We start from the raw sequence: 43,251 nt of genomic DNA on the forward strand, positions 1-43,251 counted from the left end.
ATATGCCAGCCGTGTAGGCGCCTACTCCGCAGGCCAGAAACATGTAGCCGAGCTGGCTGACGGTGGAATAGGCCAGGACTTTCTTGATGTCGCGCTGGGCTACCGCGATCAGTGCCGAGAGCAGGGCCGTGGCCAGGGCCACCACCGCCACGATCAGCAGGGTGTCGGGGGCCCGGCTGTAGAGGGCCGAGGAGCGGGCGATCATGTAGACGCCGGCCGTAACCATGGTGGCGGCGTGGATGAGGGCGCTGACCGGGGTCGGGCCGGCCATGGCGTCGGGCAGCCAGGTGAAGAGCGGAATCTGGGCGCTTTTGCCGGTGGCGCCGACGAAAAAGAGCAGGGTGATCAGGGAAAGAACGCCGAAGCCGCTTTCGGGCGAAAGGGCCGACACGCTCTCGAAGACGTCCAGGTAAGCCAGGGTTCCGAATTCGCTGAAGAGCAGGAACATGCCCAGCAGGAAGCCGAAATCGCCGATGCGGTTGACGATGAAGGCTTTCTTGGCGGCATCCCCGGCGAAGCGCTCCTTGAAGTAATAGCCGATGAGCAGGTAAGAACACAGTCCCACGCCTTCCCAGCCCACGAACATGAGCAGGTAGTTGTCGGCCAGCACCAGCACGCTCATCATGAAGATGAAGAGGTTGAGATAGGCGAAGTAGCGGTAGTATCCGTCCTCTCCCTGCATGTATCCCATGGAATACAGGTGAATGAGGAAGCCCACTCCCGTGACCACCAGGATCATGAGGGAGGAAAGGGGATCGAAGAGGAAGGAAGCGCTGGAGGCGAAGTCTCCGGCTTGAATCCAGGTAAAGGCCTCGACCACGCGGACGCGCTGCTCCGGCGACAGTCCCAGCAGCTCGAAGAAGCTGGCCGCCGCCACCAGGAAGGAGGCAAAGACGGCCGAGCAGGCGATGGCGCCCACCGCCCGCTCCGGCAGCCGCTTGCCCGCCAGTCCGCAGATGGCGGCTCCCAGCAGGGGGAAGAGCAGCAATATGGGAAAGCTATCCAGCATGGGTCACCATTTCATATTGTCGATGGAGTCGACATCCAGCGTGCCTTGGCGTTTGCGCAGCACCACGATAATGGCCAGCCCCACCGAGGCTTCGGCGGCGGCCACCACCATGACGAAGATGACGAAGATCTGGCCGTCCACCTGCTGCAGGCTGCGGGAGTAGGCGATCAGGGTCAGGTTCACGGCGTTGAGCATGATCTCGACGCACATGAACATGGTGATGGCGTTGCGTCTGAAGAGGACGCCGAACGATCCGATGGAAAAGAGCACCGCTCCCAGAATCAAATAATGTGCTGTCGGAACCATAGCCAAGTCAGTCCTTTTGCCGTTTGGCCAGCACGATGGCGCCGATGACGGCCACCAGGATGAGTATCGATGTCAGCTCAAAGGGGAGCAGGTAGTCGCGGAACAGTAAGCGGGCCACTTCATGCAGCGACCCTCTCTCTCCCAGGCCTCCCGCCGGCCCCCCCGTTCTCAGCGTGCGGATGAGGGCATAGGCCACGAAAACAACCATGGGACTGGCCGCGATCAGGATGGCGCCCTGACGTTTGGCGCGGAAGATCTCGGTCTTGGGATCGAGCAGCATGATGACGAAGAGAAAGAGCACCATGATGGCGCCCGCGTAGACGATGATCTGGACGGCGCCGATGAAGTAGGCTCCCAACTGAATGAAGAGGGCCGCGATGGCTCCGAAACAGATGATCAAAGCCAGGGCGCTGTAGACGGCGCGGCGCTGAAAAACGACGGCCAGGGCCGATCCCACAGCCAACGCCGCCAATAAGTAAAAAACGATCAGTTCCACGAGCAAAACCCTTGTAACAAGCGGCTTTTAGCCATCCTCCCCAAGAAGCTCGAATCTTAGTGGATGGCCCTGTTCGTGTCAAGCACCGCTACCCTCCCGGCCGCTGCTTCTGAGACGCCTCCTGCCAGTGCAGTTCGAGGGTGGAGACGCGGCGTCCGCGGGCGGCCCGTATGGCGTGGTTTTGGCCGAGTGCACCCCGATGACTACCGGCTCGCCGGGACATTTCTTTTCCAATTCTCAGAACATCTCCACCTTGACCTGGACGCCAGGCGCGCTCGCCAGCCTGATGTCTCCGGTCAGCAAAGTCGCGCCCAGGACTTCGGCTAGGCTGACATAGGCGGCGTCATATGCAGTCAGATTATGACGCAACTCCCAGATGCGAGGCAGGTAAAGCTCATGAGGATGCCGCTCTAAGTCGAGCTGGCGCAGGTGTTCCAGGGCCAGTCTTCCGCGCTGGGCGGTTATCGTGTCGTTGAAGGCACAGCGCCTGATCGTCTGGGCCACCTCAAGATCAACAAGGTGGGGGGCATGGAGGGATATATCGGTCGAAGTTATGCGATCCGCTACTTGACGGCCTCTGCGGGTAGCGAGCAGCAGCTCAATCAAGACCGAAGCATCAAGTACGATCACCGCCGGTCCCGCTCTTCGCGAACCATATCAGCCGCCGAAGGCGAGAGTTCTAGCTCGGGGAGACTTTTAAGACGCTCCAGGATTTCGGCGCGGGTAGGCCGCTCAAGCGACTTGCGCAGCTCACGCATTATGAACTCAGACATCGACATGCCTGCCAAAGCTGCTCTGGCCTTGACTCGCTTATGCAGTTCGTCGGGTACATTTCGGATCTGAATCATGCTGCTCATGTGGACAGCATACTTTCATCACTTTTTCATGTCAAGCGGTCTGGTCCTCGTCTTGGCTGAGGAGGTCGAGGAAGGCTTTGGAGGCGCGGCTGAGGGTGCGCTTTTTGGGGTAGACCAGGCGGATCTTGCGCTCCACCTGGATTTCCTTGACGCCGACTTCGCGCAGCGTGCCCTGCTCGATTTCATGTTCTACGCACATGCGGGGCAGGAAAGACACGCCTTCGTCGCGCTGGATCAGCTTGTGGATGGCTTCCACCGTGGGCATCTCGATGTCCATATTGAGCGGAACGCGCTTTTCCTGGAACTTTTGCAGCACCACCCGCCGGTAGGGAGAGACGACGTTGTGGGCAATGAAAGTCTCCATTCCCAGTTCCTGAATCGAGACTTCCTTTTGCGAGGCCAGGCGGTGGCGGGGCGAACAGATGAAGCTGAGGTGATCGGTGAAGATGATCTGGCTGACGATCTGCTTCTGCACAGGACGGTAAGAAATCACCCCCAGTTCGAGTTCGCCCCCCAGGAGCATGTCGGGAATGCGCGAGGACTGACAGCGCAGCACCTGCACCCTGACCTTGGGGTAGAGCTTGCGGAAGCGGCTCAGGTGCTGCAGCAGGTAGAGGGTGGAGGACTCGTTGGCACCGATGGTCAGGCGTCCCGCCGAGAGATCGCGCAATTCGGTGAGGGCGTTGTTGAGGTCGCGCTCCACCGTGCGGGCCCGCTTGGCGTAGTCGAGCACGGTGCGTCCGGCGTCGGTCAGCAGCAGTTCGCGGCTGGAGCGGTCGATCAGAGTCTCGCCCACTTCCTCCTCCAGCCGCCGCACGGCCAAGGAGACGGCCGGCTGGGTGCGGAGCAGGCGCTCGGAAGCGCGGGAAAAGCTGCCTTCTTCCACCACCGTCAAGAAAACTCGTAAAGCTTGATAATCCATGCCGGGGACTATTTATAAACCGACAGGCCTCTATTTGCAAGGCTTATGGAATAAATATCATAAATAAACATAAGAAAAATTATAAATTGGACATATGAAGCGCCCTGGGGCATAGTGCCCTTTGCCGCCGGGCCAGCCCGCCCCAATCGACACTGTTTAGCGGGTAACGCATTAGGGCCGCCACAAGCCCAAGGCGGTCTGATGTGCGGGCTCGGTTGCTAGGTTCCGCGCGCTTCTCGGCTTTCCTTGTCGGCCGAGACGGCGCGCGGCTCCAGGCAACGGAGGGGTAACGACCATGAGCCAAAAGACGGGAGCCCAGATCATCTGGGAATGCTTGCTGAAGGAGCAGGTGGAGACCGTCTTCGGCTATCCCGGCGGCGCTATTCTTCCGGCCTACGACGCCCTGACCCAATACCGCATCCGCCACGTGCTGGTGCGTCACGAGCAGGGCGCAGCCCACATGGCGGACGGGTATGCCCGGGCCTCGGGCAAGGTGGGCGTTGCCTTGGCCACCTCCGGACCCGGGGCCACCAACCTGGTGACGGGAATCGCCACGGCCATGATGGACTCTTCGCCCGTGGTGTGCATCACCGGACAGGTGCCCGGCCCGGTCATCGGACGCGACGCCTTCCAGGAATGCGACGTCACCGGCATTACCCTTCCCATCACCAAGCATAATTACCTGGTGACCCGCGCCCAGCACATCGCTCCCACGATTAAGGAGGCCTTCCACCTGGCGCGCAGCGGACGTCCCGGCCCCGTGCTGGTCGACATCACCAAAGATGCCCAGCAAGAGAGCGCCGACTTCGATTGGGACGACATCGAAGTCCGCCTGCCGGGAGCCCGCCCCGCCTCGGGAGTCCTCCCGGACGAACTGCAGCAGGCCGTCGAGTTGATCAACGCCGCTCAGAAACCCCTGATTCTGGCTGGACAAGGCGTTATTCAATCGGGATCGACCGAGGGCTTGCTGCAGTTTGTCGACAAAACCTCCATTCCCGTCTCCTGCACCCTGCTGGGGTTGGGCGGCTTTCCCGCCTCTCATCCCCTCAACCTGGGAATGATGGGGATGCATGGGGAGTCCTGGGTCAACCACGCCATCCAGCAAGCCGACCTGCTGCTGGCCTTCGGCATGCGCTTCGACGACAGGGTGACGGGCAATCCGGCCACATACGCCACCGCAGCCAAGAAGATCCACGTCGATATCGACCGCGCCGAAATCAACAAGAACGTGCAGGTGGATCTAGGCATCGTCGGCGACCTGCGCGACACGCTGCTGCAACTGAACGAAGCGGTCGACGAATGCTCTCACCGCCAGTGGAATGCCGACATCGAGGAGATGAAAGGCGACTCGGCGGTTCGCGACATCCAGACCCTGCCCGACAACGGACGCCTTTACGCCGCCCATGTCATCAACGACATTTGGAACTTGACCGATGGCAAAGCCATGGTGGTGACCGACGTGGGACAGCACCAGATGTGGGAGGCTCAGTACTACAAGCACGAGTTTCCCCGCCAGCTCATCACCTCGGGCGGACTGGGCACCATGGGATTCGCCCTGCCCGCCGCCATCGGGGCCCGCATGGCCTGTCCCGAAGGAGAAATCTGGGTGGTGTGCGGCGACGGCGGATTCCAGATGACGGCCTGCGAACTCTCGACTTGCGCCCAGGAGGAGCTCGACATCAACGTGGCCATCATCAACAACGGTTATCTGGGCATGGTGCGCCAGTGGCAGGAGTTCTTCTACGAGAAACGCTACAGTGCCACGCCCCTGCGCAATCCCGATTTCTGCCTCCTGGCCCAGGCCCACGGACTTCAGACCTTGCAGGCCAGAACCCGCAGCCAGGCCAGAGAGTCCATCGCCAAGGCCCGCCGCACCCAAGGTACGGTGGTGGTCGACTTCCGGGTCGAGCAAGAGGACAGCGTTTATCCCATGGTTCCGGCGGGCAATTGCCTGCACGACATGATCAGGCGTCCGCTGGAGGAGAATCCGCTGGTGGAGACGGCCCAATCCCGATGGTGATGCTATGCGAGTGATTTCAGAGTACCGCGACCCCCGGCAGAGCCCCTTGCAGACCCTGGTCCTTCACGTCGAAGACAAGCCGGGAGTGCTGGACCGGGTGGCTTCCGTCTTCCGGCGCCGCGCCTTCAACATCGCTTCGCTGAGCGTAGGACACACCCACCGTCCCGGCATCTCCCGCATGACGGTGGTGATGGAGGGCGGGGCGGCCGAGGCCGAGCGGGCTGAGGCCAACCTGCACAAGCTGATCAACGTCCTCTCGGTCGACAACGTCACCGAACGCCCCAGCCTGGAGCGCCATCTGGCGCTGGTCAAGGTGCGCTGCAACCCGGCCAACCGCCGCGAGATCCTGCAACTGTGCGAGGTCTTCAGGGCCCGCGTGGTGGACATCGGACCGCAAGCGCTGGTGGCCGAGATCACCGGCTCCGACTCCAAGATCGAGGGATTGGTGGAAGTCCTGCGTCCTTTCGGGATCCTGGAGATGGCCCGCACGGGAGCCGTGGCCATGTCGAGGGGCAAGCAGGCATCAGAGCAGGGTTCCCGTCCAGGGAGCGGAACAGCGTCAGAAAACGAAGGGTCAACCGAAACGAGCAATCGGGCGGCCGTTAGAGACCGCATAAGTCCTCCGGTAATTGAGAGGGTGTCTTTGCTAAGCGAGGATGGGCGGTCTCTAACGGCGGCTCGATAGTTTGAAAAACCGCAAGGAGAAACACAACGTGGCACAGACTTTTTACCAGCAGGATGCCGACTTGGATCTCATCAAGGCCAAGAAGGTGGCGATTATCGGATATGGCTCGCAGGGGCACGCCCATGCCCTCAACCTCAGCGAGAGCGGAGTCAAGGTGCGGGTGGGACTGCGCAAAGGATCGGCAAGCTGGCCCAAGGCCCAGGCCGCCGGACTCATGGTGCAGACCGTAGCCGAGGTCTGCCGATGGGCCGACGTCATCATGATCCTGGCTCCCGACACCGTTCAGCCTCAGCTCTACAGCCAGCAGATCGCGCCTTGCCTGGAGCCGGGCGACACGCTCATGTTCGGGCACGGATTCAACATCCGCTTCGGCACCATTCAGCCTCCCCGCGACGTCGACGTCAGCATGGTGGCTCCCAAGGCCCCGGGTCACCGCGTCCGCGAGACCTATCAGGCCGGCGAAGGCACGCCTGCGCTGGTGGCGGTGGAACAGGATGCCTCGGGGCAGGCTTTCGACCTGGCCCTCTCCTACGCCGCGGCGCTGGGATGCGCGCGGGCGGGAGTCATCTACACGACCTTTGCCGAGGAGACCGAGACCGACCTTTTCGGCGAGCAGGCCGTCCTCTGCGGAGGGGTCAGCCAACTGGTCAAGGCGGGCTTCGAGACCCTGGTGGAAGCGGGATACCAGCCTGAGGTGGCCTACTTCGAATGCCTCCACGAACTGAAGCTGATCGTCGATTTGATGTACCGCGGCGGACTCAACTACATGCGCTACTCGGTCAGCGATACCGCCGAGTACGGCGACTACAGCGCCGGTCCGCGGGTCATCAACGAAGAGGTTCGCCAGGAGATGGGCAAGCTGCTGGCCGAGATCCGCGACGGATCCTTCGCCCGCCGCTGGATCGAAGAATGCGAAAGCGGCCAGCCCCGGTTCCGCTCCAGCCGCACCCGCGAGCGCTACCACGCCATCGAGGAAGTGGGCGCCAAGCTGCGCCGCCAGATGCCCTTCCTGAACGCCGTAGAAGCCGAAGAAACCGAATCTCAGGCCATTCCCGAAGGCCAGTCAGACCCCCGTAACGTAGTCTTCTTCTAACCGGAGATCATCACAGCCTTGGCCGGAGGAAAGGCGCTCTCCTGCTTTCCTCACCACCCCGCCCCACCGGTGGGGCGGGGGTTTTGGTTTTGGCCCATCCCTTCATGGCTTGATGAGGACGGCCGGGGCTTGTTCTGCGCTGCGGATTCTTTCGAAGAAATCGCGCAGGAGGGGGTAGTCGTGGGGAGGCACCAGGGTGCGTTTGAGGGTCAGGTTGCGGCGGCAGCGCACTTCCCCCGCCTGGGTTTGGCAGGAGCTTTGGTAGTCTCCGAAGGACTCGCTGAGTTGCAGCGGCTCGGGCAGCTCGTCGGCCTCAAAGCCCGCAGGCAGAGTGAAGACCGTTTCCTCTTCGAATTGCTGAGCCTCCAGTTGAACCGGAAGCTGGCGCAAAGCTGAAGCGAAACGGTTGCGGTCGCGGCGGCCGACCAGGATGGGCTGAAAAAGCATGATGCGCGACTGCATCACCTGGGCGTAAGCAGGGGCATTGAATTCCACCTCCAGGGTGAATTGTCCCTCTTTGCCGCCGCCCAGCGGATCAGTCCGCAGCTCTTGCAGTTGAGCGCCCGTGGCGTCTTCCACGATCCATTCTTGGATGGCCGCCCGATAGTCGGGCCGGGAAAGGCGGCTGAAGAGCTTTTGTTCCGCCACGCCCACGTTGCCGGTGGACTCTTCGATGAGGTTGGCGGAAATCGATCCGTCGGCGTGCAGGCGGGCCTGCACGCTGCGTCTCAGAATGTTGTCCTCGGCGGGAGAAGCCGGCAGCGGCATGAGGACGCCGTCCTCGCCCGCCAAGACCAGTCCCAGCGCGCCTTGCAGGACTTCCGGCAACAGCCCCACGGGAGTCACCGTGTCGGTCGGATCGAAAAAGAGCAGACGCCCCAACTGTGAGTGCTCAGCCACCGCCGGAGCCTGCACCTGCTGGCTGACCCGGATGGCGCTGATGGCGTGGTTGAACTGCTGGGGCGAGGGCCATTCCTCACGCACGAAATCAGGATCTCCCACGTAAATGGCCACGGCGTAGGACTCGATGTCCTGGGCCTTGAGAAGCGAGCGCAGCAGGTTGGCCTTGTCTTTGCAGTCGCCGTAGTTCTTGCTCAGCACCTCGTGGGCCGCCCGCGGGCGATATCCGCCTCCCCGTCCGATGCCGGTCTGGATGGAGACGTAGTTGACGCTTTGCGCATGACCGGCCAGGGCCTGCAGGCGGCTCCATTCATCCTCGGCGCCTGCTGTCAGTTGTTGAGCCGTGCGTGCGATTTCGCCCCCGCTGTCGACTTGCTGGTCGTTGAGCTGAGTCAACCAGGCCGAGACCTCCTTCCAGGAAACGAAGGAGGGGCCCGAGAAGGGCGCTGCACCGTCGGGAAAGTAACTGAGCGCCAGTCGCGGCATCAGCGCCGAGGCGGAGGGGCTGGAGGGTTCGGAGGGGATCCCCTGCAACGGACCCGCCCGCCAGGAATGGCTGTTGCCCGCCACCTCGGCCTGGGGCGGATCGTCCATATTGAAGAATGTGGGCTCGACGCGCCAGCCTTGGGGAAGCGTCAGGCGCATCTGGAAATCCAGCGTGGGCAGTCCCCGTTCCTGAAGGCCCTCGGCGATCTGGGTGAAGATGGTCTTCCGCTCCAGGACCCATTCGCAGCCGAAAACCGAACCCGGCTTCGCCTCCTCAACGGCACGGACCACCTTGGCGCGCGCCTCGTTGTAGATGTCGTTGTCGGCCAGCGACACGTCGTAGGCCTCTTTCTCCTTGAAGCGGCGGACGTCTCCATCGGGGCGGATCAGCCAGGCGTTGATGCTTCGGACTTTGTCTCCGTCGGTCAGGTAGACGACCTTCTCGGTAGCGTATCTCTCTCCTGAGCGTGACCGCACGGCCAGGGCCAGACGGCGTCGCACGGTGGTTTCGCCCTTTTCATTGACGGCAACGTGCTTTTCGTCCAGCAGCACTACGGCCGGCTCGTCCTTCCAGTCTTCGGGAATCGACTTGTCGGCGGCGGCACTCAGCCAGGAGGGGGCCTGATCGGCAGCCAGCAGCTCCGTCCGCGGTCCCTGGGCGAAGAGAAGCGCCAAGGCGGCCAGCCCCGTCCACGCGATTCTGCGCCCTCGCGCCGTCTTCATCATCTACCGCCCCCTTCCTTGCGGCTGAGCAAGAGCGTGTGCCCGTCTCGCTCGTGCAGGGTGTCGAACATGTCCTTGAGGGGCTTATAGGTATCGGGCGGGAAGAGGAGCCCCTGAAAGCGGAAAGTGCGCTGGTAGAGCAGCGTCTGTTGGTCTTCCATCTCCATGTTGACGTTGTACTCCACGATTTCACCGGAGCGGAAGGGTTGAGGAGCCTCCCGGACTTCCACGCTGTAACCCTCGGGCAGCCGGATGCGTACCGAGTCCTCCTCCAGCCAGTGGTAGCGGAAATGGATGGAGTGGAGGCGTTCGGTGGCCGTGAAGTAGGGTTCCCGGTCGCGCCTGAAAAAGGCGGGCTTCAGGAAGAGCCGCTTGCCGGTCACCTGGGCATAGCCGGGGACGCGCACCTTGCAGGTGTAGACGAGGGCTCCGGTCTCGCGCACTCCTTCCATCTCGGGTTCGCTGACTTCGGCTTGAGCCACGAACTCGTGGACGCGGGCCACGATGCCGGCCTGGCGCTGCTCTTCGGTGTCGTCGTCGTAGGTTTCGCGCCGGGAGGCCGCCCTGTGGCCCGTGAATTCCAGGCGGACGTCGCCTTCCAGCGTCCCGTCCTCATGCAGCACCAAGTCGGCCCGGCTGCGTTCCAGCGAAGCCTGGGGAGGGCTGACGGGCGTCCGCACGAAACGCGGATCCTTGGGATCGAGAATGAGCGCCATCTGCCCCTCTTCCTGCCAGCGCAGCATTCCGGCGGGCAGGTAGGCCTCCGACGGATCGAAGAATCGCCACTCTCCGTTGAGATTGACGGCCGCCGCCCAAGCCGGCAGGAATTCGGCGTTGGCCAGCGAAGGATCGAAGAAGTAGAAGGAGCTGTCGCCGATTTCCGCCCAGTAGGCATCGAATCCGGCCGCATTGGCCAGAGCCGCGAAAAGAGCCGTGATGTCGAAGCGGGTTCCCATGCCCCGCTTCAAGGTGTCCTTGGGCTTGCGGTTGCGCTTGCGGTCTTCGATTTCCTCAGCGGTCAAGCCCGAGACGTCGTCGAAGACGTTGGTGATCTCGTTCTGGCAGAAGCGGTAGAGGATGCGCAGCTTCTCTTCATCGGAGCCGGACTCGGCCAGAAGCTCCTCGGCTTTCTGCTTGATTTCCTTGTCGACTTTGAGGCGGTCCTTCAGGTTCTGCCAGCGGTCCCGGCTGTAGTTGGCCCAGTACTTCTGAGGGGTGATGTTGGTGTCGTCGTCGCTGTAGAAGAGGAAGAGCCAGGGGCGCACCTGAGTCTCGGGAGGCATATAGGGCTCCTCGCGGAAGGCGGGGACATTCTCCATGCTGGTCTGGACATAGCCGCCGGGAGCCTTCTCGAACGGGCGCGAGGAGGCGTTGAGAGTGAGGCTGCGCATCCCGTACACGCCGGCGTTGTTCAAGGGCTTGATGAAATAGGTGACCTTCTGGATGGGGATGTCGCGCTGAAACTCGTAACGGTCGTTGTGGGTCAACTGGTCCCGCCTGATTTCCCTCCAACGGTACTCGATGATGGAGCCCGGCTGGACGGCCGGCATGGCGAAAGACTTGGCCCTGATCTTGATCTCCCTGGACTTGACGATGTCGCGTTCGTAGACCGAGTTCTTGTCGAGTTCAACGACGCTGCCGTCGGGTGCGATGGTGCGTCCCTCGATGCGGTCGATTTTCTGCCTGCTCAGGTAGGGAATGTCGACGGTGCTGTGTTCTTCGCGTCCCCGCTCGTTGAAGATCTTGATGCGGATGTAGTGGTTGAGCACCACCTGCGGGTCGCCACCCACAACCTCGTCTTCAACCTTGACTTCCCAGAACACGGCTTCGGCGTCGGCACCCTTCTCCACCTTGGGTTCCGTCATCTGAAGGCTGCTCTTGTCGATGGGCTTCCAGTCTTCGGCTGCTAGGGATATCGAGAGACCGGAAGGGATCAGACAAACCATGACTGCCAGGACTGCCGGTCGCTTGGAAAGCATAGAACATCTCCTTTCTCAAGCCTTATGCGAACTTCTGACGTCTGCCGGTTACGTGTTTCAACGCCACGCTGATTGTGATTCTCTCAGAATGTGAAAGAAATTTCATCTGCTGTAGAAAGCTTTTCCCCAAGCCGCTTGGGCTCGGTTCTGCTAAACTCCTGACGATGAAAAAGTTAGCGCTGTTGGTGTTAGTCACATTTTTTCTCGCCTGTTCGTCGGCTGAGGACGCCTCCCAGGCGGAGCAATCGGAAGACCAGGCCTCTCAGGTGGCAAAGACCGAAGGCGATCTCTGCCCACGCATCCACCAAAATTCGCAACGTCAGGCCGCCGTGCGGGAGGCTGCCGAGGCTGGACGTCTGGTGGTCCTGATCCGCCACGCCACCAAGGGAGGAACGGTGGACCGTCCCTGTCCGGACCCCGACCAGGCTCTGACCGAGGGCGGTTTCGCCCAAGCCGAGGCTTTGCGGGGGCATTTGCAGCGCCTTGGGTGGAGCTTTTCGCCCGTCCTCACCAGTCCTTACTGCCGGACTCTGCAGACGGCCGAAACCCTGGTTCCCGACTTCGATCCGATCGAGGCCGACGGGCTCTACACTTGCGAGTTCGAGGACCTGATCAGCGAGCACAAGCAAAGCGGCTCCAACCTGCTGCTGGTTACCCACAGCGGCTGCGTGGGCAAAGTGTTGGGAGCAGAGGTCCCTCACACCGACCCCGACTACGACTCCGTGGCGGCCTTCATCGACTACGACGACCCCGAGAACTCCTTGGGCTGCGCCCTGGCCGCCGACTGGCCCTCCATTACCGCTCGATGAGCTAGCGACGACGCTAATGGCTGACGAACCTATGAGGAAAAGTTCCGCCGTACGGAGTCGAAGTGGCACCCTGCGCCGGAGACGGAATAGAGTCCGATTTCAGACTCTTTTTCCCCCAGCGGCATCCCGCGCGTGGGGATTGACGCGGGTGTCGGAGTCTACTTTGCCGTCCACCAGGCGGATGATGCGGTGGGCGCGTTTCATGACGCGGGGGTCGTGGGTGCTGAAGAGGAAGGTGGTGCCGTGCTCTTCGTTGAGGCGCTCCATCAGTTCCAGCAGGGCCACGGCCGTTTCCGAGTCGAGGTTGGCGGTGGGTTCGTCGGCCAGCACCAAAGCCGGGTTGGAGGCGATGGCGCGGGCCACGGCCACGCGCTGCTGCTGGCCGCCCGAGAGCTCAGCAGGGCGGCGGTGTTCCATTCCCTTCAGTCCGACTTCCTGCAAAAGCCCGCGGACGCGTCGGCGCCGCTCCTCTTTGGGCATCCCGCGCAGCAAAAGGATGAACTCGGCATTTTCCTCGGCGCTGAGCACGGGAACCAGGTTGTAGGCCTGAAAGATGAATCCGATCTCGTTGAGCCGCAGACGGGCCTTCTCGCGGTTGGACATCCCGGTAATGTCCTCCTGCTGCAGGATGATGCGTCCCTTATCGGGGACGTCGAGTCCGGCGGCCACGTTGAGGAGGGTGGTCTTTCCCGATCCTGAAGGCCCCATGAGGACGGCGAAGTCGCCTCGTTCCAGCACCAGGTCGACGTTGTCCAGGGCTTTGATGGTTTCGGAACCCTGCTGATAAAAGCGGCTGACCCCCTCGAGTCGCAGAACGTCGTCTTCCTGAGTGGCCGTGATTCCAGAGGGTTTGGCAGTGGTGGCGGTTTTATTCATCGTTGATCAATCCCTTCCCAGCAGTTGCACGTCGGCGGCGCGGGCTGCTCTCCAAGCAGGCATCACGGCCAAGATCAAGGTCATCACGAATATCCACAGGATGGAGAGGAAAATGCGTTCTGGCGACAGGTAGGAATACATGACGGGATCGAAGGCCACCCCGGCCACGGTGGCTCCTTCTTCAATGTCCATCAGCGCGGCTAGCGGCAATCCGTAGACTTCGAAATACTTGTGCGCCGACCATCCCAGCGCCAGTCCGGCCGCCGAGGCCAGGGCGCCGATCAAAGCCGCCTCCAAAAGCACCATGGTGAAGCGTTGGGCAGGGGGCAGTCCCAGGGCGCTGAGCAGGGTGAATTCGCGGCGGCGCTCCAGCACGCTCATGAGCAGGGTGTTGAGGACCATGAATCCGATGAGCAGGAAGAGGAAGACGTGAAAGACATAGTTGCCGCCGTCGTCGACGCGTATGAATTCTTCCAACTCGGGCAGCGCTTGCCTCCAGTTCAGGACTTCCACGCCGCCGCGACGGAAGCCCTCGGCATCGAGTTGCTCCTGCGTTGCAGCCGAGGCGGTGGTCGGGGGGCTGCCGGCGCTTGGCTGTTCGGCTGCTTGGCGGTCTGAAGCCAGGGACTGACGCAGGGCTCGGGCCAGTTCCTCAGAGGTGTGCGAGCTTTCCAGGATGACGGCCAGTTGATGCACCTGGCCGGGCAGGTTGAAGAAGCGCTGGGCTTCCGAAAGGGGCAGCAGGACGATGATCTGGTCGTATTGGTCCTGGCCCGTTCCCAGGATGCCCTTGACCCGCACCAGCCGCGACTGGACTTCAGAGGTATCGGCGGCTTGGGCCATGAGAACCAGCTTGTCTCCTACCTCAAGTTCCAGCTTGCGGGCGACGCCGCGTCCGATGACGACCAGGTTGTCGTCCCCCTCATCCAGGAACTGGCCCTCGATGATCTTCTTGGGAAAGTTGGATCCGGCACGTTCCCCGCCGGGCTCCACCCCGATGATTTGCACTCCCGTGGAGCCGTCGGCCGAAGAGGCCAGCCCTGAGGCGAAGATGCGGGTGGTGACGGCGGTAACGGGGAAGTCTCCCGCTGCTTCGATCCGGCGGCGGGCCTCGTCGGCCTCAGCTTCCCTCAGGGTGCGTTCGATGCCGCCTATCGCCTGGTAGCCGTCGGCCTGCACGAGGACGTGTCCCGAGCCCATGCGCACGGCGCTCTCGATCATCTGCTGGTGAGCACCGTCGCCCAGTCCCAGAGAAACCAGCAGCAGGGCCAGTCCCAAGGCCACGGTGAGGGCCGTGAGCAGGGTCCGCCGGGTGTTGCGCCAGAGGTTTCTCCAGGCGATGCGCAAAAGGGTCAGCATGTCGGTACCTCTTTCATGGGCTTCAGACCCCCTTGGCGGCGGCCATGGCCTTGACCGGGTCCAGCCGGGCGGCGCGAAAGGCCGGAACGGCGGCCGCCAGGACGGATGCAGCCACCAGAGTAAAGCCGGCCCAGAACGTCATCTCCCAGTTCCACTGGAAGCGCACCACGGGATCCATGCGGGTGCTCATCAGCGACATTTCTCCCATCCAGCGGCTGAGGTCGAGTCCGCTGGTGGAAAGATGGCTCATGGCCCAGCCTCCGATGCCCAAGCCCGCTGCCACTCCCATCAGCGAAAGAAAGAAGCTTTCGGCCAGGATGGAGAAGAGAACCTGCTCGGGGAGCATGCCCAGCGATGTCACCGTGCCGATTTCGCGGCTGCGCTCGAAGACGGCCATGAGCATGGTGTTGAGGATTCCCAGCGCCGCGAATATGGCGATAAGTCCGATCACGAACCCGTAGCTGGACTCGAACATGGCCAGGTAGTCGCGCAGTTGGGGCGAGAGGTCGCCCCAGGAGGCGGCTTCGACCTGAGCAGGCAAGGCGGAGTCGGCGTTGAGCCTTGACCTGAGAGCGTCGGCTTGCATGGGGTCGTCCAGGCTGAGGACGATTTCATGGATGCGCTCGCCGGGCAGCACCAGCAGGTCCTGCAAGTCGTTGAAGTGGACCACGGCCAGCGTCTTGTCGACGTGGCTGAGCCCCGAGCGCAGGATGCCCCGGACGATGAAGAGGGTGTTGCCCAGTGATCCGTCGGCGGCCTGGGTGAGGGCGGCTACCTCGCCTCCCATCTCGGCCTTCAGTTCCTCAGCCAGTCCTTCGCCCAGCAAAATACCGCCCTCGGCCTGAGGGCTCAGCGGTTGGCCGGTATGAAGAGTGTCGAGAAAGGTGGTGACGCGGGGCTCGTTTTCGGGATCCACGCCGATCAACTGGGCTCCCGCCGAATGCTCTCCGGTGGAAAGCAGCGCGAAGCCGTAGACGCGGGGAGCAGCGGCCTGTATGTGGGGAAATGCTTCCTCCAACTGCCCGCTCAGTGCGGGATCGACGCCGTCGCGTCCTCCCAGCGTGTCGTAGAGACCGCGGTCGGGCAGATAGTCGGGATGATGAAGTTGAACGTGCCCCAGCATCAGGCTGGTGCCGTTGGCCAGCAGTTGGTCCTTGAGTCCCATGGTCATTCCCACCAGCAGGATGAGGAAGAAGAAAGCGGTGGCCACGGCGGCGATGGTGATCAGGCTGCGCCGGGTGTTTCGCCACAGGTTGCGCCAGCCCAGTTTGACGACCAGCATGTCATCTCCTCAGTTGGGACAGCGAGAATTTGCGGTCGGAGATATCGATCTCGAAGGTCAGCTCGTGGTAGACCATTTCGGTGTACTCGTCGGGCTCGTCGGCCGGTTCCAGACGCAGCCGGGAGGGAACCAGGCGTCCGCCCATCGTCTTGAAGTCGTGAAAGGTGAGGGTGCGCTTGAGGACCTCGTCCTCGTCGTAGTAGCGGCCCCAAATCGGCATCAGGTCGTCCTGACGCACCTGTATCAGGATGCTTCCCCACACCACCGGGGCCTCGGGCTTGGGAATCAGCTTCAATTCCCACACCGGCCCGTCCTCGGGGTCGCGAATGCCGTCGAAGACGATCTCCACGTCGTAGTCCTCGGCCAGGAGCGAATCTTTGACCAGGTCGTCGTTGGTGAAATGCGATCCCATCCAGGAACTGGCCATCATGGAGCTGGGCACCCGGATGGTGCGGTCGATCTTGGGAAGGTAATTCCAGATGTCGCGTCCTACCTTGAGAGTGGCCGTGCCCTCTTCTTTTTTGGGGGCCAGGATGTTGATCAGGGCCTTGTCGGTTCCCTTGGACCAGATCTCCATCTCCAGCGAGCGCTTCCAGTGTTCGGTCACCACGGTCATCTCCAACCGGGCGTGGGAGGAATCGCCGCGCAGCAGCCGGTCCACCCGGTCGATGATCTCTACCGGATCGAGGTCGGTGTCCCCCGTCATGCCCCAGGCGTAGGCCGGCAACGAGCCGGCCAGTCCGGTGCCCGTGGAAGGCGCCAGCGCCACGCTGAGCAGGGCCAGTATGAAAAGAACCGTCGTCAGTGACCACTTGGATTTCATGACATCTCCAGTATATCTTGGCGGACTCCGCCGCCCAATCGATTCAACGGATAGGCATACGCCGCCCCTTGCGCCTTCATTCAATTTCTTGGCGCCTTGCCGGCGGTGTTAGAATGATGTCATGTCCGAAAAGCGCATCAAAGTATCCTGCCCCTGCTGCCATTCGGAACTGACGGTGGACCGCGAGACAGGCTTGGTCATCAAGCACAGCCGCCAGAGGTCCGCCGCTTCCTTCGACGAAGCCCTCGAGCGCGAACAGCAGCGTCGCGGCAAAGCCGACGAACTCTTCGCCAAGGCCTTCGAGAACGAACGCAAACGCACCTCTGACCTGGAAAAGAAGTTCCGGGAAGCCTTCGATTCCCAGGATGAACTGGAAGATCCAGTGCGTCCCTTCGACCTGGACTAAAGCACGACGAGGGGGTGCTGCCTCCCGCTCGTCTCTAACTCCCGACATAGCGTGCGTACAGCGACCGCGCCCGGGCGATATCGTCAGTGCCGGTGATGATGGCGCGTCCGTCGGGGAAGAGGTGAATCTCCTGACCGTCCACCTGCAAACGCATGAGATAGGGATTGCGCTTGACTTCGACCTCGGCTGGCAGGCGTTGCAAAAGCAAGTCGAAGTCTACCTCGGAGGGTTCTCCCGAGCTTGAGCGCGAGGGACGGATGTGCACGGCGTTGCGTCCGCACAGGCGGGCCGTGCGGTCGCCCGCCTCGCCCTCCAGGTAGGGGAAGCGGCGTCTGGCGCAGCAGGGGCAGTCGGGATTCTTCAAAGCCGTAGAGTCGCCTGAGCGCCAATATCCCTCCCAGACATCGACACGCAAGAGGACGGTGACAAACGCATGACCCGCCAGGCGGCGAAGCGCTTGAGAGGACTGGAAGGCGGCCACCGCCTGCACGGTCGGGCCCAGGATACCGGCTGTTTCGCAGGTTTCCACGCTTCCCGCCGCCGGAAGCTCCTCCATCAGGCAGCGCAGGCAGGGAGTCGCGTCCGCTTCGATGGCGGCGGCCACGCCGTAGCTGCCCAGGGCGGCGCCATAGATCCAGGGGACGCCGCGGCTGACCGACCAGTCGTTGAGCAGGAAGCGGGTCTCGAAGTTGTCGGTTCCGTCCAGCAGAAGGTGGCAGTCCTGGACCAGCGAAGCGATGTTGCGGTAGTCGAGGTCGGCACAGCAGGCCTCGACTTCGATCTCGGAGTTGACCCTGGCCAGCGTCCTCCGCGCTGCCTCGGCCTTGGGCAGACGCTGCTCGGCGTCGGCTTCCGTGAAGAGCGTCTGGCGCTGCAGGTTGGACTCTTCCACGAAATCACGGTCGATGATGCGCAGGAAACCGACCCCCGCCCGGGCCAGCATGTCGGCCGACGCCGTCCCCAGCGCCCCGCACCCCACGATGGCCACCCGCGAGCCATACAGGCGCACCTGGCCTTCTTCTCCGAGCGGAGTGAATCGGACCTGGCGTGAGTATCGGTCTGACACGTCCAAGAGTCTATCGGATTTGGGCGCGGCGCTAGAAAAAACTGGTCAAAGGCGGCCCCAGAGTGTAGAATCGGTGACGGGTTTATCGGGAAGCTCCCTTACTTGGGGAGTTTTCCATGGCGCGAGCCAAAAAGAAAAAGTCCCGTAAGAAGACATCGCGAAAACGAGCCAGGGGCGGCGGGTTGCGGCGCAAGATCGTGGGCTTCCTGCTGCTGGTCGGACTGTTCTTTGCCGCTGGTGTTTTCTATTTCTACTACACCGAGTTCTCCCGCCTTATCGACGAGCGTCTGGCTGAGCGGCCGGCCCAGGCCAGCGCTATCTACAGCCGTCCTTTGGAAATCCGCCGCGGGCAAGATCTGACGCCCGACGACCTGGCGCGCAAACTCTCATTTCTGGGCTACAAGTCGGGGGCTGAACTGGAGCAGGGGGAATGGTACCTGCGTCGGGAGAACCGCTTTCTGGTAGGTCAGCAGGTGGGCGGACGCCCCCAGCGCATCGCCATCGGATTCAACCAGGCCGGACGGGTGGTGGCCCTGCAGAGCGATGGTCAGGTGGTGGACCGCCTGCTGCTCAAGGGACAGTTTCTCTCCAACCTCTTCGGCAGCGCCCGCGAAAAGCGCCGCCGCGTCGGCTACCAAGAACTCCCCGTGAGCCTGGTGGACGCTGTGCTGGCCGCCGAGGACCGGGACTTTTTTCACCACTGGGGCATCGACCTGCCGGGCATCCTGCGGGCTGCCTGGGTCAACCTCATGCGTCGGGAGGTGGCTCAGGGCGGCAGCACTTTGACCCAGCAGTTCGTCAAGAACTTCTTCCTCACGCCGGAAAGGAGCATCCGCCGCAAGTTGGAGGAGATGTTCATGGCCGTCCTGGTGGAGAACCGCTTTTCCAAGCGCCAGATCTTCGAAATGTACGCCAACGAGATCTACCTGGGACAGGTGGGGTCCTTCGGCGTGCAGGGATTCGGGCAGGCTGCCGTCGCCTACTTCGGCAAGGATGTGAAAGAGCTCTCGCTGGCCGAGTCGGCTCTGCTGGCCGGCATCATTCAGGCTCCCAACCGCTATTCGCCGCAGCGCCACCCGGAGCGGGCCATCGAGCGCCGCGACCACGTGTTGAGGCTGATGCTCGATAACGGCCTGATCCGTCCGGAGCAGATGGAGCAGGCCCTGAAGTCGCGTCCCCAGGTGAGGCCCGCCGCCCACCAGGACTCCTCGGACGCGCCCTATTTCGTGGACTTCTTGCGCTCCCAGTTGGAGGAGCGGTCGGGCCTACTTTCAGGCCGCTACCAGTCGTTGGAGGTTTATTCCACCCTCGATCCGGAACTTCAGATCGCCGCCTATCAGGCCGTCCAGCGGGGACTGGAGACGGCCGCCAAGGCGCGCCCCGGCGACGGAGACGAATTGCAGGCTGCCCTGCTGGCGCTGGATCCGCGAAACGGCGACATTCTGGCCATGATCGGCGGACGCTCCTACGGGGCCAGCCAGTTCAACCGCGCTTCCCAGGCGCTGCGCCAGCCGGGGTCGACCTTCAAGCCCTTTGTTTACGCCGCCGCGCTCAGGACCGCCGTCGAGTCCTCGCCCCAGGAGGTCTTCACGCTGGCCCGCATGCTTCCCGACGAGCCCTACACCTTCGTCTTCGACGGCAAGACCTACTCGCCCCGCAACTACGGCAACCACTACCGCGGGCAGGTGAGCTTGCGAAATGCGCTGGCCCTATCGCTCAACGTGCCCACGGTACGGCTGGCCGAGCAGGTGGGCTTCGGCGAAGTCGCCGAGAGCGCCCGCCGGCTGGGCATCGAACGTCCGCTGGAGGCCTATCCTTCCATCGCCCTGGGGACCTTCGAACTGACGCTGCTCGACCTGGCTCAGGGATACGCCGTCTTCGCCAACCAGGGACGCCTGGTTGCGATGCGTTCCATCCGACGGGTGGAACGGGACGGCGCGCCGCTGGATTCAGCGGAGGCTCAGCCGCGCCAGGTGCTTGATCCTCAGGTGGCCTTCCTCATCAACTCGGCGTTAGGTTCGGTGCTCAGCTACGGCACCGGAAAGTCGGTACGCCGGCGGGGATTCGACCTTCCCGCCGCCGGCAAGACGGGCAGCACCGACGACGCCTGGTTCGTGGGCTATACGCCCGACTTGCTGTGTGCCGTGTGGGTGGGTTTCGACGATTCGCGTCCGCTGGAGATGAGCGGCACGCGGGCCGCCCTGCCCATCTGGACCGATTTCATGAAGCAGGCCCGCCGCTTGGGCCACCTCTCGGGTCAGGGTTTCCCGCGTCCGCCCAGCGTGGTCGCGCTTGAAATCGACCGCCAAACCGGCAGGCGCGCTTCGGCCCAATGCCGCGACACCTACACCGAATACTTCATAGCCGGCAGCGAACCCCTCAGGCTCTGCCTCCAACACTCCCTGGAGGTCGCCCGCTAGGGCCACTAGGTGGCCGGCAAGTTCACACACAGGTCAAGTTCTGCGACTAGGGTCGGCGGCCTGTATGCTCTCGGCGGTCGGAGGTCTCTCGCGGCCGCTAGCCGGCGGGCAGGTCAATCCCGCCCGAAGGCCAATCCCCGCGTGTGAGGCCGGTCCGTCGGAGTTGTCCGAGCAGCTTCACAAGCTCAAGGCCAATCCCCGCGTGTGAGGCCGGTCCGGCTGGGAGGCCCAGTCCGGGTGTGAGGTGATCCCTGCCGAGAGGCCCAATCCGGGTTAGAGGCCGATCCCCGGGTGCGAGGCCAAGTCCGGCCGCCAAGTCATCCCTGCTGAGAGGCCCAGTCCGGCTGTGCGGTCATCCCTGCTGGCAGGCTCAGTCCGGGTGGGAGGCGCATCCTTGCGGCGATGGGCACAGTGCCCCTTGTCGTCTCAGTGCCACTCTCAGCCAGGACTGCCCCATTGGAGGACCAGACCCCAGTGATATAGTCAGCGGCGATGGGCAGGATGAAGGCCATGGTCCTAGAAGAGCAGGGCGAGCCTCTGCGGGAGCAGCAGGTAGAGATCCCCCGGCCCGGGCCGGGAGAAGTCCTGCTCAAGGTGCGTGCCTGCGCCGTCTGCCGCACCGACCTTCACGTCCTCGACGGTGACCTCGACGACCCCAAACTGCCCCTCATCCTGGGACACGAAATCGTGGGCCAGGTGAAAGAGGCCGGCGGCCAGGTCGAAGGCCTTTCGCAGGGCGACCGGGTCGGCGTCCCCTGGCTGGGATGGTCCTGCGGCAAGTGCCGCTTTTGCCGCGACGATCAGGAGAACCTGTGCGATGAGGCCCGCTTCACCGGCTACCAAATCGACGGCGGATTCGCGGAGTACACCACGGCGGACGCCCGTTTCTGCGTGCCCATCCCCCAGGACTTCGAGGACGCCCACGCCGCTCCCCTGCTGTGCGCCGGACTGATCGGCTACCGTTCCCTGCGCAAGTGCGGCGATGCCGGCCGGCTGGGACTCTACGGCTTCGGCGCCGCCGCCCACATCATCTGTCAGGTGGCCGTCCACCAGGGACGCAAGGTCTACGCCTTCACCCGTCCAGGCGATGAAAAAGCCCAGCGTTTCGCCCGCCGCCTGGGAGCCGAGTGGGCCGGGCCCTCCAACACCCGTCCGCCCCAGGACCTGGACGCCGCCATCATCTTCGCCCCCGTGGGCGAACTGGTGCCCGAAGCTCTCAAAGCGGTGCGCAAGGGCGGACGCGTCATCTGCGGCGGAATCCACATGAGCGATATCCCCTCCTTCCCCTACGGCATCCTATGGGGAGAGCGGATGCTGGCCTCGGTAGCGAACCTGACCCGCCAGGACGGCATCCAATTCATGCAGGTCGCGCCGCAGGCCGGGGTCAGCACCGAAGTCACCGCTTACCCGCTGGCCGAGGCCAACCGGGCCCTGCAGGAGCTGCGCAACGGCGATTTGGAGGGAGCGGCGGTGCTGGTCCCTTGACGACCGATAGAGAAACGGCAGAGCGATGTCTATCCGGCAATGGTTGAAACGAAATTTCGAAGACCCCCAGGTGGTGTTTTTCCTCTTCCTGCTGGCGGGCACGGTGGCGGTGTTCTATTTCCTGGGCGACGTGCTGGCCCCGGTGGTGGCCGCCATCATCATCGCCTACCTGCTGGAGGGGATGGTCTGCCTGCTGGACGAACGCGGGATACCGCGCCTGCTGGCCGTAATCATCGTTTTCGCGCTCTTTCTGGTCGGTCTGGGAGGTCTCTACTTCGCCGTCATTCCGGTCCTGCTCGATCAAGTAGCCGAGTTCACCCAGCAACTGCCGGCGCTGGTTTCGCGCTTGCAGGACTCCTTGCAGCAGCTTCCCCGCGATTATCCAGCCCTGGTTTCCGAGGAAGACCTGGCCAACATCGTCGATTCCCTGCGGGCTGAAATCGTAACCGCGCTGCAACAGGTCATCCGCGTCTCTTTCGACTCGGTCATCCCGCTGGTCGTCAACCTCTTCCTGATCCCCTTCATGGTCTTCTTCTTTCTCAAAGACAAGTCGGTGATCTTGCGTGAGGTGGGACGCTTTTTCCCCCGTCATCGCGAGCTCTCGACCCGGGTTTGGAACGACGTCGACCAGCAGATCGGCAACTACCTGCGCGGAAAAGTGTGGGAAATCCTCATCATCTGGGGCGTCAGCGCCGCCGTTTTCGCCATTTTGGGATTGGAAGTGCCGGTTCTCATCGGCTTTCTGGTGGGACTATCGGTGCTGGTGCCTTACGTAGGCGTGGCGGCCATGACGATCCCTGTGGCCTTGGTGGCTTTCCTGCAATGGGGCGCCGGATCGGACTTCCTGGCGGTGCTCATCGCCTACGTCGTCATCCAGCTTATCGACGGCAACGTCCTGGCCCCGCTGCTCCTCTCCGAGGTGGTCCAACTCCATCCCGTGGCCATCATCATCTCCATCCTGGTCTTCGGCGGGATCTGGGGATTCTGGGGCGTCTTCTTCGCCGTCCCCCTGGCCACCCTGGTCCGCGCCGTCTTCCGCGCCTGGCCCCGCATTCAGGAAGCCAAGCCGGGCGAGGCCGCCTGACCTCAAGGCCTGCACCTCAGCAGCCCGTCTAAGAAAACCGCTCGACCGGCGTCGTATCAGCGAGAACTATCTGTGCTGAACGGCATTCTGATTTTGTGGAAAAGCCTGCCAACCTACGAAGGTCGAGCTGAAAATCCTTTCTGGAGGAGGCTTCGAAATGACCCACAGGCGGTCTCAAAAAAGTCGTTTTTCCCTCCCAGGCGATTCGAGGGTGAGGCAGAGGTGCAGGGCCACTATCAGCAGCAAGACTGCGCTGGCTTTCGGGCCATTTCAATCGGCGGCGGGCTTGGATTCGAGGGAGCGCATGTAAAGGAAGTGGAGGCGGCTGTGGAGGTCTTTCATGCGTCGACGGGCCTTCACCAGCAGGTCATGCTCCGCCCAGCGCCGGTTTTCGCTGATGACCAGGCAGCAGTGGAATTGGAGGCGCTGGCCGGCCAGGTCTTCGGGTGGATTCTCCTCCACTTCGCGCCGCCGCTGGAAAGCCTCAGAGGCCCGGAATTCGTCGCGCGAGAGATAGCGGGCGATGGGCAGGACGCGCTCTACGCAGGCTTGAATGACCGCCCAATCACGATCATCGGCATCCAGCAGCGCATCGAGCAGGGTGGCATCGGGAATCGACTCGTCGTCCAGCCGGTTCCAGCCCAACAGCAGAGCTTGCCTGAAGTGCACTCTGGCTGCCTGCTTCCTCCCGCAGTGCCAGTTGGCATGGGCCAGATTGAGCCGCAAAAGGGCCGTCTCGCCGAATCGCTCCAGTTCCTTCTCCAACAGCTTGGCGGCCTGGGCAGCATCCCCCGACAACAGCATCAGATAGCCCATGGAGAGGCCTTGCCGACTGCGTAGCACTTCCTGGGCGGCTCCATTGGAAGGCAGTAGCCGACTGAAGTAGTTCCTGCGGATCTCCCGAGCGGAGTGGTCGGGGAGGCGGGAAAAAAAGGGCTCTTCCTGCATCTTTTCCCAGAGGCGGTAGCCGGCGTCGAGGTCCTGGGGGATGGGATGCTGGTGCAAGAACTTCAGCGCTTGAGGCTCCCAGTCCAGGTACTCCGGGTGCAAAACCGACTCAAGCCTCTGCTGTCCGACCTCAGGATCGATTTGCTCCAGCGCCATCTGCAGCGCCCGCACCCGCATGCTCGAGGAATCGAATAGATCCAACTGCATTCCGATCTCTCCTCCCATTAAGTCTAAGGGACTTCTCTGACAACACTGCAGATCGCCCTCCCAGGCGATTAATTCCGGCGATTAGTCCTTGCCCACCAGAACCACCACCGAACGGGCTGAGGTCCAGTATGAGGACTGGGTGGAGAGGGGCCGGATGGAGTCCAGGGGGGTGAGGTCGTTGGGGGGGCTGAGGGCGGTGTCGATGAAGCGGTGCCAGCGGGTGGTGTGGCGGGGGGAGGGAAGTTGGAAGCGGGCGCCGTTCCAGTGGGAGTGGGCGATCAGGTAGAGGTCGGTGCCGTGATTCCGGCTGGAGAGGTGCATGGCCAGCGAACGCGATTCCTGCGACCAGTCGGGACGGTCGACTTCCTGTCCGTGCCAGGCCAGCTGGCGGGGGTCGTCTCCGTTGACGTCGAATCCGCGTCCGCGCAGCACCGGATGCTCTTGACGGAAGGCGATCAGCTGCTTGAAGAAGCGGAACAGGTCGCGCTCTTCCTCCAGCAGGTCCCAGTTGACCCAGCTGATCTCGTTGTCCTGGCAGTAGGCGTTGTTGTTGCCCTGTTGGGTACGGGCCATTTCGTCCCCCGCAAGCAGCATCGGGACGCCTTGGGACATCATCAGCAGGGTTATGAGATTGCGCATCTGGCGGCGTCTGCGGGCCAGGACGTCGAGGTCGTGGGTGGGGCCCTCGGCACCGCAGTTCCAGGAGTGGTTGTTGTCGCTGCCGTCGCGATTGTCCTCGCCGTTGGCCAGATTGTGCTTGTGGTTGTAGGAAACCAGGTCGTGGAGGGTGAAGCCGTCGTGGGCGGTGACGAAGTTGATGCTGTGGTAAGGGCAGCGCCCGTCGCCGTGGTAGAGGTCGGGCGAACCCGACAGGCGCAGGGCCAGCGAGGGCACCATGGCGGGGTCGGACTTGACGAAGCGGCGCACGTCGTCGCGGAAGCGTCCGTTCCACTCGGCCCAGCGTTCGAAGGCCGGGAAGGTCCCCACCTGGTAGAGTCCGGCGGCGTCCCAGGCTTCGGCGATGAGCTTGGCGTCGGCCAGCACCGGGTCGGCGGCGATGCGCTCCAGCAGCGGCGGATTGGCCAGAACCGAGCCGTCGCGTCCGCGCCCCAGGATGGAGGCCAGGTCGAAGCGGAATCCGTCCACGTGCATCTCCGTGACCCAGTAGCGCAGGCAGTCCAGGATCATGTCGCGCACCACCGGATGGTTGCAGTTGACGGTGTTTCCGCAGCCCGAGTAGTTATGGTACTCGCCGCTTTCAGGATCGACGATGTAGTAGGCCCGGTTGTCGATTCCCCGCAGTCCGTAGGTGGGACCGTCCTCGCCCCCCTCCCCTGTGTGGTTGAAGACCACGTCGAGGATGACCTCGATGCCGGCCTGATGAAAGGCCCTCACCATTTCCTTGAATTCGGCCACCTGGTGCCCGAAGCGTCCGTCGGCGGCGTAGGACCCGTTGGGGGCGAAGAAGGTGATGGGATCGTATCCCCAGAAATTGACCAGCCTCCGGCCCGTTTCAGGATGGCGGAAGGTATTGTCGCGCTCTTCGAATTCCTGCACCGGCATCAGTTCCACGGCGGTTATGCCTAGATCTTTGAGGTAGGGGATCTTTTCCGTGAGTCCCCGGTAGGTGCCGGGATGCCGAACGCCCGAGGAGGCGTGGCGAGTGAAGCCGCGCACGTGCAGTTCATAGATGACGCTGTCGGCGGCGTGGGTCTTGAGAGGACGGTCGAGTTGCCAGTCGAATTCGTCGTCCATCACCAGCGAGTGACGGCGGGGAACGTGCTCGTCGATGCTCTCCAGGTGCAGCCGGTGTCCCCAGCGCGATCCGCCCGAGAGGGCTCTGGAATAGGGATCGATGAGCACCTGGGAAGGGTCGAAGCGGTCCAGATGAGGCTCGGGATTGGGGTAGCGGCCGAGCCGGTATCCGTACTCGATGCCGGGGTCGATGCCGCGGATGAAGGCATGCCACACGTCGCCGGTCTTGTGGAGGTCCGGTTCGAGAGGCAATTCCAGCACCGATTCCTCACGCTCGGGCAAGAAGAGCACCAGGACCACCTCGGTAGCCCGCCGCGAGTAGAGCGCGAAGTTGACGCCGTCGCGCATCACCGTGGCCCCGAAAGGCAACGGATGTCCCCGCATCACCTCGAACTCGTCCCCTGCCAGGTCCAGCAGGGCTTGGCGCGGACCCGACCGGCGTGCTCGCCCTTCATCGTTCATCCGGCTCATTATGGCTCATCAGGGCGACGCTGGCGCGTGAGCCGACGGCAGACATGAGAAAATGAGGACCATGCCTGAATGCACCTTCTGCCAGATCGTCCAAGGCCAGGCCGAGGCCTGCCGGGTCTTTGAAGACGAGCACTCGGTGGCCTTCCTGGACCGGCGTCCGCTCTTCCCCGGACACCTGCTGCTGGTGCCCCGCAGGCACCATCAGGTGCTGGCCGACCTGCCCTCTGAACTGCTGCAGCCGCTGTTTTCAACGGCACAACTCCTATGCCGGGCGGTGGAGCGGGCCATGCAGGCCCAGGGCACCTTCGTGGCCCTCAACAACAAGATCAGCCAAAGCGTCCCTCACCTTCACATCCACGTCGTCCCCCGAAACAAAAAGGACGGCCTGCGCGGCTTCTTCTGGCCCCGCAACCCCTACCGCGACGAAGAACACATGCGCTCCACCGCCGATAGGCTGCGCGAGGCCATCGACAGGTTATCGGGCGCGGGGAACAAACGGGACGGCTGATCCGTAGGAGGCAACATGAGCGGGATCCTTCAAGATGCGCGCTTTGGGGTTCGGCAGTGGAGGCGGCGGCCGGCGGCTACCGTGGCCGTGGTTCTGGTATTGGCGCTGGGGATCGGGGCCAACATTGCCATGTTCTCGGGCTTCGAAGCCTGGATTCTGCGGCCGCTCGATTTCAACCGGCCCGAGCGACTGGTGGTTGTGCATTCCCTGCAGCCGCTGATGCAAACGGGGCGCAGCGGCACCTCTCCTCCCGACTACCGCGACTGGAAGGAGCAGCAGACCAGCTTTGAGGAAATGGGGACCTTCCATCGCCGCAAGTTCAATCTGGACGACGAGAACGAACCCGTCAGGCTGGATGGGGCGCGCATCTCGGCCTCGCTCTTTCCGCTCTTGGGCAAGCAGCCCCTGCGAGGACGCCTCTTTCACCGGGATGAAGACCTTCCCGGAGCCCCGGCCCGCGTAGCGCTCATCTCTCACCGCTTGTGGCAGGAGCGCTTCCGCCAAGAATCCTCCATCCTGGGCCGCACCGTGCGCTTGGACGGACTTGAACATGAAGTGGTGGGCATAATGCCCGAAGGCTTCCGCTTCCCTGAGTGGGGCGACGTCTGGACGCCCCTGGGACTGGACCCGGAGGCCATCTCCCGCGGCAACCGCTACCTGAGCGTTTTCGGGCGCCTCAAGCCCGCAGTCGAAGTCTCCCAAGCCCAAGCCGAACTGGAATCGATCGCCGGCCGCCTGGCCGCCCGGCACCCCGACAGCAACCGGGGCTGGACGGTGATGATCAGCCCGCTTAAGGACTTCTGGCTGCCCTCGGCCGTCAAGGTGGCTTTGACGGCTTCGCTCGTTTCAGCGCTGCTGGTGCTGCTGGTCATCTGCGCCAACATCGCCAGCCTGATGCTGGCCCAGGCCACGGCGCGCAGCCGCGAAACCGCCATCCGCGCCGCCTTGGGTGCAGGACGCCTGCGCCTGGCCCGCCAGAATGTGGTGGAAGGCCTGCTCTTGGCTGTCCCCGGCGGACTGCTGGGCGTGCTGCTGGGATTAATGGGCGTAAACTGGACGCTGAGCTACGTTCCCGTCGACCCTCCATACCTTTTCCGCATGGGATTCAGCATCGAGGCCGGACTCTACACCTTCCTCATCTCGCTGCTGGCGGGAGCGGTATGCGGATTGGCGCCCGTTATCCGCCAAGCCGGCCTCAACACCGTCGAAGCCCTCAAGTCGGGAGGCGAGCGCAGCGCCGGGTCGGCTGCTTCGCGCCGCTTGCGCGGTTTGCTGGTGGGCGGAGAGTTGGCCCTCTCGGCGGCCCTGCTCATCGGAGCCTTGCTCATGGTCAAGAGCTTCCTGGCCATGCAGTCGGCTGAACGCGGCTACCGCAGCGCAGGACTGATGACGGCGGAACTGTCCCTCGACAACAACGACCTCAAAACGGCGCAGCAGCGCTACATCGCCATCCAGCGCCTGCGCACCCGGCTGGAGTCGGTGCCGGGAGTATCCTCGGTAGGAATTGTCAGCGAGCTGCCCGTCAGCCAAAACTACCGAGTCTGGACGCTGGAGGCCGAAGGCGGTTTGCCGCAGGAGGGCGATGAGGTGCAGGCCACCGCTCAAAGCGCCGCCCAAGGCTATATCGAGACCATGGGAATCCCGCGCCTGGCCGGACGCGCTCTTTCCCAGGAGGAGATCGCACAGGGTCACCCCGTAGCCCTGGTCAGCGCCAGCCTGGCGCGCCGCCTTTGGGGCGGACTCGACGTCGTCGGACGCCGCCTGCGCAACGCTCCGCAAGGCGAGTGGCTGCGTGTCGTGGGCGTGGTGGGAGACGTCGACTACGGGCGCGACATGGTTGTATCAGGCACCATCCCCGAGGCCCAGCTCTACGTCCCCTACGCCCTCTTGCCCGACCGTTCGGTTGCCCTGGTGGTGCGGACCCAGGGGGACCCGGGACGCCTGGCCGCGGACTTGCGCCAAGCCTTCCGCTCAGCCGCTCCCGGGGTGCCCGTGTCCGAGATCCTCACCATGGAGCAGGCCATCTTCCGCAACCGCTGGGTGAGCAGCCTCTTCAGCCGCCAATTGCTCATCTACGCCCTCTTCGCCACCCTCATCGCCGGACTCGGACTCTACGGGCTGACCGCCGATTCGGTGGCTTCCCGAGCCAAAGAAATGGCCATCCGCCTGGCCCTGGGCGCCCGCCGCTCCAACTTGCTGCGGCTCATCCTGGGCCAAGCCCTGCGTTTGGGCGCCGCCGGCGTGGCGGCGGGACTGGTGATGGCCTTCCTGCTGGCGGGATCGACGGCTCCCATGCTGCCCGGAGCCGATCCCCAGGACCCACAGGTCTACCTGGGTGTGGCCTCCTTTTTGCTGGCCATCGTCCTGCTGGCCTCTCTGATGCCGGCCCGCCGGGCCTTGAGGACCGACCCCATCCGCGCCCTGCGCTCGGAATAAGGCCGCGGACGAAAGCGCACTCCGACTGGGGCCCTTTTCGTCACGGTCGAGGTGTAGCCTCGGTGTATGAGCCTGACGAGCTGGATTCTCCTCATCGCGGCGGGAGCGGCCTTGGCGCTGCTGGGATGGCGTTTTTCCCGCCTGCGCCGGCAACTGCAAAGGGAACGGCGTCACTGGGAGCAGCAAGCCGAGCGGCGGGCCTGGGAAGAGGCTCAGTCGCGTTTCCACCAGTGGCGGCAGCAAGAGCTGGAAGCGCAACGCCAAGCCATCCGCCGGCTGGAAGAGCAGCGTGCCGACAACCTCCTGCAAGCCCACAAGCGGGAATTCGAAGAGCGCATCCGCAGCGACGCCCTGGCCCGCAGCGGGGCCGTCCTGAGGGGGCAGGCGGCCGAGCATCTGGCGCCCTTTCTGCCCCAGTTCGGGTTTCTCCCCAAAGACGCCCGCTTTCTCGGCTCTCCGGTCGATTTCGTGGTTTTCCAGGGCCTCAGCGAGGAACGCTGCGACCGCGTGGTGCTGGTGGAAGTCAAGAGCGGACGCTCCACCCTCTCCACCCGCGAGCGGCGCGTCCGCGACGCCGTCCGGGCTGGACGGGTGGAATGGAAGGAGGTGCGCCTCCGCTCCCAGGCGCCGCGCGGGCAAGCCCCTGTTATTGTCGAACCCAGTGCGGACTGACAATCCGGTAAGCCAACCTTTTGTTGTCCGGCCAAAAATTCCGGTCGATTCCTAGAGGTGGCGGATTGACCCTGTGCGCCCCGATTCCTTACACTTCTGTCGGTGAACCGCACCGAACGGCTGCTCGACTTGATTGCCTATCTGCTCAATGCCAGGGAACCTGTGTCCTGGCAGCAGATCAAGAATCACTTCCCGGAAGACTACGCCCAAGGGGTGGAGGAATCCAATCAGAGGAAGTTCGAGCGCGACAAGGCCGAGCTGATCAGCCTGGGAATCCCCATCGACTACTACAGCGGAGCCGACCGCAAGGAAGGCTATTTGATCGAGAAGGAGAAGCTCTTCCTTCCCGAGATGGAGTTCACGCCCCAGGAAAGCTCGCTGCTCATGATGGCGGCCGACGCCGTTCTGGAAAACGAGGGCTTCCCCTACAGCGATCAGTTGCAGAACGCCCTCCACAAGATCATCAGCCTCAACCACCACCTGGCCACTCCTCCGCCCCAGCGCGAAGTCGACATCACCTCCGGAGATCCCCGCTCGGTGAGGTCGCGGGCCCGTTGGGTGCAGGAGATCCAGGACGCCCTGGACCGCCGCAAGAAGGTCGAGATCGAGTACCGCGCCTTTTCGACCCAGAAGGTCACCCGGCGCACCGTCCATCCCTACGGACTGATTTTTTCCGAGCGCAAGTGGACCTTGGTGGCCTGGGACGAGTTGCGCCAGGACCTGCGCAACTTCGTGCTCTCCCGCATCCGCAAGCTGGAAGTGAATGCCCGCCGTCCGGGGACGCCCGACTACCGGATTCCTCCCGAGTTCTCGCTTTCCCGCCATGAGAAGCAGCCCTGGGAGCTCGATTTCGAAGAGCCGGTGGAAGTGACCATCCGCGTGGAGCCCCACCGCCTGCCCGAATTGCGTCATCAACTCTTGACGGCCACCCCGTTGGACCCGCACACTTTCCGGGTGCGGGTGTCCTACATGGTAGGGTTCTGCCGCTGGCTGCTGTCCCAGAAGACGGATGTCACGGTGGTGCATCCGCCCCAAGTGCGCCGGCAAGTCGTCTCCCTAGTGCAGCATCTGTTATGAACGTCACGGAGCGCATCAACCGCATTCTCTTCATCATGTCCTACGTGTCTCAACACCAGGGCCAGGAGGGAGTGCCGATGGAAGATCTGGCCCGGGCGGTGGGCATCAGCGCACGCCAACTGGAACGGGAATTCGACTTCATGCTGCTGATCGGCAAGCCGCCTTTTCGTCCCGACGATTATGTCGACATCTTCGTGGACGAAGACAACCGGGTCTGGATCGACTTCGACCAGATGCTCAACCGTCCGGTCCGTTTCACCCGTCCCGAGGCCATGGCCATGGCTCTCTCGCTGCAACTGCTGGATCCCGAAGTCGACCCTGAAACGGTGACCTCGCTGCGGGGCAAGATCGAACGGGCCATCGCCGCCTCGGCCGATCCTTCGGCCCGCCTGGAAGACCGCGTCCGCATGGAGCGGCGCCCGGTCTCGGAACTCTTCCTGACCCTCTCGCGGGCCGTCAAGGAGCGCCGCAAAATCCGCATCAAGTACTACACGCTGGGCCGCGACAAGACCTCCTGGAGGGTGGTGCGTCCCTACACCCTGATCAAGCACCAGCAACTCGGCTTCTGGTACCTGATCGGCTACGCCCAGGACCGCCGCGACGTCCGCACCTTTCGATTCGAGCGCATACTCGACGTCGAGTTGTCGGACGAGACCTTCCGTTTGCCCGAGGACTTCGACCTCGACCGCTACAAGGCCGATTTCCTCAAGCCCATGGGACGCCACAAGGTCGAGATCCACCTCTCCGAAAGGATTCTCGACTGGGCCCGCGAAGAATGGGGCGAGGCCATCCGCGACGAGGAAGAGGGAGAAGGCGGCGTGCTCACCCTTTCCAGCGAAACCTACGAGTTTCCTTCCAGGGTGGTCTTGCAGTACGCTCCCGACGCCAAGCCTCTGTCTCCGCCCGAGTTTGTGGAAAAAGTCCGCCAGGACGCCCAAGCCATCATCAGCCGCTATGAGGATTCGGATTGAGACATTGCCGGCAAGCCTGAACCCAGGAAGGGGATAAGCGCATCTTGTACAATGAGGCTATCGATATGAAACGAATACTCCCCATCCTCATCGCTTTGGTCATCAGCACGGCTCTGGCGGGAGTGGCCCTGGCCCAGGACCATCACTCCCAGAAGCGCATCCGCAAGCCGGGCAAGCAGGGGTATTTTTTCCTGCCTCCGCGCAATTATTTCTATCTCTATCCCAACCACTATCCGCCCTTCCGCCTCCATGCGGACCGTTACTATCCCCGCCGCTACTCGTCCCGTTACGACCGTTACCGAGGTCGTCACTACGGCGATTCCTATTACTACGACGAGCGCTACTACGAGGACGACCTCTACTATCCCGACCAGTACGGCATTTACACCATCTACACCCAGTCGCCCCTGCGCAGCGAAATCGTCCATTCCAACTCGTCCAACATCGTCTTCCGCGTCAGTCCCCGCGAAGCCTTGGTCTACATCGACGACAAGCTGATCGGCAGCGCCCGAGACTTCGAGCAGGAACGCGACCGCTACATGGTGCTGGAGGGCGAGCACGAGCTGCGCATCGAGTATCCGGGATTCCAGACCTTCGACACCGTCATGGAAGTCATCCCCAACAAGACCATCCACCTCGACATCGAACTGCAACCCCTGCCCTAGCGCCGCCGGTCATAAATTCTGACCCTGGGTTTCAGATTTCACAACTCCCTCCCAAGTCCTGGGTGACCGCCCAGGTGGAAGCGCGGGTATAATCGCGCCATGCCGGAAGGACCTGAAGTCAAACGCGATGCCGATCTCATCATGGAGGCCGTCGGCCACCGGCCCGCCCAGGAAGTCTTTTTCGGACTCGACAAGCTCAAGGACTACGGTCCCAAGCTGAGCGGGCTGGAGGTGCAGTCGGTGGAACCCCGCGGCAAGGCCCTGCTCATCCGTTTCCAGGACGGATGGAATATCTACACCCACAACCAGCTCTACGGCAAGTGGTACGTGCGTCCGGCGGGAGCCGAACCCGACACCAACCGCCAACTGCGCCTCGCCATCCGCAACGACGATGGTTCAGCCCTGCTCTACAGCGCCTCCCAGATCGAAGTGCTGCGCGACGATGAGCTCGATGAGCACGACTATCTGAGCAAGCTGGGTCCCGATCCGCTGGCGGGAAAGCTCAACCGCAAGCAAGTGCTGGAGCGTCTCCGCGATGACCGCTTCTGCAACCGCAGCCTGGCGACCCTCTTGCTCGACCAGGGGTTCCTGGCCGGAATCGGCAACTACCTGCGTGCCGAGATCTGCTTTACCGCCGGCCTTCACCCTGAGACGCGTCCCAGCGATTGTTCTGCCGAGCAGTTGAAAAGACTGGCCGAGGCGCTGCTTGAAGTCCCCCGCCGCGCCTACCTCCACGAGGGCCGCACTATCGAACCCGAACTCTCCCGCAAGCTGGAAGAAGAGGGACGTCCCGCCAAAGACTACCGGCGCTACGTCTATAAGCGCGAGGGCCGCCCCTGCCATCGCTGCGGAAACGAAATCGTCAAAAAATCACTGGGCGGACGCAGCGGCTACTATTGTCCCCGCTGTCAGAAGTCTCTCCGCTAGATCGCTCTAAAAACGCCTAAAACGGTTATACGCCGCCCTAGGAAATCGACGCCCATGGCGTCTTCCAACTCCGGCCTGCGCGGGCCGTCCCGCCGCTCTCAGGGCCAGGTGGTCTTAAAGCGAATGCAGTTAATGCAAATCCTCCAAATAAGATGCCACTAGCTTAATTCGCTTTAATGCTCCCCAGGTACAGATTCAGGCAGACGGAATTCATTGCAAGTCTTCGGGCTATTGAGCAAATCCAATTGTTGATTCTGCGTCGTATTTTCCAGGACTAGTTGCTGACCTAAGCGAATAGAGGTTCCTGCAAGAACTCTTCAAGGTCTGATCAAGGAGTCGGGCAGTCTTTGCGGGGCGAGTTCCATGGCTTAGCAAAGAAATTTGACATGAAGTCGAGGCAAAACTGCTATCATTGGCCTCATTAACGCTCGCTTAGCTAAAGAGTGTATTCACAACCATTTGAGGAGGACTTTTCTATGTGCAAGCTGCGTCTTGTAGAAGGGGAGGGGTCTGTTCAGACTTCACCTCTTAATCACCGGACTTTGTTGAAATTCGGCCTAGTGGCGGCCTTGTCGCTTGTCCTGATCCTGATGACAGTGCCCGCGCTGGCCCAGGGGAACGGCGGAGAGCAAGGCAATGGCCGCAACTTTGACGAACGTCCCAATGACAACGCCGGTTTCAGCAAATCGCCGCGGGCCTCTCAACTGACGGCCTTGGAGCGGATGCGGCAAAACTATCCCCATCTCAGGGCTGGCTTCGACGAGAAGACCGGCGCCACCAGGAGTCTGTATGTCATCCGCGGGTTCCTGACCGCGCCGCAGTCCGGGACTCCCACCAGGGTGGCTCTCGACTTCATCCAAAACAACCTCGATGCGCTGGGGCTGGATGCCGAGGATGTGGAAGGGCTGGAGGCGACCGACACGGTACGCTCTCAGGTCACGGGCACGACTCACATCTACTTTCGCCAGAAAGCCGACGGATTGGCGGCCTACAACAGCCAACTGCAGGTTCACGTCAGCCGCGACAATCGCGTCATCAGCGTCAACAACAGCTTCATGCCCGAGTTCAAACGGGGACGCAACTCCGTCAACCCGCGCCTCTCGGCCGAGGAAGCCGTCGAGCGCGCGCTTGAGCATGCAGGGGTGCCTTTGCCGGCTCCGGTGACGGCCTTGACCGATCCCGTGGGAGTCGAGCAGGCCACTCTGATCGACCACTCGGGCATTTCACTCGAGCCCATCGAAGCCCGCCTGATGATCCTGCCGGTACGTCACAACAAGTCGCTGCTGGTGTGGAACTTCATGGTGCAGACCACCGACGAGCAGCACGCCTATGACTTCAATGTGGACGCCCGCAACGGCAAGGTCTGGACCCGCTTCGACCAGGTGGTGGCCGACAGTTACCGTGTTTATGCCGAGCCCACCGAGAGTCCCAGCCACGGCGGACGCACCTTGGTCGTCGATCCCGCCGACGCCACCGCTTCTCCCTTGGATTGGCACGATACGGGCTCCAGCAGCTTCACCATCATGCGCGGAAACAACGTGCACGCCTACGACGACCGCGACGCCAACAACTCGCCGCCCGGCAGCCAGCCTTCCTGCGGAACCAGTCTGGTGTGCGACTTCTCCCTCAACCTGGGCTTGCAGCCTTCAGGCTACACCCCGGCGGCCGTTGCCAACCTCTTCTACTGGAACAACCATATTCACGACATCCAGTACAAGTACGGGTTCACTGAGCCGGCCGGAAACTTCCAGGTCAACACCTTCGGACGCGGCGGCGCCGGCGGCGACGACGTGCGCGCCGAGGCTCAGGACGGCGGGGGAACCAACAACGCCAACTTCTTCACCCCCACCGACGGCAACCGTCCCCGCATGCAGATGTTCGAGTGGACGCAGACCAATCCCCGCCGCGACGGCGACCTCGACAACGGCATCATCGTGCACGAGTACGGGCACGGCATCTCCATCCGACAGGTGGGCGGACCCGGCAACTCCTCCTGCCTCAACAACACCCAGCAGCCGGGCGAAGGTTGGAGCGACTGGTTCGCACTGGCCTACACCGCCGAAAGCGGCGACGTGGGCGCCACCGGACGCGGCATCGGAACCTACGCCCTGGGACAGTCGCCCTCGGGTGCGGGAATCCGCACCCAGCGCTACAGCACCGACAACTCCATCAACGACCTGGTCTACTCCGACATCTCCGGACTGGCCGTGCCTCACGGAGTGGGCGAAGTGTGGGCCGTCACCCTTTGGGAGATGTACTGGCGGCTGGTCGACAAGCACGGGTTCGTGGAGGACCTCTCCTCGCCCAGCGGCGCCGGAAACCACCGCGCCATGCTCTATGTCAACGAGGGACTCAAGTTCACCCAGTGCTCGCCCACCTTCACCGACGCCCGCGACGGCATCCTGCAAGCCGCCCAGGCCAACTTCAACGGCGAGGACGTATGCGACATCTGGGAAGCCTTCGCCGAGCGCGGGTTGGGCGTCAACGCCACTTCCGGCGGACCCAATTCCCGCAACGCCACCAACAGCTTCGCCGTTCCCAGCGCCTGCGACAACGATCCTCCGCCGCCTCCGCCGCCCTCCAGTTGTCCGGCTGACGCCATCGACTTCAACTCCTTCGGCACCGAGTCCTACTCCAACCAGGACGTCTCGGCCAACGTGCAGGTCGCCGACGGAGGAGATACGCTGGTCTTGACCGGCAACACCTGGCGGCGCTCGCTCTCCAGCTTCAACGTCACCTCCAACACGGTGATCGAGTTCGAGTTCGCCAGCAGCTCCGAGGGCGAGATCCACGCCATCGGCTTCGATGAGGACAACACCCTCAACAACGACGCCCGCCACTTCATGTTCTGGGGCTTCCAGAACTGGACCGGCGGCGGAAGGATTACCTGGACTCCCCAGTATTCGGGCAACGGATCCTTCCAGACCTTCACCATCCCGGTCGGTCAGTTCTACACCAACCCCAGCATGCGCATGGTCTTTACCAACGACAAGGACTCGGGAACGCTCAACAATGAAGGGCGTTTCCGCTGCGTGCGCGTCTTCGAGGACGGCGGAGGCCCCGGCGGGCCCACCACCCTCTTCGACGACAGCTTCGAAACAGGAGCACCCGGCTGGACCAAGACCAGCGGTTCGACCGACCTGTGGCGACTGGCCAGCGACTGCGTGAGCGCCTCTGACGGCAACACCACGCTGTCTTTCAGCCGCTCTTCCCCCAACTGCGACTATGACGTGGGAACGGCGGTCGGAACGGCCACTTCGCCGGTCATCGACACCTCCGGTTTCGGTTCCGTCACCCTCGACGTGCTCCACTTCTGGGACACCGAGAACTTCTCGGGAGGCGGATTCGACGTCATGACCATCCAGGTCAGCACCAACGGCGGATCTTCCTGGTCCACCATCCGCACCATCGATTCGGCCACCGCCGAACCGTCCGGATTCATCACCGAGTCCTTCTCGGTGGGGTCCTCGACCCAATTCCGGGTGCGCTTCATCTTCGATTCCGAGGACGGTCAATTCAACGACTTCCCGGGCTGGTACGTCGACCGGGTCACCATCACCGGTCAATAACCCCCCGCCGCGCCGCCTTCCCCGGCGGCGCGGCCATCCATCACCCTCCGGGCCCCGGGTTCTCCGGGGCCCTCTTCATTCGGACCGATCCGGCAAGCGCCTTGCGGGGGTCCTGAAGCCCTCGCATGGCGTCCTCTATCCCTCGGCCAAGAAGTCGACGGCGAAATCGATGCCTGCCACGGCGCCCTTGACACCGCTGAGGACGCCCGAGAGGGCGTTGCCGCTTCCGCCGATCACTTTGAGGACAGCTTTGCTCTCGGGTTCAGGAGTGAGCTTGGAGGCGCCCGAGCAGGCGCCGCCGATGAAACTGAGAATGCTGCCGAACAGGACCAGGATCTCGGTAGTGGTGATCTTCGACTTCTCGTGCTCGTCCTCGATGTCCGAAGTGTCGAGCTTGTAGCCGACGACGATGATCTGAAGGACGAGGCGGGCCAGTCCCTCCGCGATTCCCACGGCTCCCAGTACCTTGGCCACCTGGGCCTGCGATTGGGCGGGGGCGAAGACCGTGATCCCATGACGGGCCGCGCTCAGGGCCTGGGTTCCCCAGATGCCCACGCGGAAGGGAGTGGCTTCGTCGCGGCGCTTGGCGGGCACGGGTATCGTCAAGGCCAGCCGGATCACCGAAAACACCAGGATGGCCGTGTCCAGCTTGAGGTTCTTGCTCAGTTGATCGTTGGAGAGTTCGCCCTGATATTGGCCGATGAAGTTGTACTCCTCATCCTGGGCCAGACCCAGTATCGCTTCGACCAGCAGGCAGACGCCGCCGCCGATGCTTCCGTAGTCGTCATAGAGTTCCGCCAGATCGCTGGGTTTCATGGGCTTGCTCCTCTCTCTATCCGACCGCCGGCAGGGCTTGAAAAAGTTGGTCGTACTGGGCCTCGCGCCCCGGCTGGATGCCCGAGCCGAAGGGAGCCTCCTGGTAAACGGCCTTGTAAATCCAGGTGGTGGGGATGGCCACCAGGAAAGCCAGAGCGTTGAGCAGGCTCAGTTTGGCGTAGGGTGCGCTGAGCGCGTCGCTCTGGCTGTAGATGCCTTCATAGAGCGCGCTGATGACGGGGATGTCGAGCGGCTGGTTGATGGCCTGCTTGATGGCCTTGACCAGGTCGCGCAGCAGTTCCAGGAAGGCCCGAGCCAGGTTCTGCAGCGAGCGCAGCAGACCCACCAGCAGGTCAGTGCCCAAGGCGGCCAGGACCTGCTCGGGGGTCAGGGTTCCGTCCTGAAAGGCGAAGGCTACGTCGCTGACCAGTTCCTGCATGGTCTGGTCGACGATGGCGACGAATCCGGTCAGGCTCTTCTCGAAGAAGGCCATGATGGCGTCGCCCCCGCCGGGTGCCGGCGGGCCTCCTGACTGGGTGAAGCCTCCGTGCAGCACCTGATACTGAGGCCAGCTTCCCATGGGCGTCTGGCCGAAGTTGCCCATGGGCACCTGGCCTTCGGCGACCGCCTGAACCGAGCGGGTTTGCAGTTGGCGCACCTGCTTGGGGAAGACGTCCGGCTTGAGGTTTCTCACGTCGCTGATGACGCGCTCGAAAAAGCGGTCCACGTCGTGGCTGAAACGGTCGAGTCCGCCGGCCCCGTAGTCGAGCACGCGGTTGACCATGTCGACCATGACTTGCTGGGTGGCCTTGATCTCATCCCAGTTGAAGAGCTGCCCCAGCCAGCGCAGGATGTCGTTGAGGTCGATGTGCAGCACCTCGCGCAGGAACCAGGCCATGGCCTCCAGCACCTGGCCGATGGATTGCAGTACGAACTCGAAGATCTTGCCCGCCACCTCGAAGACCACCTGCAATAGTTTCTTTCCCCCTTCCACAAGCACCTGAAAGGCCACTTCTCCCACGCGCTTGAGTCCCTGCGCCAGCGACTCCAGGAAGTCGCCGAAGTGGGCCTTGCCCCTGGTCTGGCCTGAAATCCGTACCCCTTGTCCTGCCTTGTAGCCGGGACGCCCTTGCGCGTCGAACTGCACGCTCCAGGCATAGCCCGAGTCGAGGGCGTCCGCGGGCACCGGCTGGCCGGGCCGATATCCCACTCCCGCCGGTACCAGTTGCGAGCCCATGTCGCTGAGCCGGGAAAGGGCCTTGGCCGACTGGTCGAGCGTCTGGTCGTCGAAGGACTTGCCAAGCAGGGGGTTTCCGTTGCGGTCCTTGGCCTTCTTCAAATCGGCTCCGCTGCGCACGGCCGACAAGCCCTTGAAGATTTTCTGGGCCGGATTCACCGACAGCTTGGAAGGCAAAAAGTCGGCTTCCACGTAAAGCAGAGGTGTCTGGATGTTGTCGGCTCTCTGGATGACCGTAATGCCTCCCTGCACGTCGGGCGTCACCTCGGCCCAGGTTTCGGGATTGATGCTGTAAGTCGAGCCGTTTACGGTAGCCCGAATCCAGTCCGAGGCAGTCACCTTGACCTTGCCCATGAGGACCGGCATGCCCGCTTGGTCGCGGAAGCGGATGACGGTTGTGTAGGCTTCGAACTCCTCCGCTCCCCGAGTGTTCTCCAACGGGACGCTGCTCTCCTGCCAGGTGGTGGTCATGGGGTCCTGCCACAGGTGAATCAGTTCGTCGTCGCCCGAGACCGCCAGCAGCAGTTCGTTGGCGATCTTGCCCCGGTTGCGGATGGCCGACATTTGGGTCACGCCCCTGCGCAGGGGCAGCGGTTCGGTCCAGCCCATTTCCCCATCGCCCGGGCTGCCCAGCAGGTATTGCAGGATGCGGGTTTCCTCTTCCAGCACCCACACGGCCACGTGCTGCTCGTCTTGCTCTACGTGGATGTCCTTGGCCCGCCCCAGTTCCTGGGACGAGGCGATGACCTGGGGTGCCTTGCCGGTGCGCGATTCGGCGAAGAGATAGACGCCCTGGCCGGCGGCGTAGAGGTCGTAGGAAAGGTCTTCATCCCCGCCGCTGAACCACTCGTCGTCCTCGTCGTCGTCTTCTTCGAAAAAGCTGCGCGGGGGTAGAGCCTGGAGGCAGGTCAGGCCGGCTCCCGAAGGGACGGGAAAATCGTAGCTGGTGGTTCCCGGACTGCGGCTGTCGGGCAGGGACGTGAAGATCAGGCTCGATCCCGCTGCAGTGCGGTAGAGCCCGTAGACGCCTCGCGTGCCCTGCACGCTGCCCAGAGCCATGTCCAGCGCCTCCACGGCGTTTTCAGGCAACGGGTAGGGATTCCACAGCCAGGAGGTGTCTTTGACGTCGGCGTTGACGGTGAAGTATTCGACCTTTTCGCCGCGCTGCACGCTGACCACGCACAGCGGCGCCCCCTGGCCGTCGTCGTTGGTCCCCAGCAAGATCTGGTTGACGCCTACGGTCCCCTCTGAGAAAGGACGCGCCGTCCAGCGGATCTTGCCCGAAAACCAAGCCGCTTTGGGATCATTGGGCAGATCTTCGGTCAAGTAGAGAGTCTGGTCGGCTTCCTTTGTCTTGTAGATGGAAGCGGCCAGCCGGATGGTGCCGTCCTTCTGTTGCGAGGCCTGGAAGGCGCCCACCTTGCCGCCCAGCGAAGAGGACAGGCCGACCTGCTTCCAGCCGCTGGCGGAGCCGGCGGACTGAAAGGTCAGATTGAGTTCGCCGTTCCCGCCCACCGTGAAGATGAGAGGATTGCCCTGCTTGTCTTGCAGCATTCGCAGGGCCCGCTGGCCGGACAAGGCGCTGGTGGCCGTGTAGTTCTTCATCAGTTCGCTGTCGACCGTCATGGAGATGCGTTTTTGAGCCATGGCGCCCTCGCTAGTTCTGGGACTTGATGGTTACGTCGAAGACCAGGTTCTGATGCTCGTCGAAACGGGCATTCTTGTAGAAAAACTGCTCTCCTCCCGGCAGCAGGAAGCTCTGGGAAAGGTGCTGGGTGAGGTGGAGGGTGGCCCGGTCCGAGAGCGAGCGCAGATAGCTCACTGCATTGTCCATGGCGGCCGTCTGGCGGTCGCTGATGTCGTTGCCTCCGAGTCGGATGAAGATGTCGATGGCATCGGACGCTTTCTCTCCCGTACACTGGGCATAGCGCTTCTCCACCTCAGCTTTGAAAGAGAGCTTTCCGTCCGAACCCGCCGCGATGGCGATACGCCCTGGCAGGGGCAGGTCGCAACGGCTCCACCAGCGTCCGCCCCCGAGCGCCTCACGCTTGAGATCGACCAGTTCGATCCATTCGCCTTCCAGCTTGACGATAGCTTTGGTAATCTTGTCGGCTCCTTGCTCGGTGGCGGTGTCGAGGAAGAATTGCCAACTATGGATCTTGTTCCAGACGAAGCGATCAAGGCCTACCCACTCTTCTTCTTCTTTGTCCACGAAGTCGTAGACCCGCCAACGAGGGGTGCCGAAATGGTCCACGTATCGAAACGGAAGGGTGCCTAATCCATAAGCGCTACGGACCTGCGGCAGCAGCCAGCCTTGCAGGAAAAGCCTCCAACTGATGACGAGTCGGCCGTCGCTTTGCCCATCGCCCGCCCAACTGTGGGCGAAGCTGCGGGTTGCTGGAAGCTGGCTATGGCCCTGGCGCATCATGAGCAGGTCCAGACTGCCCGCTTTGCCGCCGCCGCTGGGCGGATGGACGGAATAGACTCCGGCGCCGGGCACGAAGGTGGGCTGCCGGCGCTGTTGAGCCGGTTCAATGTCCTCCACGAAGAAGGAAAGCGAGTAGGTGTTCTCCCAGCTTCTCAGCGCGCTGAAATACTGCGAAAAAGCCTGGTGCAGCCCGATTTTGGTTAGTTCCTCGCGGGTCGCGCCGCTGTGGCTCGAGCGTCCGGCGTCGAAAGCCGAGGTGGAGGAATGCTCGAAATCGAGCATGACGTTTCGCACCGTGGCGGTGCGGTCTTTTGCCCGCAGCCGCAGGATCTCACGCACCTCATCGCTGATGCCTTCCAGCTTTTCAACTTGCTCCGGGCTTAGACTCTGCGAGCGCAGCTTGATCTTGTAGGCGAACGACCAGCCGCTGCGCATGCCCCCTTTGAATTTCGCCTTATCCAGATTCACCATCAACCATACCGAGTCCGCCATGACCTCATCCAGCTTCACCCTTGGGGCGGCCATGGTGCCCTCGAAGTCATGGTCGGGCAATTGAATTCGGTGGTGCTTCCGCACGTTCTTGGTAGAAAGAAAGTTGAAGGTGCTTTCTAAAGCCCTGTTGATGGCGCCTTCCCCCAGTGCTAAAATCAACTCGAACCCCTTCATCGAGTCACCGTGTTCGACCTCATCGAGCGCCACGTAGCCTGGTTTGGACGGATAACCCACGCCTGCTCCTCCAATTTCAAGTTTTCACAATTAGTCGTGTTGCGATGGATTTTACGTCAGCACTTCAATGTCTGACAAGACCTTAGACTTGTCTTTGACTTGAAGTTCAACTTCAAGTTAAACTATCGCCATGAAGTCGGTTTCCATGGTTGCATTCAGGCGCGCCGCGGCGGAGATCTTGCGATCCGTTCGTCGTGGAGAGGCGTTCGTGCTGACTTATCGGGGTGCGCCCGTAGCTCGCTTGGAGCCCATCCAACCAGAGGGCGAAGAATTGAAGGGCGATCCCATCTACGCCCTTTGCGAACATGCGGTTGAGGGGGGCGAATCCCTCACCAACCAGGAGATCGACGACATCCTCTATGGCTGAGGTCTTTGTCGATACCAGCGGCTTCTATGCCTCGCTTGTCAGGAAAGACACGCACCACCAGCAGGCACGTGCCTTCTTCCAACGGGCCTCTCAGCAACAGATCCGGCTGCTGACGACTGATCATGTTCTTGACGAAACAGCCACCTTGCTCAAGAGGCGCGGATTTTCCCATCTGCTGCCCACTTTCTTCGATGTCGTCCTGTCCTCGCAGGCCTGCCGGATCTCCTGGACGGATGCTTCTCTGTTCAATGAAGCAGTGGACTTCATGCTCAAACACGAGGACAAGGGCTGGTCCTTCACTGATTGCCTGAGCTTTGTCGTCATGAAGGAGAAAGGGGTCTCCCAGGCTCTAACCTCCGACGCCCATTTCCACCAGGCTGGATTC

General features: G+C 62.7%; 36 protein-coding genes (1 of these 36 cut by a window edge). 18 read left to right on the top strand and 18 right to left on the bottom strand.

Translation table 11 applies throughout. From position 1 onward, the window contains the following. From nuoL to VLU25_09035, 6 genes are all read right to left on the bottom strand, one after another. Positions 1-1,009 carry the 5' portion of an NADH-quinone oxidoreductase subunit L gene (gene nuoL, locus VLU25_09010; protein HSR68069.1) on the bottom strand. 983 nt of this gene lie to the left of the window's left edge, so the window shows 1,009 of its 1,992 coding nt (coding positions 1-1,009); it begins with the start codon at positions 1,007-1,009; its stop codon lies off the left edge, out of view. 3 nt (positions 1,010-1,012) lie between these two features. Further along, entirely contained in the window at positions 1,013-1,315 is a 303-nt protein-coding gene (gene nuoK / locus VLU25_09015; protein ID HSR68070.1) for an NADH-quinone oxidoreductase subunit NuoK, read from the bottom strand. Between the two features lie 7 nt (positions 1,316-1,322). Beyond that, positions 1,323-1,811, bottom strand: coding sequence for an NADH-quinone oxidoreductase subunit J (locus tag VLU25_09020; GenBank protein ID HSR68071.1), 489 nt, complete (start codon positions 1,809-1,811; stop codon positions 1,323-1,325). 237 nt (positions 1,812-2,048) lie between these two features. Beyond that, positions 2,049-2,441 (bottom strand): type II toxin-antitoxin system VapC family toxin, encoded by a 393-nt coding sequence (locus VLU25_09025; protein ID HSR68072.1) that lies wholly within the window; start codon positions 2,439-2,441, stop codon positions 2,049-2,051. Then, entirely contained in the window at positions 2,438-2,668 is a 231-nt protein-coding gene (locus VLU25_09030; GenBank protein HSR68073.1) for a hypothetical protein, read from the bottom strand. The genes VLU25_09025 and VLU25_09030 overlap by 4 nt, the downstream gene beginning before the upstream one ends. 31 nt (positions 2,669-2,699) lie before the next feature. Continuing rightward, positions 2,700-3,590 (bottom strand): LysR family transcriptional regulator, encoded by an 891-nt coding sequence (locus VLU25_09035; protein HSR68074.1) that lies wholly within the window; start codon positions 3,588-3,590, stop codon positions 2,700-2,702. A gap of 295 nt (positions 3,591-3,885) precedes the next feature. Here VLU25_09035 and ilvB point away from each other — a divergent pair, with 295 nt between their 5' ends. Genes ilvB through ilvC form a run of 3 tightly spaced genes read left to right on the top strand, consistent with a single transcriptional unit; the run spans position 3,886 to position 7,388 of the window. Beyond that, positions 3,886-5,610: a biosynthetic-type acetolactate synthase large subunit gene (ilvB, locus tag VLU25_09040; GenBank protein ID HSR68075.1), complete on the top strand. Its 1,725-nt coding sequence runs from the start codon at positions 3,886-3,888 to the stop codon at positions 5,608-5,610. A 4-nt stretch (positions 5,611-5,614) separates the two neighbouring features. Continuing rightward, entirely contained in the window at positions 5,615-6,295 is a 681-nt protein-coding gene (ilvN, locus tag VLU25_09045; GenBank protein HSR68076.1) for an acetolactate synthase small subunit, read from the top strand. Between the two features lie 28 nt (positions 6,296-6,323). Further along, positions 6,324-7,388: a ketol-acid reductoisomerase gene (gene ilvC / locus VLU25_09050; protein HSR68077.1), complete on the top strand. Its 1,065-nt coding sequence runs from the start codon at positions 6,324-6,326 to the stop codon at positions 7,386-7,388. 102 nt (positions 7,389-7,490) lie between these two features. Here ilvC and VLU25_09055 read toward each other — a convergent pair whose 3' ends face one another. Beyond that, positions 7,491-9,500 carry a DUF3857 domain-containing protein gene (locus tag VLU25_09055; protein ID HSR68078.1) on the bottom strand — a complete coding sequence of 670 codons (2,010 nt, stop codon included), beginning with the start codon at positions 9,498-9,500 and terminating at the stop codon, positions 7,491-7,493. Continuing rightward, positions 9,497-11,476 (bottom strand): DUF3857 domain-containing protein, encoded by a 1,980-nt coding sequence (locus VLU25_09060; protein ID HSR68079.1) that lies wholly within the window; start codon positions 11,474-11,476, stop codon positions 9,497-9,499. Before VLU25_09060 ends, VLU25_09055 begins: the two co-directional genes overlap by 4 nt. A 164-nt stretch (positions 11,477-11,640) precedes the next feature. On the opposite strand from VLU25_09060, the gene VLU25_09065 reads away from it, so the two are divergent. Continuing rightward, a complete protein-coding gene (locus VLU25_09065) occupies positions 11,641-12,285 on the top strand; it encodes a phosphoglycerate mutase family protein (protein ID HSR68080.1) in 645 nt (214 codons plus the stop codon). Between the two features lie 99 nt (positions 12,286-12,384). Here the strand turns inward: VLU25_09065 and VLU25_09070 are convergent, their stop codons facing one another. Genes VLU25_09070 through VLU25_09085 form a run of 4 tightly spaced genes read right to left on the bottom strand, consistent with a single transcriptional unit; the run spans position 12,385 to position 16,625 of the window. Beyond that, positions 12,385-13,161, bottom strand: a complete 777-nt coding sequence (locus tag VLU25_09070; protein HSR68081.1) for an ABC transporter ATP-binding protein — start codon at positions 13,159-13,161, stop codon at positions 12,385-12,387. 6 nt (positions 13,162-13,167) lie between these two features. After that, positions 13,168-14,520, bottom strand: a complete 1,353-nt coding sequence (locus VLU25_09075; protein ID HSR68082.1) for an ABC transporter permease — start codon at positions 14,518-14,520, stop codon at positions 13,168-13,170. A gap of 22 nt (positions 14,521-14,542) precedes the next feature. Further along, on the bottom strand, positions 14,543-15,802 hold the full coding sequence (locus VLU25_09080) for an FtsX-like permease family protein (protein HSR68083.1): 1,260 nt from the start codon (positions 15,800-15,802) through the stop codon (positions 14,543-14,545). 1 nt (position 15,803) lies between these two features. Further along, entirely contained in the window at positions 15,804-16,625 is an 822-nt protein-coding gene (locus VLU25_09085; GenBank protein HSR68084.1) for an outer membrane lipoprotein-sorting protein, read from the bottom strand. A gap of 121 nt (positions 16,626-16,746) precedes the next feature. Here VLU25_09085 and VLU25_09090 point away from each other — a divergent pair, with 121 nt between their 5' ends. Further along, the gene (locus VLU25_09090) at positions 16,747-17,031 is read left to right on the top strand and encodes a hypothetical protein (protein HSR68085.1); all 285 of its coding nucleotides are present in this window, start codon (positions 16,747-16,749) and stop codon (positions 17,029-17,031) included. Positions 17,032-17,065: 34 nt separating this feature from the next. Here VLU25_09090 and VLU25_09095 read toward each other — a convergent pair whose 3' ends face one another. Continuing rightward, positions 17,066-18,097 (bottom strand): ThiF family adenylyltransferase, encoded by a 1,032-nt coding sequence (locus tag VLU25_09095; GenBank protein ID HSR68086.1) that lies wholly within the window; start codon positions 18,095-18,097, stop codon positions 17,066-17,068. Positions 18,098-18,213: 116 nt separating this feature from the next. On the opposite strand from VLU25_09095, the gene VLU25_09100 reads away from it, so the two are divergent. The 3 genes from VLU25_09100 (at position 18,214) to VLU25_09110 (ending at position 23,086) form a co-directional block, all read left to right on the top strand. Next, on the top strand, positions 18,214-20,517 hold the full coding sequence (locus VLU25_09100; protein HSR68087.1) for a PBP1A family penicillin-binding protein: 2,304 nt from the start codon (positions 18,214-18,216) through the stop codon (positions 20,515-20,517). A 501-nt stretch (positions 20,518-21,018) separates the two neighbouring features. Next, positions 21,019-22,002 carry a zinc-dependent alcohol dehydrogenase family protein gene (locus tag VLU25_09105; GenBank protein ID HSR68088.1) on the top strand — a complete coding sequence of 328 codons (984 nt, stop codon included), beginning with the start codon at positions 21,019-21,021 and terminating at the stop codon, positions 22,000-22,002. A gap of 43 nt (positions 22,003-22,045) precedes the next feature. Continuing rightward, entirely contained in the window at positions 22,046-23,086 is a 1,041-nt protein-coding gene (locus VLU25_09110) for an AI-2E family transporter (GenBank protein ID HSR68089.1), read from the top strand. A gap of 270 nt (positions 23,087-23,356) precedes the next feature. Here the strand turns inward: VLU25_09110 and VLU25_09115 are convergent, their stop codons facing one another. Continuing rightward, positions 23,357-24,241: a hypothetical protein gene (locus VLU25_09115; GenBank protein ID HSR68090.1), complete on the bottom strand. Its 885-nt coding sequence runs from the start codon at positions 24,239-24,241 to the stop codon at positions 23,357-23,359. Positions 24,242-24,322: 81 nt separating this feature from the next. Further along, complete coding sequence (gene glgX / locus VLU25_09120) at positions 24,323-26,467, bottom strand: glycogen debranching protein GlgX (GenBank protein ID HSR68091.1); 2,145 nt, start codon at positions 26,465-26,467, stop codon at positions 24,323-24,325. 52 nt (positions 26,468-26,519) lie between these two features. Between glgX and VLU25_09125 the strand changes: the two genes are divergently transcribed. From VLU25_09125 to VLU25_09160, 8 genes are all read left to right on the top strand, one after another. Then, positions 26,520-26,975 carry an HIT family protein gene (locus VLU25_09125; protein HSR68092.1) on the top strand — a complete coding sequence of 152 codons (456 nt, stop codon included), beginning with the start codon at positions 26,520-26,522 and terminating at the stop codon, positions 26,973-26,975. A 15-nt stretch (positions 26,976-26,990) separates the two neighbouring features. After that, positions 26,991-29,411: an ABC transporter permease gene (locus tag VLU25_09130; GenBank protein ID HSR68093.1), complete on the top strand. Its 2,421-nt coding sequence runs from the start codon at positions 26,991-26,993 to the stop codon at positions 29,409-29,411. 66 nt (positions 29,412-29,477) lie between these two features. Next, positions 29,478-30,083 carry a Holliday junction resolvase-like protein gene (locus VLU25_09135; GenBank protein ID HSR68094.1) on the top strand — a complete coding sequence of 202 codons (606 nt, stop codon included), beginning with the start codon at positions 29,478-29,480 and terminating at the stop codon, positions 30,081-30,083. A gap of 102 nt (positions 30,084-30,185) precedes the next feature. After that, on the top strand, positions 30,186-31,160 hold the full coding sequence (locus VLU25_09140) for a WYL domain-containing protein (GenBank protein HSR68095.1): 975 nt from the start codon (positions 30,186-30,188) through the stop codon (positions 31,158-31,160). Then, on the top strand, positions 31,157-32,131 hold the full coding sequence (locus tag VLU25_09145) for a WYL domain-containing protein (GenBank protein HSR68096.1): 975 nt from the start codon (positions 31,157-31,159) through the stop codon (positions 32,129-32,131). The genes VLU25_09140 and VLU25_09145 overlap by 4 nt, the downstream gene beginning before the upstream one ends. Positions 32,132-32,196: 65 nt before the next feature. Further along, positions 32,197-32,796 carry a PEGA domain-containing protein gene (locus VLU25_09150; GenBank protein ID HSR68097.1) on the top strand — a complete coding sequence of 200 codons (600 nt, stop codon included), beginning with the start codon at positions 32,197-32,199 and terminating at the stop codon, positions 32,794-32,796. A gap of 99 nt (positions 32,797-32,895) precedes the next feature. Next, positions 32,896-33,723: an endonuclease VIII gene (gene nei / locus VLU25_09155; GenBank protein HSR68098.1), complete on the top strand. Its 828-nt coding sequence runs from the start codon at positions 32,896-32,898 to the stop codon at positions 33,721-33,723. A 545-nt stretch (positions 33,724-34,268) separates the two neighbouring features. Then, positions 34,269-37,292 (top strand): M36 family metallopeptidase, encoded by a 3,024-nt coding sequence (locus VLU25_09160; GenBank protein ID HSR68099.1) that lies wholly within the window; start codon positions 34,269-34,271, stop codon positions 37,290-37,292. A 135-nt stretch (positions 37,293-37,427) separates the two neighbouring features. On the opposite strand, the gene VLU25_09165 is transcribed toward VLU25_09160, so the two are convergent. From VLU25_09165 to VLU25_09175, 3 genes are read right to left on the bottom strand one after another with little or no spacing between them, the layout of a single operon-like run. Further along, entirely contained in the window at positions 37,428-38,108 is a 681-nt protein-coding gene (locus VLU25_09165) for a hypothetical protein (protein ID HSR68100.1), read from the bottom strand. 16 nt (positions 38,109-38,124) lie between these two features. After that, positions 38,125-40,992, bottom strand: coding sequence for a hypothetical protein (locus tag VLU25_09170; protein HSR68101.1), 2,868 nt, complete (start codon positions 40,990-40,992; stop codon positions 38,125-38,127). A gap of 10 nt (positions 40,993-41,002) precedes the next feature. Beyond that, positions 41,003-42,499, bottom strand: coding sequence for a hypothetical protein (locus tag VLU25_09175; GenBank protein HSR68102.1), 1,497 nt, complete (start codon positions 42,497-42,499; stop codon positions 41,003-41,005). 145 nt (positions 42,500-42,644) lie between these two features. On the opposite strand from VLU25_09175, the gene VLU25_09180 reads away from it, so the two are divergent. Together VLU25_09180 and VLU25_09185 are read left to right on the top strand one after the other, a co-directional pair. Then, entirely contained in the window at positions 42,645-42,866 is a 222-nt protein-coding gene (locus VLU25_09180) for a hypothetical protein (protein ID HSR68103.1), read from the top strand. After that, positions 42,859-43,251: PIN domain-containing protein (locus VLU25_09185; GenBank protein ID HSR68104.1), on the top strand; the 393-nt coding region annotated here is incomplete at its 3' end. The genes VLU25_09180 and VLU25_09185, both read left to right, overlap by 8 nt.

Source organism: Acidobacteriota bacterium (genome assembly GCA_035471785.1).
In the GTDB taxonomy this organism is placed as follows: Bacteria; Acidobacteriota; UBA6911; order RPQK01; family DATIPO01; genus JANQFM01.

What these genes read in the sequence shown, in the direction of transcription:
- nuoK (HSR68070.1), bottom strand. Translation starts at nt 1,315, where the DNA reads ATGGTTCCGACAGCACATTATTTGATTCTGGGAGCGGTGCTCTTTTCC.
- VLU25_09030 (HSR68073.1), bottom strand. Translation starts at nt 2,668, where the DNA reads ATGAGCAGCATGATTCAGATCCGAAATGTACCCGACGAACTGCATAAG.
- VLU25_09035 (HSR68074.1), bottom strand. Translation starts at nt 3,590, where the DNA reads ATGGATTATCAAGCTTTACGAGTTTTCTTGACGGTGGTGGAAGAAGGC.
- ilvB (HSR68075.1), top strand. Translation starts at nt 3,886, where the DNA reads ATGAGCCAAAAGACGGGAGCCCAGATCATCTGGGAATGCTTGCTGAAG.
- ilvN (HSR68076.1), top strand. Translation starts at nt 5,615, where the DNA reads ATGCGAGTGATTTCAGAGTACCGCGACCCCCGGCAGAGCCCCTTGCAG.
- VLU25_09055 (HSR68078.1), bottom strand. Translation starts at nt 9,500, where the DNA reads ATGATGAAGACGGCGCGAGGGCGCAGAATCGCGTGGACGGGGCTGGCC.
- VLU25_09060 (HSR68079.1), bottom strand. Translation starts at nt 11,476, where the DNA reads ATGCTTTCCAAGCGACCGGCAGTCCTGGCAGTCATGGTTTGTCTGATC.
- VLU25_09065 (HSR68080.1), top strand. Translation starts at nt 11,641, where the DNA reads ATGAAAAAGTTAGCGCTGTTGGTGTTAGTCACATTTTTTCTCGCCTGT.
- VLU25_09070 (HSR68081.1), bottom strand. Translation starts at nt 13,161, where the DNA reads ATGAATAAAACCGCCACCACTGCCAAACCCTCTGGAATCACGGCCACT.
- VLU25_09075 (HSR68082.1), bottom strand. Translation starts at nt 14,520, where the DNA reads ATGCTGACCCTTTTGCGCATCGCCTGGAGAAACCTCTGGCGCAACACC.
- VLU25_09080 (HSR68083.1), bottom strand. Translation starts at nt 15,802, where the DNA reads ATGCTGGTCGTCAAACTGGGCTGGCGCAACCTGTGGCGAAACACCCGG.
- VLU25_09085 (HSR68084.1), bottom strand. Translation starts at nt 16,625, where the DNA reads ATGAAATCCAAGTGGTCACTGACGACGGTTCTTTTCATACTGGCCCTG.
- VLU25_09090 (HSR68085.1), top strand. Translation starts at nt 16,747, where the DNA reads ATGTCCGAAAAGCGCATCAAAGTATCCTGCCCCTGCTGCCATTCGGAA.
- VLU25_09100 (HSR68087.1), top strand. Translation starts at nt 18,214, where the DNA reads ATGGCGCGAGCCAAAAAGAAAAAGTCCCGTAAGAAGACATCGCGAAAA.
- VLU25_09105 (HSR68088.1), top strand. Translation starts at nt 21,019, where the DNA reads ATGAAGGCCATGGTCCTAGAAGAGCAGGGCGAGCCTCTGCGGGAGCAG.
- VLU25_09115 (HSR68090.1), bottom strand. Translation starts at nt 24,241, where the DNA reads ATGCAGTTGGATCTATTCGATTCCTCGAGCATGCGGGTGCGGGCGCTG.
- glgX (HSR68091.1), bottom strand. Translation starts at nt 26,467, where the DNA reads ATGAGCCGGATGAACGATGAAGGGCGAGCACGCCGGTCGGGTCCGCGC.
- VLU25_09125 (HSR68092.1), top strand. Translation starts at nt 26,520, where the DNA reads ATGAGGACCATGCCTGAATGCACCTTCTGCCAGATCGTCCAAGGCCAG.
- VLU25_09130 (HSR68093.1), top strand. Translation starts at nt 26,991, where the DNA reads ATGAGCGGGATCCTTCAAGATGCGCGCTTTGGGGTTCGGCAGTGGAGG.
- VLU25_09135 (HSR68094.1), top strand. Translation starts at nt 29,478, where the DNA reads ATGAGCCTGACGAGCTGGATTCTCCTCATCGCGGCGGGAGCGGCCTTG.
- VLU25_09145 (HSR68096.1), top strand. Translation starts at nt 31,157, where the DNA reads ATGAACGTCACGGAGCGCATCAACCGCATTCTCTTCATCATGTCCTAC.
- VLU25_09150 (HSR68097.1), top strand. Translation starts at nt 32,197, where the DNA reads ATGAAACGAATACTCCCCATCCTCATCGCTTTGGTCATCAGCACGGCT.
- nei (HSR68098.1), top strand. Translation starts at nt 32,896, where the DNA reads ATGCCGGAAGGACCTGAAGTCAAACGCGATGCCGATCTCATCATGGAG.
- VLU25_09165 (HSR68100.1), bottom strand. Translation starts at nt 38,108, where the DNA reads ATGAAACCCAGCGATCTGGCGGAACTCTATGACGACTACGGAAGCATC.
- VLU25_09170 (HSR68101.1), bottom strand. Translation starts at nt 40,992, where the DNA reads ATGGCTCAAAAACGCATCTCCATGACGGTCGACAGCGAACTGATGAAG.
- VLU25_09180 (HSR68103.1), top strand. Translation starts at nt 42,645, where the DNA reads ATGGTTGCATTCAGGCGCGCCGCGGCGGAGATCTTGCGATCCGTTCGT.